Here is a 41,330-nt window from a genome sequence, read left to right as displayed (position 1 = left end):
TCGGCCCCCGCGGCCGAGCCCCCGGGACGTCCAGGGACGGCGCCGGGCGCCGGGCGGGGCAGTCGCGCGTGCAGGAAACCCAGGCAGCGGCGCAGGACGGCGACGTGCGCCGCGCCGTCGTAGCCGTCGTGGCCGGTGTCGAGCCACATCGCCTCGTGCGGGACGCCGGCGGCGGTCAGCTCGGCCAGGTAGGCGCGGATCTGGCCGGGCGGGCACTTGGTGTCGCGGGTCGCGCCCACGACGAGCAGGGGGTCCGCCACCGAGGAGGCGTAGGTGACCGGCGAGCTGCGCGCGTAGCGCTCGGGCACCTCTTCGGGGGTGCCGCCGAACAGCCGCACGTCGAGGGCGCGCAGCGCCGGTGTGGTGGCGCGGTGCGCTGCCGCCCAGTCGGCGACCGGTTTGACGGCGATGCCGGCCTGCCAGAGCCCGGGACGGCACCCGAGGGCGAGCAGCACGAGATAGCCGCCCCACGACACCCCCCACAGCGCGGTCGCCTCACCGGCGACCAGTCCCCGGGCGACGAGATCGGAGCGGACGGCGGCCAGGTCCGCCACCTGGGTGTGTCCGACCCCCGCCGGGAACGTCCGGCGCCAGCGCGGCCCGTAGCCGGTGGAACCCCGGTAGTTGACGCGGACGACCGCGTAGCCGGAGGCCACCAGCGAGTGAACGGTGCCGTCGTAGGCGTCGCGGTCGTGGTCGGCCGGACCACCGTGCACCAGGAAGACCGCGGGCGGCGGAACGGTGCCGACGGGCTCGGGCAGGCTGAGCAGACTGTGGACGGCCCCCTCGGCCGTGGGTGTCCACAGGTCGGTGTGCCGGCCCGGCACGACGACCGGCGGCCCGGCCGGCGGAAGGGCGACGCCGTCCGTGGCGGCCAGCACCGGCGGGTGGGCCGTGTCGGTCCACAGGTAGTCCACCGCGCCCGAGGGTGCCGGTGCCGCGTCCAGCAGGCTGCCCGCGGGAGTGGCGAGCGGCGTCCGGCGCCGCGCACCGAGGTCGACGCGGTGCAGCAGCGACCGTCCGTGCCGGTCCTGACGCACCAGCACCTCGTCGCGGCCGGGATACCAGCGGGCGTTGATCTCCGTGTCGAAGGCGCACCAGCGGTGGGCGCGCAGGCCCCCTTCCGGCGTCCAGGTGGCCAGGGTGTACTCGTCTTCGTCCTCCCGCACCAGCAGCAGTTCCCGCCGCCCTGCGGAGGTGGAGAAGCCCTGGCACCACAGCGCGGCACCGGCCTTCCCGGGGCCGGGCAGCTCGGCGACGGTCGCGCCCCGGCGGTCCAGCACCGACACGGCCGCCTCGGTGTCGGCCGCCGAGGCCAGGGCTATCAGGGAACCGTCCGCGCTGATGCCGCCGAGACGGCAGGGTCCGGGCCTGCGCAGCACCTGGTCGGGGGCCCGGCCCCGCCCGCCGATGAGCACGCTCGTCCCCCGCCCGTCGTCGACCGCCGCGGCGACCGTCCCGTCCGCCGTGACGGCCAGCCCGCGGGACGGGCCGGCCGGCGCCCCGGGCTGTCCCGGCAGCCGGGGGCCGCCGTCGAAGTGCCGGAACCACCAGCGGCCCCCCGCGGACGGGCCCTCGTCGAACCACCACACGTAGCCGTCGGCGTCGATCCCCCGGTGCACGGTGCCACCCGGGCCGTCGGTGACCTGTCGGACGCGGCGGGTGGCGGCGTCCCAGGTGAAGACCTGGCAGCGGCCGTCGGCGTCCGCGGTGAACACCATGCGCCGGCGGTCGGAGGGGCACACATCGGGCAGGGCGGCGACGAACACCTGGTACGCATTCCTCATGGGCGCGCTCCCCGGGACGGCCGCATCGCGGGCTGGACGCTCTCCGTGTCACGGGGCGGGGCGGGTGGGGCGTCGGGGAGAGCGGGTGGGGCGTCCGGCACGGTGGGCGGGCGGTCGGCCGGGGCGGAAGGCCGACCGGTCGCGGCGGAGGGCTGACCGGCCCCGTCAGCCTCGTGAAGACCGTGAGGTTCAGGGGCCTCGGCCCGGCGGGCACGGTCAGCCCGGTCGGCCTCGTGAAGATCGTGGGCTTCACGGGCCCCCACTGCCCGGCGTGCACGGTCAGCCCCGTCGGCCTCGTCAAGATCGTGGGCTTCACGGGCCCCCACTGCCCGGCGTGCACGGTCAGCCCCGTCGGCCTCGTCAATCACGTGAGCTTCGTGGGCCTCGTCCGGGAGGGCGTCGGGCCGACCACGCCGCCTGCCGGCGTCAGGGGGCAGCTCGCCGGCCCCTGTCAACGGCTCCGTACCGCAGGCGGATCGTTCTCCGGTCCTGCCGGACGGCTCGCGGGTCCGACCGGAGGGCCCGCCGGGCCCGGAGGCCGGCCCGTCGTCGGTCACGGCGATCGGGCGGATCACCACTGGGGCGACGCGCTGCGTGTACGCCGCCAGGACGGCCAGGACGACACCGCAGCACACGGCCGGCGCGTGGTCGCCGTACCAGGTCACCAGCGCGGCCGCGAAGGCCGGCGCGACGGCGGCGGCCACCGCGCCGCCGGTGCCCAGGACCGCCCCGGCCCGGGACTGCACGTCCTGCGGAGTGGCGAGCACGGCCGCCGCGCCCAGGACGACGGTGACGACCGGCAGCACGGCGGACAGCGCGCCGAACCCGAGGGCCCACAGCCACGGGTCACCGGCCAGCGACAGCAGGGCGCACGGCGGCAGGAGCAACCACGTCGCCGTCGTCAGCGACCGCCGCGCGCCCAGTCGCCGCACCACCCGCGCGGCCACGAGGGAACCCGCCAGCCCCGCCGCCCCGCAGGCCGCGAGCACCGCGCCGGTCACGGCACTGCCCGAGCCCTCGCCCAGGACGAAGACGGCGGTGTAGAAGAGCAGCGCGAGTGCCCCGCTCGCCACGGTCGACCACAGCAGCACCAGGCGCAGCACGGGCGAACGCGACACCACGACCAGGCCGGCTCGCAGGCCACCCGTTGCCTCTCCCCCCGTCGCGCCGCCTGCCGGTTGCCGGCCCTCGGCGCCGGTTGACGACGGGGAGGGGACGGGGCCGTCGAGGCGACCGCGAATGGCTCGCGTTCCCAGTGCCGCCAGGCCGTAGGTGACGGCGTCGAAGACGAACGGAAGACTGCGGTTCACGGCGAACAGGACGCCGCCCAGCACCGGGCCGCCGACCAGCGCCGCCTGATCGCCCGCCTGGAAGCCGGCCACGGCCCGCGGCATGTCGGCCGGCTCGGCCAGCCGGGACAGCGCTCCGCGCGCCGCCGCCTCGAACACCGTCGCGGACAGGCGCTCGACCAAGGCCGCGACCAGCAGGACCCACAGGGGCGGACGTGCCAGGCAGGAGACGGCCAGTCCCGCCATCGCCAGCGAGGCCAGCAGCGCCGAACCGGTCATCAGTGCCCGCCGACGGCCGTGATCGGCCGGCACGGCCACCAGCGGACCCAGCAGCAGCCCGGCCACCCCGGCGGCCCCGGCGAATGCCCCGGCGACGCCCGGCCCGTGGCCGAGGTTCAGCAGGAGCAACGGGAAGACCAGCCCGGAAGCCTGGCTGCCGAGTCCGTCGACGGCGTTGACGCACCAGAGAACGGCCGTGTCGCGGCGGCTGTCCCCGCCCCGCCCGGGTGACCGGCGCGCGGGTGACTTCCCCGCGGAGCGCCGGGTCATGCCGGGTACGTCGGTCTCCCCCACTCCCCTGTATCCCCCCGTCGGCCCACCACCGGACGCACCCGGCAGGGGCATGCCAAAAGGTCACCGGCGCCCGTGCGAAGGTCACGCGCAGGGACGACCATGTGTCAGAAATGTGTGCGAAGTGCGAAGGTCGCCCGGAGCCTAGCCCTCCTCGCGCCGCAGGAACAAGGGCCCCGAAGTCCTCCCGAACACCTCCAGCGGACGAAAGATGGCCGACAGTGGACTGTACGGACATCCCGCCCCCGGGCCCCACGGTGACCTCCGGTGAGACGGGAGCATGCTGCCGCGGACCGTGCCGCCCCTTCGCGACAGCGCACCATGAAGGCGCCGGCCGGATGCCGTGGCCCCCTCCCGTCGGCCTCTCGCAGGGCACGGACCGCCCGCGCCGCGTGGTTGAGCGGCTGTTCACCGTGGTGTGCGACGAGGGGGCGCAGGTGTTGCGGGGCGGAAGAACACGCGTCCCGCGTGGGCGGTGCGTCCCGCTGTCCCGGCCCTCTCGCCCCGGGGGCCGTCCCCGCCCCGGACCACCGCCCCGGCCCTCTGAGCGGCGAGTCCGGCACCTGCTCAACAATGGCTGACAACGTGCGCCCGGCGAACCCGGACTCAGGCCGGCGCGGCAGAGCGGGAGGGGCGGGCTCGCGCTCCGGCTCGGGGTTCGGCGCGCGAGCCCGCGCCCGCCTGCGACCGGCACTTCCCCGGCCGTCCCGCCCGCGGATGCACCCCGAGCACACGCACTTGAGCGGCGAGCCGACGGCACCGAGGGCACGGCCTCCGACCTTCGCACGGGGCCCGCGGGAGCAGCGGGCGCGCCCCGGGCGGCCGGGGCCTGACCGCCGGCACGGCCGACGGGGCCCCCGCGCATCGTCGGCGGGGGCCCCGGAGCGGCCCGCCCTCCCGTATCCCTCGCGCGGGCGGGCGCTCGGAGGGCCGGTGCGAGCCCTCACAGGTGATCCGTAGCGATCGGCCCGGCGGATGGGTCGGCGACAGCGGAAGCACGGAACCGGACCGGCGCCCCGGCACCGGTGGCCGACCCGGCGGTCCGCCGGCGGGGCCGGTCGCGGGACTGCCGGTGCCGCGCCCCACGGGAACAGGGGTCGGCCGAGCCTCGTTCGAACTCCTCCGGGCCCGCCTTCTCACCCAGTCACGAGGCTCCGAGAGCTGGGCACATGGCCCGCTGAGGACGGCTCCGCTTCCCGGCCGGCGCAGTCCCGCTCAAGGAGCAGCACTCGGCAGGAGGACGTGGGCCGTCATGGAACCGCGGCCAGAGCCGGATTCTGCGGTCCCCCTCGGCCGACGGTCCCTGCGACCGGCGCCGTCGTGGTCCGGCACGTCGAGCGGCTCACCAGCTCTGCCTGGCCCTCCGACAGGACGCCCCGCCAGGCCCCGCCGACGGGCCCGGGCGGGCGCGCGGCGGGGGCAGACCGTCCGAGGGGTCCGGCGGACGTCAGAAGCGGATCTCCACGGCGCGGCCCGACACGTCGAGTTCGGGCGACTCGGGGAGCCGGCCCGCCGCCCCCAGCGCGATCCGCCGTGCCGACCAGGCCGCCACCGCGGCGTCGAGCACGTCGTCCACGGGAACGCGGTCCGCCTCACCGAGCGCGTCCGGGAGCTCGATGCCGGCCCCGGCCAGCAGGGACCGGCGCACATGCTGACCGCGCCAGGTCTTCTTGGCGAAGGTCAGCGGCGCTCCGCCCGCCAAGGCGTGGAAGGAGACCTCGGGGTGCACCTCGTGGATCCGGTCGTCCGCCGACCAGCACGATTGGGCTTCGAGCAGTTTCGGGGCGAGCGCCCAGGCCTGCTTGGTGAGCCGCTGGCCGGTGAGCTCCTGGCACCGGTCTGCGGCAGCCACGTAGTCCGCCTCCTGCCAGGCCGGCGCCGGCGCGATAAGGAAGACACTGTGGCGCCGCGCCCCCAGCAGGGCCTTCGCCGCGAGGTCCGCGGCGCGCCAGCCGTTCTCGACGAGGCCGAGCGGCATGTCCACCGCGATGACGCGCGCCTCGGCGGCCCGCTCGACCAGGGTCGCGAGCCGGGGAGCGACCAGGCTGCCCGCGTACGTGCCGTCCGTGAGCCCGATGCCGACCCAGCCCTGCGGGCCGCAGGCGTCCACTCCCAGTACGTCCATCCGCTCCCCCTGCCCTCGGGCCCCGCGCGTCACACGCTGCCACCCGGTGGTGGCGGCCCGGCATCCCGCCGCGCAGACCCGGCGGACGCCTGGCCGCGTCTGTGACTTCTCCCACGTGCTCTTGCCGCGGTCGGACGAGCCTACCTACGTTCGGCCGCATGTCCCCCCATGCCTCCTCCTTCCCCCGGCTTCCCGAGCCCCCTGAGCGGCCGGATCGTGCGGACGCGCCGGGCGCCGCCGCGCCCGCCCGTCCCGATCGTGCCGCGCCCGCCCGTCCCGATCGTGCCGCGCCGGTCGACTTCGCGGTCGACCTGACCGGGCACGAGATGCTCCGGCGCACGCACGTCATGGCCGCGCTCGGCCCCGACTGGGACCCCGTGAGCGCGCTGCGCGGCGAGGAGGAGGCCTACGCCCTGCTGTACTCCGGCCTCAGCCCGGAGCAGCAGCGTCTCTACGACGAGCTGGTCGCGGCCGGTGTGCTGCCCGGCGGGGGGACGGGGCACCGTGCTGCCTCTTGATCCGCAGGCCGACATCGGGCGCCGGGCGTGGGTGGCCTGCCCGAACTGCGACGACCGCCGCGGGTGCGCGACGTGCGAGCAGGGGAGCACGTGCACCCGGCACTGGCGGTACCTGCTCTCCAACACCAAGAGCCTGCTGCACCTGCAGTGCCCCTCCTGCACCCACGTCTGGTCGCACGAGACGCACTTCGGCGCGACCCGCGCCCACGACGGGCGCTGAGGGCCGGCGGCCGGCGGAGCGCCTGCCGCCGGACGCGGGCCCGGACCGGCGGTTCGCCGGACCGGGCCCGCGGGCCGCGTCATCTCCGTTCGGTTCGCTTCGAAGGCGCCCCCTCTCGATCGTTACTGCTCGTGTGGTGGGTCGGGCCCCGCTCGGACCCGTGTTCAGGCCGTGCCGGGTGAGCACGCCCCGGGCGCGCGAGGCGCCGGTGTCACAATGCGGCCCCCTTTCTCCTCGACGACGGCGCCCGGCGCATCGCGCGTGCGGTGAGGACGCCGCCTCCCACGGCCGCCGCGGCGACCGCCAGGACGATCAGCGCCGTGGTGCGGCCGAGCCCCAGGATCGTGCCGCTCCCGTCGTCTCCCGCCGGAGCCGACAGGCTCAGGCCCTGGCAGCCGGACGGGACGGCGGCGGGCTCGGCGCCCTCGGCGACCTCGAACTGGAAGGCGCTGCTGCTGGTGTCTCCGTCGGCCGAGGTCACGGTGTAGGTGAGGGTGTGGACGCCCGTGACCAGCGGGGTGACCGCGGCGCAGACGACGGAGCCGCCGGCCGTGACGGGCCGCCCAACGGCCACGGCGGCGCCGTCGGGTCCGGTCAGGCCGATCTTCGGTGTGGTGCCGGACTTCAGCGGGCCGAAGGTCAGCGAGACGGCGTCGGTCCCGGGGGCGGCCTTGGCGCCGGGCCCCGGTGTCGCGTCCTTCAGCGCGCTGTGGGCGTACGCGGACGGGCCGCCGAGCAACAGCAGCGCTCCCAGAAGCGCCACCAGCGCGGCCGGCGCCCTCAGAGGTCGAAGTCCGCGCATGCTATCCGGTTGTCCATCGCCTTCTGGGGGTGGACGACGATCGCGACCGCGCCCTTGCCGGTCTTGCGGCTGTTGTTCACCGTCGTCATGGCCTGGCCCGCCTGGTCGGCGGTGAACATCAGGTGCACCTCGTTGGGCGGCGCGGTCGCGCCGCCCTTCTCGAACTGGAAGTGGGCGCCGCCGTTGTCGGCCGAGCACGGCGAGGAGTGCAGGTGGGACATGTACTTCTCGCCCGGCTTCAGGCCCTTCAGGGACACCGTCACCGTGGTGCCCTGCGGCCCCTGGGCCAGCCAGGCCGTACCCGTGACGTCGTCCATGCCGGGCGGCCGGGTGTCGAGCAGCTGGAACGTTCCCTTCACCACGTCGGCGCCGGGGATCTTGTCGGCCGGGGTGGCCGACGGGTCCCCCATGGCCATGTCGTCCATGCCGTCCATCTCGTGGGAGGGGGACGCGGAGGCCGCCACCTCCGCGGACTTGTTCGACGCCTTCGACGTGTTCTCGGCGGAGTCGCCGCCGCAGCCGGACAGCAGCGCGGCCGTCGCGGTCACGGTGGCGCAGGCGACGGCGAGACGAGCGCGCGGACGACCGGACACACCGGCCGGGCGGCCGGGTTCGGACGGCACCGGCCGCGCCGCTGACGCCGTGTCACGCAGCGGCGGACGACCCGATGTGGGGTGGTACGTGGACATGGAACTCCTGATCGGTGACGGAGGGCCGTGCCGCGCCGACGAGCGGCGTTCGGTCGCGCGGCGGAGCGGGGCACAGCCCGGGACGGGCCAAGGACGGTCCGGGGCGCGTACGGGCGCACCGGCCTTGCGGCGCCTGTCCCCCGGCCACGGCCGCCACCGGAACAGGGCCGGCTTCAGGGCCGCGGGGCGAGCAGCGGGTCGGGAGACGGGCGGCTGACTGCCGAACGGCCCCCCGGCGGCCCTCTGCGCACCACGGCGTGCTCCAGCGCGGCGGGGATCGAGCGCCGGTGCTCCGCACCGTCGGCCGTCGCCAGAGGCGACGGGGCCTCGCGACCGGCCGCCGCCGTACGCGAGAGCATCCGGCAGATGGCGCGCAGCGGGGCGAACACGGCCGCTGCCAGGGCCCGGCCGATCCGGTGGGCCGCGGCCTCGCCGCGCCACAGCCACAGCCCGCAGGCCACGGCGGCCGCCAGGTGCGCCAGCAGCATCCCGGCGGAGCCGCCGTGCGTGACGGCGGACAGCACATGGAGGTCCGAGCGCGTCCCGGTCGCACCGGCGGATGTCCCGGAGTGGTGCACGATCATGCCGGCGTGGGAGAGCGTCACGTGGTGGCGCATGCCGTGAGCGCCTGCCGTCCGCGGCGCTCCGGCCGTCGCGGGGGCCAGGCTGAACAGCAGGTGCAGCAGCCCCTGGACAACGACCGTGGCCCCCACGACCGTCGTCGCACCGCGTTCCCGAGCGGCCAGCCACCAGGCGCCCGAGGCCGTTCCGGCCGCCGCGACGGCCACCGCCCACCAGGGCAGGACGTCACCTGACATCAGGGCGTGGCCCAGAGCCGTGGCCACCACGCACACGGCCGCGAACACCGCTGCCCGCGTGAGGCGCAGGACGTCGTCGGCGCCCGCGGCACCGGCTGCCGCAGGGCGGCCCCGGCGCACTCCAGCGCCACGGCGGCGCATCCAGGGCATTCGACAACTCCTCAGGGCCGACGTGCTTCCCGTTTCCATACGGATGATCGGCCGCGCGTGTTCACGCCGGGATCGTCGGATCCCGCGCCGCGCGCGGGGCCGGAGCCGACGGTGCCTCAGGAGCCGATCTCCACGGTCCTGGACACGGTGACCTGGTCGATGTCGGAGACGCGGACGGTGGCGCGCATCGTCCAGGTCCCGGCGAGCGGGAGGTCGAGGCTGTCGCTGCCCCAGTAGCCCCCCTGGTCGGCGAGTTCGGCGTCCAGGGGGCCGACACGCTCGTCGGTGAGGGTGAAGGTGAGACGCAGTTCGGGGACCACCATGAGGGGGCCGTCGGCGTCGTAGAGCACGGCCTGCACCACGTTCCTGCCCACCAGGCCCGGTTCCAGGGTGACCTGCACCGTGCCGCGGCCTCCGGGGGTGCCCGTGTCGAACGGGATCAGTGTCAGGGACACACTGGGCTGCCCAGGAATGACGGGCTTCGCGGCGGCCTCGTCGGCGGCCCGGCCGGGCTGGCTGCCGGTCAGCACGGTCGTGGCCACGAGCACCACCACCGCGATCACCAGCTCGGCCAGCACGGACCGGCGCAGGGCCCGCCGGTGCGCCTCGGGCGTACCGCCCGGCTCGGCCGGCGCGGCGGGACCCGGTACCGGGTCGCGCGGCGGGTCCTGGGGGCGCTCGCCGCCGCCCACGGTGACCAGTTCCGGGACCTCCTCGCGCACGCGCAGCAACTGCTCGGTCCAGCGGCGGGAGGAAGAGGCGGCCAGCAGCATCAGCAGCACGGCCGCGACCTTGATCAGGAGCGTCCTGCCGTAGCCGGAGGTGAGGGCCTCCCAGGAGCCGAGGCCGCGCCAGGACTGGTAGCTGCCGGTGGCCACGAGCACGGCCACCGAGGCGACGGCGAGCCGGGAGAAACGGGCCACGGCGGCGGTCGGGAGCGGGTCGTCGGCGGGGGCCCGGTGGAGCGCGGTCAGCAGCGCGGCCAGCCCGCCCAGCCACACGCCCATGGCGAGCAGGTGCAGCACGGAGGAGGCCATCGCCACGGGCACCTGAATGCCGACGGAGGCGTGCTCGGCCGCCGCCCAGGTGAGGGCGAGGCCGACGGCGAGGACGGCACCCGCCGCGGCCGTTCGGGGGTCCGCCCACCGTTCGGGCCGGGCCCGCTTCAGCAGCAGGGCCACCAGCAGGAGCAGGGCCAGGCGGACCAGCAGCGCGACGCAGGGGCGGCTGTCCACCGTGCCGCTCAGCAGGCGCGGGTCGAACACGCCGAGCGGCCCGTCCCCGCTCACGTACGGTCCGCGGATCAGCAGCAGCGCGACGGTCGATCCGGTCAGCGCCCACCATCCGGCCAGGAACGGGCGGCGCACCGCCCGTACGGCCGAGTCGCCGGGCCGGCAGGCCGCGACGAAGACGACGGTGCCGATCAGCAGGGCCAGACCGGCGTAGGCGACGTAGCGGCCGATGCCGTAGAGGATGTCGACGACGGGGTCCACGGCCGGTGCGGCCGCGACCTGGGCGCGGGTCCGGGACGGTTCGCCGACGGAAAAGGTGAAGGCGCCGGAGACGGCGTGGCTGTCCGCCGACAGCACCCGCCAGGAGACGGTGTACGTCCCCTCCTTGAGGCCGCCGGTCAGCGGAACGCGGGCGGTGTCCGCCTTGCCGTCGGCGTGTTCGGGGTCGCCCGCGGTCACCGGCCGGTTGTCGGGGTCGAGCACGCGGACGGAATCCTCGGCGAGTGCGACCGACTCGTTGAAGGAGACGGTCACCTGGTCCGGCGCGGTCTCCAGTACGGTGCCCGCGCGCGGGTCGCTGCCGGTCAGTACCGCGTGCGCCGAGGCGGGCGCCGCGCCGCCGAGCAGGGCGACGGCAAGGACGGCGACCACCACCAGCAGTGCCCCGCCCTGCCGCCGGCTCTCGGTTATCCGTCGTCGTGCCACGTCATGTCTCCCGGTCCCAGCTCCTGGATCGCGGATGCGTACGCCAGGTCGCGTACGCGCTGTCCGACAGCGCCCACCGCCGGCCCGCCCCGGACGTCCGGGTGTGCCGCCTGTGGTGCCCCGCCCGCGCTGCGGGGCGAGGGTGTGGTCAGTCGGTGCCCGACGTGGTCCGGCGCCTCATCAGCCACCACGCGCCGCCGCCGAGGGCCAGCAGCGCCACGGCCGCGCCGCCGACGATCAGTCCGTTCGGACCGCTGTCGTCCTCGTCGGACGCCGCCTGGTCGGCCGCCCGGGGTACCGCGGCGGGCGAGGAGGACTTGGTGGCCGTCGTGGCCGGGGCGGCGGTCCCGCCCGTGGCGGGGGCGCGGTCCGCCGCGGTGGCACCCGGGGCGGCGGCCTTCAACTTCAGCACGGGGGCGGGTTCTTCGGGCTCCGCGCCGCCGGTGGGCAGTTCGATCCATCGGGAGATCTTGCCGTCGCTGTAGGTCTCGACGGTCTTGAACACGAGTTGCCCGGCGTCCGGAAGCTGCCGGACCTTGATCTTGTGCTCGGCGTCGACGCCGGTGGCGATCTTCGGACCGGAGATCGTGTAACCGTCGGCGGTGGCCTCGAACTTCCAGCCCGCGGGCGCCTCGGCGAGCGTGACGTCGCCGGGCGCGATGCCCTCGGGCAGGACCACGCGGACCCGGGTGAAGCCGCCGGCGGCGGACTCGGCCTCGGAGACGAAGGTGAGGGTGACGTTCTCGGCCAGGGCCTGCGGGGTGTCGGCCTCGACCTCGACGTGTGCGGCGGCCGGTCCGGCGAGGGCCAGTCCGGCCGCCAGGACGAGGGCGCCGACGGTGCCGGCCCCGCCCGCGGTACGGCCGAGGGGGCGCGTGAACGAAGACATGGAGGAACTCCTTGCTGGTGGGGCGGCCGGGCGGGCCGGGCGGGGCCCGGCCCGGCGGTGAGGGAGGTGACCGGGGGGTGTCCCGGTCCCGGGGGCCCTCTGCGCACCAGCGCGTGGGCGAGCGTCCGGGTCCGTGGAGCGGCCGGGGGCTCGAAGCGGCCGGCGAGCGGCACGCCCCGCGGCCTGAGCGGGCAGGCACCGGTCAGGCGCGGCACCACACGGGCCAGGACGGAGGCGATCGCCCGCACGGTCCGGGCGGCGGCGAGAGCGAGGACGACCGCCTCGTCGGCGCGGTGGAGCAGCCAGGCGACCGCGAGGGCGGCGGCCATATGGGCCGTCGCCATGGCCGTGCCCACATGGTTCCAGGCGGGCCCGCCGCCCGTCGCCGTCGAGGCGTGCCCGGCATGACCCATGGGGCCGGCCCCGGGGTGCGGGGTGCCGGCCGCCCAGGTCAGGGCGAGGTGCAGCGTGGCCTGGGCCGCGCAGGTGCACCCGATGACCATCGGCAGGGACGGGCGGCGGCGCGCGAAGGGCCGGGCGGCGACGAACTGAACGGCGGCGAAGACCGCGACCAGCCGCCACGGCACCGCCTCGTCGGCGACCGTGTGGTGGCCCAGAGCCGCAAGCACGCTGCCGAAGAGGGACAACACACCCGCGCGCACGCACGCACCGGCACGCACCGTCCGCGCACCCGCGCCCCGGCCGCCGTACGCCCTCACGTGATCACCTGACACCGCTGCCCATCGTCCTCCCTGAACGTCCCCCGCGTCAGCCGAGCTGGCGGATCGCCTCGACCGGCCGCACCGGGGCCCGCGTGGAGACACCGGCGCCCCCGGCGGGGCCGAGCCCCGCGGTCCGGACCGCGAAGGGGGTACGGCCACGCGGCACCACCGCAAGCCGCGGACCCACCCCCTGCGTCCGCCTGGCTCGTGCCTCGCTCAGGGGGTCTCGCGGTCGCCCCGGCACGGCCGGCGGAACGCGGGCGTCACCGGCGACGGCCGACGACCGGGAGGGGGTGAGGGGGACGGCGATGACCCGCCGGGCCGCGGGGGCGGTCGGGCGTTCGTCGTGGGCGGAGGCCTCGCGGGTCGTCACGGCGGTCACCCTGTCACATACGCGGGAGGGGACCGAAGTGTTCACGGCTCGGGGAAGACACCGGCCGCAGGGCCCCGGCGCACCCGCCCGCACCCCGCCCTGCCGGCAGTCCCCGGCGTCCCGGTCTGTCGGCCGAGTACGGCTAGGACGCCGGACCGGGCCCGGTCTTCGCCCCCTCGGCGTCGACGTGCGGCACCACCCGGTCCAGCCACCGCGGCATCCACCAGGCGCGCCGTCCGAGCAGCGTCATCACGGCCGGCACCATGAGCAGTCGTACGACGGTCGCGTCGACGAGGACGCTGACCGCCAGCCCCAGCCCCAGCATCTTGACGACGATGTTGTCGCTGACGATGAACGCCGCGAACACGCTCACCATGATCAGGGCGGCGCAGGTGATCACCCGTGCCGTGATCTCCAGGGCGTGCGCGACCGATCCCTCGGCGTCCCCGGTGCGCAGCCACGCCTCGTGGACGCGGGACAGCAGGAAGATCTCGTAGTCCATGCTGAGGCCGAAGATGATGGCGAACATCATCATCGGCACATAGCTCTCGATGGGCACCGTGCCGTTGACGCCGAGCGCCGGACCGCCCCAGCCCCACTGGAACACCGCGACGACCACCCCGTACGAGGCGGCGATCGACAGCACGTTCAGGACGGCCGCCTTGACGGCGACGAGCAGTCCCCGGAACACGGCCAGGATGATCAGGAACGCCAGACCCACGACCACGAAGATGATCACGACCAGGCGGGAGGCGACGATGTCGCGGAAGTCGACCTGGGCCGCCGTCGTACCGGTGACGTAACCCTTGGCGTCCGTACCCGCGACCGCCGCCGGCAGCGTGTGGTCGACCAGGCGGTTGACCAGGTCCGTGGTCGTGGCGCTCTGCGGCGACCGGGTCGAGTAGACGGTGCCGATCAGGACATCGCCGTCCTGCGTGGGCGTCAGGGGGGTGACGACGGCGGCCCCCTGGACCGAGCCGAGCGTCTGCTGGGCCTTGGAGGCGAGACCGGAGCGTTGCGATGCGGGCACGTCAGTCTGGTCGATGACGACGGTGAGCGGCCCGTTGGACCCCGGCCCGAACGCGTCGGTCATCAGGTCGTAGGCCCGCCGGTCGGTGAACGACGTCGGATCGGCGCCGTCGCCGATGTGCCCGAGCTGGATGGAGAACAGGGGGATCGCGAGCACCACGACCACGGTGACGCCCGCCGACAGGAACCACAGCGGTCTGCGCTCCACCCGCTGCGCGTAACGGTGCCAGGTGCCCTGCGGCGTGGTGCCCGCCTCGGCGTCGGTCTCGGCGACGGGGCGCCGGACCCGGTAGCGGTCGATGCGCCGGCCGATGAGTCCGAGCAGGGCCGGGACCAGGGTGAGCGCGCCGGCGACGGCCGAGACGACGGTGACCGCGGCAGCGAGCCCGAGCAGGCCGATGAAGCGGACCCCGGAGGCCGACAGGCCCGCGAGCGCGACGATCACCGTGCAGCCGGAGACCAGGACCGCGTGACCGCTGGTGGCCGTGGCCTGTCCCGCGGCCCGAACCGGGTCCGCGCCGTCCATGAGGCTCTGCCGATGGCGTGTGATCATGAACAGGGCATAGTCGATCCCGACGCCGAGTCCGATCATCGTGGCCAGCGTCGGGGAGACCGTCGCGAAGGTGAACGCGGTGGCCAGCAGTCCGAGCATCGCCAGTCCGCACACGACGCTGATCAGCGCGGTGACCAGTGGAACGGCGGCGGCGATGACGCTCCCGAATCCGATCAGCAGCACGACGACGGCCACGCCGAAACCGATCAGTTCGCTCACCCAGTCGTCGGGGCCCGGCCGGGCGAGTTCGCCGAGCGGCCCGCCGTACTCGACCTGGGCCCCGGCCGACCGCAGCGGCCGTACGGCGTCGTCGACCCCGTTCAGATAGTCGTCGCCGAGGGTCGCGGGCTGCACGTCGAAACGGACGGTGATGTACGCCGTCTTCTTGTCGTCGGACAGGGGGCCGACGTTCTGCTGCTGTTGCTGCCCGGAGGACGCTGCCGGCGCCGACAGCGGGTTCTGCGCCGACAGCACGTGCGGCAGCTTCTCCAGGTCGGCGACCGTGCCGGAGATCTGGGAACCCAGCGCGGTCAGGGGCTGCTGGTCGTCGTGGAGCACGATCTGGCTGTTGTAGCCGCCGGCCTGGGGATCGTGTGCCTTCAGAACGACCCGGCCCTGCTGCGACTGCGCCTGGGACAGGGAGAAGTTGTCGGAGTACTCACCGCCGAACGCCCGGTTGACGAGCTGCAGCGCCACCAGCGCGGCCAGCCAGGCGACGATGACGATCAGGAAGTGCCGTGCGCACCACTCTCCCAGCCGCCGCAGGATGCCCGCGCGCGCGGCTTCCTCGTCGCTGTCACCGGTGCGGCTGTCGGGCATGGACGTCGTCTCCTGTGTCGGCCGGGAGGTCGATGCCGTCCATTAGATGCGCGCGGGATCGATCCGGCATGTCGGGGACGCGGACCGCCCGGTGCGTCCCGGACCCGTCCCCGGAAGGCCCGCGCCCCGAACGGCTGTCGCCGGCCTCGCGCCCTTCGCCGGCGGACTGGCCGCCGCACTCGCCCACCGCTCCGCCGCCCGCCTCCGACACCTGCGTCGCCGCCCTCCCGCTCGCCCTCGCCTTGGCGGAACCGGACTCCGGTGCCGTACCCGGCCGTATGGCGCTGCCGCAGGGGCCGGGGACGAGCCCCGCTGACCATCGCACCGGCCGTCTCGACCCCGGCACCACGCGCGTCGCGCGGTCTCGGGGCGGTACGGGCTCGTGGTGGCCGGCAGGCTCCTGGTCCGGTCGCGCGCCCGCCCTCTGTATCGGCGGGTCGGTGAACCGCGGGTCACGGTTCGTCCTGCGGGGACGACCGCCCTGTCGTCCCCGCAGGCCACCTCGGCTCACCCGGTGGGCGACGGCCGGGGAATCCGTACGCACAGACCGCCGTACGGGAGGTGGCCGGGCGGGCAGGTGGGGTGGAAGAGCGGGGCGTGTGAAGGGTACCGGTCCGGCAGCGAGGGCAGCGGTGGTCGCGAGCGCCGCTCGTTCTCCAGGTCCCAGCGCAGCGCGAACAGCAGCAGGGCGACCAGGGCCATGAGGAAGACGGCACCCCGGAAGGCGGGCCGCGCCGGCGTTCCGCCCGACTCCTGCTCCGTGGTTTCTGGTGGAAGACGCAGCGCGGAGTCCGATCCCGCCGCGCTCAGCTGCCGCTCCAGCGAGACCCCGCACCGCAGCAGCAGGGCGCGCAGCCGGGCGGCGTCCGCCGGGTCCGTCAGCGCCGCTGGGACCGCTTCCAGCGCTTCGGCCGCCGCCGGGTCCTCCGGCACGGCCCGGCCGGGGCCGGGCGCGTGGAACGCCCAGCGGGCCCGTCCCACGGCCACGAGCGCGTGCCCGGCGAGCAGTTCGAGCGCGAGGAGGGCCCGCCGGGCATCGGTGTCCCGCCGCTCCCCGACGTCGTCCGGGCCCGGCCGGCCGCGGTCACCGCTCGGTGTCTGTCCCCGCTCATGCCACCGGTCGGCCATGTGCTGTGTCCACCACGACCCGGCGGTCCGGTCGCCGTCGTCCGCCCCGGCCCCTTGCGGGACGCCCGGCCGGGGCGCGGCTTGCCAGCGCTCTCCCCAGCCCGTGTCCCGCAGCGCGTCGGAGAGTTCGCCACCGCGCGCCCCGGTCAACAGGTCCAGGACGCCGCCGGTCGTCGGGCGGGCCAGAGCGATGAGCCCCATCGCCGCGTCCAGTTCCTCGATCGCGCGCGCCGCCCGGGCTTCCGCGGCCTCCGCCAGCCAGTCGGGCCAGGGCAGCGTCAGGCGCTCACGGCCGGGGGACCGCGGCGGCATCAGCGCGGCGAGCACCCGGCCCGGCAGGGGCCCTTCGTCTTCGACGATCACGTGGGCGGGCCGCACGTCCGGCTCGGCCTGCCCCTTCGGCAGCGCACGCAGCGCGGCCAGCCGCTGCCGCAGGGGCGGATGCGAGTCGAACGGATGCCGCACCGCCACCGGCTGCCGCGCTTCCCGCGCCGCCTGGCCTACCGGGGCCCGTCCCCCGTACCGCGGGTCGGTGAGCACGGCGTGGAAGGCACGCACCGGATCGTCCGGCAGACGTCCCAGCACCGCCATGGGCCTCAGCACCTGTGTGTGGAAGTCCTGCCACGCGGCGGCGACCGTGGCCACTCCCACCAGGGCGCGGACGGCGGCCTCCCTGCCCGCCACCGCGGCCGCCGTCGCGTCCGCCTCCAGTTCCTGCCGACGACGCACCGCGAAGGAGAGGGCGTTGTAGATCCAGGCGTACAGACTCAGCGTCAGGTACTGGAAGCCCGCGTAGACGGTGACGATGGGATTGCCGACCTCCGGTGCGGCGAAACCCTCGCGTGCCCGCTCCAGACCGGTCGCTCCCCGGTACACCGTCGCCGCGAAGCGGGTGTGCCCCTGTGCGCAGTGGGCGAGTTCGTGCGCGAGTACGGCCCGCAGCTCATCGGCCCTCAGTCCGGCCAGCAGCGGCAGGCCCACGTACAGGCGCCGTTGCCCCGTGCCACCCCGGACGCCCGTCTCCTCGCTGACTGCGGCGTTGGCCTCCATGGTCAGGCGGATCTCCGTCGGAGCGGGCACCCCGATCCGGTCCGCCAGGTCCATCACGGTCTCCCACAGGCCGTAGGCGTCGTCGAGGTCCACGGCCACCGTGCCGGGGCGCGGTCCGGCCGCTCTGCCCATGCCCAGGAGCTGAGGGAGCATCGCCAGAGCGGCGACGGTGAAGGAGATCTGCGCCAGTACGAGGGGCAGGCCGACCGTGCCGTCCGGGTCGAAGACCACCTGGGACATGACCACGCCGAACACCGCGTAGCCGCCCAGGAGGGCGACGGCGAGCACGTAGAACCCCACCACCAGGGCGAGCGCGCCGGCGGAGCGCAGCGCACGGCGTAACCGGCTCACTCCGCCTCCTTCTCCGCCGCTGCTCCCTCGGCCGCTGCCTTCTCGGCCTCCGCCGCTTCGGACCTGGCCCCATCGGCCTCCGCCGGTTCTGCCTCGGCCGGCCCTGCCTCCGCTGCGTCGGGATCGGCTGCCTCGGGCCCCGCTGCCCCGGGCCCGGCTGAGGCGCGTCGTACGGCGGCCAGTTGCCGGGCCGGCCGGTCCGACCGGGCGACCGCGGCGCGCAGCCACAGCTCGGTCCGCCGCAGGGCCGCTGCGACGGGATCGGCGAAATCAGCGGCCTGCTCCCCGAGCCGTGCCGTCCTCGCCTGCGGGGGCGAGGGGACCAGCCCGAGACCGTCGTGCCTCCCGCGCCCCGCCCGACGGCCGTTTCCCGCGTCCACCCCGTCCGACATCCCCACCGCCTTCGTCAACTTGGCGCGTGCCCTGAAGACACTGGACGCGACCGCGCCCCTGGTCAGACCCAGCTCGTCGGCGATCGCCTCCTGGGTCATGCCCTCCAGGCAGTGGAGCACCAGCACGGTCCGCTGCCGGGCGGGCAGTCGGGCCAGCGCCGTGAGAACCGCGCGGGCTTCCACCGTCTGTTCGACTCCGGCCGCGGGAGGCGGCTGGAGGGAGTCCGGCGCCGCCGGGCGGGTCCGCGACCGGTCGCGGGCGACGGCCCACAGGCGCTGCCGGACGATGCGGTAGACCCACGCGTCCGGAGCGTCGTAGTGACACAGCCGTTCCCAGCGGGAGAAGGCCGCCGCGTACGCCTCCTGCACCGCGTCCTCCGCGTCCTGTGGATGTCCGCACAGCAGCAGGGCCCTGGCCGTCATGCCGGGGAACGAGCGGGCGAAGAAGGTGTCGAACGGCTCGGCCGTCCGCACCGCTTGCGAAGTCTGCGCCTGCTCGGTCACCGGCTCTCCCCCTCGTCCCCCCGGCCGGCGAGCAGGGTCACTCCGGCTCGGCCCGGCCCATGGTGGTCCAGAAGCAGGGTCGTGTTCCCCGACTCCGAGACGGCGGCAACGATACGCTGCCGCTCCCTCGACATCAGCCAGAACAGCAGGACCCTCGGCAGAGACGCCGCCACACCCACGACGGCCGTCAACATCATCGTTCCCTGCATCGGGAGCACTCCCTTGTTCGCCGGACGGGCCTTCGTCCAGTAACAGGCGCGAAGCGCCACATTGTTTACCGGGCCGACGCGGCTGTTCACCGGGCCGACGCGGCGCACCCGGGGTCACGGACCGGGAGGGTGCCGAACCCGGCGATCGCGAGAGCGGACGGAGGGGGCCGGGGCGGGCGGGGGACGGGTCACCGTCGCCGGGATCGGCGACCACGTCCGCGGGCGCGGGCGGGTGCGACGGGAGGCGGGTCGGCCGGGCCGGCCGCGGGGGCGATCGGCGTGAGCCGGTGCAGCCTGCGGCGGCGTGGGTCGCAGTGGACCTCGACCAGGTCGCCGACCGTGAACTCGTCGGTGTGCGGCCCGCGCACCGGCGGCTGGACGACGACCGACTCGTCGGTCTTGAACGTCCAGGCGTGGCGGGTGGCGGGGTCCTCGACGGAGCAGCAGCGGACGATGTGGACCGTGGGGTACTCGTCGAGCTCCTGCCGGAGGGTGAACCGGCTGATCACCACCCCGCGGAAGGTGAGGTCGCTCGGGAAGCGGCGCCGGCGCCGGCGATCGCGCAGCCAGCCGGCCGACATCGGCAGCAGTACCAGGAACGGCAGTGCGGCGAGCGACGTCCGCAGCGGCCCGTGGGCGTACACGGCCCCGAGCACGCCGCCCGCGCAGGCGACGACGGCGAGCACGTGCACCTGGTGCGGAAGGCTCGCCGGGGTCCCGTCGAGCGGCTCGGTCTCGGTGGTGTGCCATTCGCCTCCGGCCCGGGACCAGATCCGGCGGGACGCGCGGTGGGGCAGTGCCGCCACGGCCTCGTGCCCGGCGGTGTGCCGACGACGGTGCCGGTGTCCACCGGCTCGTCGGCGGCGCCACCAGCGGGCCGCCCGTCGGCCGCCCGGCGTCAGCCGCGGCCGGGAACGCGGGAGGCGCAGGAACGGGAGGACCAAGGGGGGCACGAGGAGTGCGAACGCTCCCTGGGGCAACGCCGGGAACGACGCGTACGCCGCGGCCGCCGCGAGCAGCACGGAGCACGTCCAGGCGATCCGGCGGGCACCACCGGCCCGGTCGAGCCGTACCAGGCCCTGGGCGACGGCCTCGTCGCGGACGGCCTGCTGGAAGTCGCGCAGCCAGGTGGTGTAGGCGTCGCCGTCGCCGGGACCGAGCGCGGCGAGCGGCAGTTCACCGGTACGGTCGTCGGCCCGCTGCCGCACCCGGCGGCGAACCAGCCTCTCGTGGGGCCGCGGGATCCGGCGCCCGTGCGACCGGGGGTCCCAGCGCAGGACCACCGTGCCGTCGGGCCGCTCCTCCTTGCCCAGCCAGCCCTCGTCGGCGAGGGACAGCGCCGTCGTCCGCACGGCATCGGCGCAGAGCGCTCTGCCCCGGTGCATCAGCAGATCGGCCACCACCGGATGGATGTCCTCCACCGGTGGCGGCGTCGGCAAGGGCACGGCCTCCCGCCACCACACCGCGAACCACGCGGTGCCGCAGAGGACAACGGCCACCGCCAGAACGTACGGCGACGACATCATGCGCGTACCCCCGTGTGCGTTTGCGGTGGCGGCCCGGGACCGCGCCGGCCACCGACTGAACCACCTGCCGTACCGTCAGGACCGCTGCGCGCGCCGCGACACCATCAGGCCGATGACGCCGATGATCGCCAGTGGGGCCGCGACCAAGGTGACGACCGGTACCTTTCCGATGAGTCCGACGGCGTTGCCCACCGCCCCGGCGAACACCAGCACCCCCCAGCCGACGGCCTTGTTGCCTGCCTGCGTCTGTGCCATTCCCCGTACCTCCTCGACGAATCGTTGGTGCGGGACCGTACCTCGTTCCCCGGAGGTCCGGGGCGCGACCGACTCCTCGGGCGGGCGTCGGCGCAGGCCGGGCGGCCATCGGTGCCGACGAGGAGGTCCCCGGACCGGCCCGGACCGGGGACGCCGGCGGAAACGCCGGGCGACCTCGCAACGCCGCCTGATCCGCTTACAGTTGTGGGGTGCGCCCGCCTGAGTCCGACTTGCCGCCGAGAGCGGCGTTCGCCGCCGCGCTGAGGCGTGTGCGGCGGCAACTGCCCGACGTTTCGGACGAAATGCTCGCCCGGCGGGCGAGTCGTACGCCCCTGCCGTCCGGACGTCTGGTCAGTGTCAACGCCCGTCGCCTCGGTGAGTGGCTGAACGGCCGGTCCGTCCCCCGCGACTTCCACGCCGTCCTGGCCGTCGTGCGCGCCGTGCAGTCGGCCGCCGGATCCGACGGCAGCGGCTTCTCCGTCGCCGACTGGGAACGCACGTGGCGGGCGGCCTACGAGGACCGGGCGGTCGCGGTGCCCGACCACGGTACGGCGGGCGGGGACCCGCCGCGGGACGTGGTCGTCGGCCGGCCGCCCAGTGACGCCGCATCGCTGCGCGAGAGGCCGGCCCTGGCCCACCTGATCGACGCGGCGCTGCGGGACGACGGGGTTCGGGAGGGCTCGCCGACCAGCTGACCGAGGAGTTCGGCGACCACCACGCCCTGGTGGTCGACGCGCGAAGCTGTCTGTCCCTGTGCCGCAGCCTGTCGGGGGACGCCGTCGGCGCCCGTGACGGTACGGCCGCGTTCCTCGAGGTTCTGGAGCGGCGGCTGGACGCCGGGCACCCTCGGACCCTGAGGATCCTGGCCGAGCTGGGCCGGTGGTCCGGTGAGGCGGGCGACACGTCCGCCGCGGTCGACCTGCACCTGCGGGCCGTGGCGGGGCTGGAGGCCGCCCTCGGCCGGCTCCACAGCGACACCCTGATAGCCCGGCACAATCTGGCCTACTGGCGGGGACTCGCCGGTGATCACGGGCGCGCGGTACAGGAGTTCGCCGTGGCGGCGCAGGACGCGGAGCGAGCGCTCGGCGCCGACCACCCGACCGCGCTGACGTACCGGGTCAACCTCGCCTACTGGCGGGGACTCGCGGGTGACCGGGCCGCGGCCCTGGCCGACCTGTCGGAGCTCCAGACGGCGGTCGCCGAGGTCCTAGGCACGGATCACCCGCGCGCGCTGCGGACCCGGCAGCAGAGGGCGGAACTGCTGGAACTCTCCGGTGGCCAGGAGGCGGCGATCACCCTGCTCACCGCCCTGCTGGCCGACATGGTCCGGGTCCAGGGCCGCGACCACCCCCGGACCTGCGAGGTGGCACGGTCGCTGGCCCGCTGCCGCGACCGGGTGTCCTCGGGCGGATCGCCCGGGGAGGAACAGTGCTGACCGTGATCTACAGCCCGATTCTGCCCGTCGGGCCGTCTCGCCCGCCGACCTCGAACAGTGCCGTCACGCCATGGACCCCTCGCTGGCCGAGGACGTGAGCGCACTCGTCGCCGCCGACCGCACGGCGGTCCCCGACTGCCGGGGCAACTGCACACTGCGCCGGGAACTGCGGCTGCTCGACGCGGCGGTCCGGGCCGCCACGTCGGCCCGGCGTCTGGGGGACATCGCCGTGCTGGACCTTCTGGCCCAGTGGACGCCGGGGACGCAGGGGCGACCGACCGAGTGGCCGTGTGCCTGTGGAGGCGCACGCGTCGAGAGCGAGGCGGGCCTCGCGGAGCGGGCCGACCTGCGCAACCGCATCGCCGTCGCCCGCGACGCTTTCGGCGCTTGCGCCGAGGCCAGTGGGGCGGCGGTTCGCTTGCTCCCTCATGCGACTGGAGGGCCCTAGATCGGGTGTTATTGGGCGTTATGACGGGGGACTCGCCGAGCCGAGAGGTCACCGTCCACTGGTGCCGGCTCCGCCATGACGTCACCGTGACCCGCAGACTTGAGTAGATGTCCGTTGTCCACGAGCAACCCTCGCAGGCGCGGGGACGACGGCGCGCGGATCACGGGCGACACACAGCGAGCGAAGGCTCGCACCGGTGGATGTTCCTGGGGCACCGGCGCGACGACTGTCGAGATGTGCTTGCAGACGGTTTCCAGCATTTGCGTTATACGTTTCTGTTTGTAACCTGATCTTGTGTTGATGCCGAATTACTCGGTCTGTCTCCCCGTGCCGGTGACCGCCTCGGCTCCAGCCGGGCTCCGGCCCCTCCTTGCTCGCGCCGATGCGTGACACGCTCCGGGTCCAGTTGTGGCCGCTTCCGACGCTGGGTGTCGCACTCGCCGTCGTCGCGGGTGTGGGACTGCCCCGGCTGGACGGGCGGATCCGGCACGACACGCCGCCCTGGCTGAGGGACTATCTGTTCGGCGGCAGCGCCGACGCCGCGCGCTCGGTACTGGCGGCGATCGCCGGCTCCATGGTCACGGTAACGGCGCTGACCTTCTCGCTCACCGTGGTGACGCTGCAACTGGCGAGCAGCCAGTTCTCCCCGCGGCTGCTGCGGACCTTCACCGCGGACCGGTACGTCCAGACGACCCTGGCGGTCTTCCTCGCGACGTTCACCTACGCCCTGACCGTGCTGCGCACCGTACGCACCGGCGAGGACGGGCGGACCGCGTTCGTCCCACAGGTGTCGGTCACCGTGGCCTTTCTGCTCACCCTGGCGAGCCTGTTCGCCCTGGTGCTGTTCCTGTCCCATCTGGCGCGTGAGATCCGGATCGAGACGATGATGAGCAGTGTCCACACCGCCGCCGAGCGCACCGTACGCCGGCTCCTCACGCAGAGGCAGGACCCCGCCGACGGGGAGCCCGCGGCCGGAGATCCTCCCGCCGCACCACCGGAGCCGCCCGCGAACGTACTGCCCCTGACCCCCGGCGCCTCCGGCTTCCTCACCTCCGTGGACGAGGCGGCCCTGATGAAGGCAACCGTGGAAGCCGACGCACTCGTGATCATCGATCGCCTCCCCGGAAGCTCGTTGATCGCCGGCACGCCCATGGGAGCCGCCTGGCCGCGCACCGGAGAGCCGTTCTCCCCCGCCGCACGGAGCCTCCTGACCGAAGCGGCCTCCGAGGCGGTGCGGACCGGACCCGAGCGCACCGACCTCCAGGACGTCGCCTTCGGGCTTCGGCAGCTCACCGACATCGCCGCCAAAGCCCTCTCACCAGGAATCAACGACCCGACCACCGCCGTACACGCCCTGTCCCACTCCGCCGCCCTGCTGTGCGAGCTGGCGCGCCGCGACCTCGGCCCCCGGCTGCTGCGGGATGACGACGGGCAGGTGAGAGTCATTCTGAGGCGGCCGGATCTGCAGGACCTGCTGGATCTGGCGGTGTCCCAGCCCCTGCGCTACGGCGCCGCCGAGCCCGCCGTCCTGGCACGCATCGCGATGCTGCTGCGCGAACTCGCCTGGTGCAGCACGCCCGACCAGTATCCGACCATCAACGCCGCACTCGCCCGACTGCGTTCCACCGTCGACGCCCAGAACTTCCACGCCACCGAGCACGGGCGACTCACCGAGCTGACCGCACGCGTCGACGAAGCCATGGCCGGGCGATGGACTCCTGGTCGCACGCGCTGATCCGCGGCGGGCCGCAGCCTGTCACGAGCGCGCCCAAGGCTCCCGGGACGCCCCGTGTTTCCGGGCCGCGTCCCGAGAGAGCATCGACCGCCAACGTTGACTCGTTTCAGCAGGTCAGCGCACTCTCCCCCTTGGCTTCAGCGGCACCGGCGGCAGTGCCGGTGCGGGCAGTGGCGCCCCCTCGTACCCCTTCACCTCGCCGAAGCGGGAGCCTTCCGTCCAGTCCCGCCGTGCTTGTTCGATCTCCTCCTGGGTCCGGCCGATCCAGTTCCAGAACATGATCAGCTCTTCCTCGAAGGGTTCACCGCCGAGGAGCATCAGGCCGGCGTCCGACTCGGCGCGCAGCGGGAGTTCGGTGCGGCCGCAGCCGAGGTAGAGCATGGAGCCGGGGAGGACGGGGACGCCGTCGACGTGGGCCTCGCCGGACATGGACAGGACCGCGTACTCGAAGTCCGGCTCCAGCGGCAGGCGTACGTCCGCGCCCCGGGTGAGGGCGACGTCGGCGCCGACGATCGGGGTGAACGCCGTGCCGGGCGAGGTCGCTCCGTCCAGTGAGCCGAGGATCAGGGTGGCCGCCAGGCCGGGCGCGGTGACCACCGGCAGGTCGACGTGGTGTTCGAAGCGCGGGTCGGTGTGGCGGTGGCCGTCGGGCAGGGCGACCCAGAGCTGGGCGCCGTGCAGGAAGCGGGCGTGGGGGCGGGGACTCTCCTCGGAGTGGCTGATGCCGCGGCCGGAGGTCATCAGGCCCAGCTCGCGCGGGCGGATCGTCTGCAGACTGCCGGTCGAGTCGCGGTGCAACACCTCGCCCTCGTGCAGCCAGCTCACCGTCTGCAGACCCATGTGCGGGTGGGGCGGGACCTGCATGCCGGGCTCGTCGGCGATGTCGTCGGGGCCGTAGTGGTCGACGAAGGCCCACGCGCCGACCATCCGCCGGCCGAGGTTGGGCAGCAGCCGCCGTACCTCGGTGGACTCGCCGAGCGGTACGCGGCGCGGGCTCAGGAGTTCTCGTACCGGTTCACTGACGACGAACCCGCGGCCGCCGCACACGCTGGGCACCGCCTGACGGTCAAGGTTGCTCATGCGGGTCAACCTAGCCGTGCCGCGGGCCGGACGGCATCCGGTGGCCGGTATCCGGCGAGAGTTCCGCCGTCCCTGCAGCCGTCCAGCCAGTCGGCCAGTCGGCCAGCTGCGGAATAGTAGCCATGTACATAGTTGCCATGTACTCTTTCTCTTCATGAGCAAGGGATCCTCCGGCCCCACACCCGGCTACCTGGTGTGGCGGCTGGCCAACAAGTGGCGGGTCGCCGTCGACCGGGCGCTGGCTCCGCTGGGGCTCACGCACGCGCAGTACGCGCTGCTCGCCTCCCTGTACGGCATGCGGCGCACCGGCGAGCGTCCCAGCCAGCGGCGGCTCGCCGACGTCACCGGCATGGAGGCGCTCTACGTGTCGAAGCTGGCACGCGCGCTGGAGTCCGCAGGCCTGATCGACCGCGCCCGGGACCCCCGCGACCCGCGGGCCGTTCAGCTCGCACTGACGGAGCGGGGCCAGGACATCACGCGGCGGGCCATCGCCGTGGTCCAGGTGCTGCTGGAACAGCTGCTGGAGCCGCTCGGCGGCCTCGACGCCGAGCGCACCTCCGCGTTCACCGAGACGCTGGCGACCCTTCTCGACGTACCTCTCGACCCATCCCTGTCCGACGACGAGAGCACTCAGGGGACGACATGACCACCACCACCGCCGCACCCGCCGACGCCCGCATTCTGGCACTGGCCCACTACGCCGCCCGCGGCGTCCTGGAGCGGGTGCTGGCCCGCCACGGGCTCACGTTCCAGCAGCAGGTCACACTGCGCGCCGCCATAGCGGCGGACGCACCCCGGACCCCGGACGAGCTCGTCCTTGAGGTACGCGGCTCGCTCAAGGCTGACGCGGCGGAGGTTCCCGCCGTCGTCGACGAGCTGGTGGGCAAGGAGCTGCTGGCCATGGACGGCGTGCGGCTGCGCCCCACGGACGCCGGGCGGCAGCTGCTCGCCCGCGTCACCGCCGAGACCGCTCCGGTCAGCGCGCGCATCTGGAGCGGCATCCGCGCCGAGGACCTGGCCGCCGCGGGGCGCGTCCTGGCGCTCGTCAAGGAGCGCGCCGACGCGGAGCTGGCGGCGCCGGCGTCCACCTGACTCCTGCCGACACCATTGGTGGAATATTCAACCGACTGACCCGGTTGTCGGCCCCGAAGGAGGTCACGAGTGGACACCACGTACTACTCCCACGGAGAGCCCGCCGAGCGCTGGGAGCGCGCGCAGCTGTTCTTCGACGCCAAGGACTACACCGCCGCGGCCCGCGTCCTCGACGGGCTGGTGGCACAGGTGCCGGAGCAGACCGGGCCCCGGCTGCTGCTGGCGCGGGCCTACTACCACTCGGCCCAGCTGAAGCGCGCCGAGGCGGAGTTGCGGGTCATCGTCGAACGGGAGCCGGTGGAGCACTACGCCCGGCTGCTGCTCGGCCGCACACTCGAACGGCAGGGTCGGGCGGAGGAGGCGGAGACGCACCTGCGGATCGCCTCGGCGCTGGCGGGCGACTTCCAGCAGGGGTGACCTGCAGGGGGCTCGGCAAAAGTGACCCGCGGAGGGCCCGGCAGGGGCCACCCGCAGGGGCTCGCCAGGGTCGAGGGCGGGGCCCGGTTCCGCACGGAGCCGGGCCCCGCAGGTGTCCCCCACGTGTCCGGCGGATCCGGGCCACTTACCTCTCGTCGCCATGGCATGCTGACGCGATGGCAGCTCCCCGCAGTGGTACGTCCCTTGTCGAGCAGGTCGAGGAACTCCTGGCTCCGGGAGGACCGTTGCCGATCGTCGCGGCGGGCGATCCGGTGCTGCGCGCCGGGACCGCCTCCTACGAGGGGCAGTTGGGTCCTGCGCTGCTCGACCGGTTCGTGGCGGCGCTGCGGGTCACGATGCGGACGGCTCCGGGGGTGGGGCTGGCCGCGCCGCAGGTCGGTGTGGCCCTGCGGATCGCGGTGATCGAGGATCCGGCGACCGTCCCGGCGGAGGTACGGGACGCCCGGGGCCGGGTGCCGCAGCCCTTCCGGGTTCTGGTCAACCCCTCGTACGAGGCGGCGGGGGACGAGCGCGCCGCGTTCTTCGAGGGCTGTCTGAGCGTGCCGGGGTGGCAGGCCGTGGTGACCCGGCACCGACGGGTGCGGGTGACCGGGGCCGACGAGCACGGGCGGCCGGTGGACGAGGAGTTCACCGGGTGGCCCGCCCGGATCGTGCAGCACGAGACGGACCATCTGGACGGTGTGCTGTATCTGGACCGGGCCGAGATCCGGTCGCTGTCCTCAGCCCGGGCCATGACGGAACGCTGGACGCAGCCCACCCCGGAGCGGGCCGCGCGGGCACTGGGGTTCGAGCTGCCCTGAGCCGGCATGCGCCGCGACCGGGCCGTGCCTGCGCCCGGATGTTCCTGGGGCGGGACGCGCCTGCGCCACAGTACGCCCGCGCCGGAACGCGCCTGTGCCCGGAAGGTTCCTGGGGACGGGACGCCTGCGGCGACCGCCCGCGCCGGATGCTCCCGGGGCCGGATGGTCCTGGAAAGCGATACCCCCGCGGCCGGCGTCAGTTGTCCCGGTAGGCCTCCAGCAGCCGCAGCCAGACCTCGCTGATGGTGGGGTAGGACGGGACCGCGTGCCAGAGACGGCTGAGGGGCACCTGGCCGGCCACCGCGATCGTGGCGGAGTGGATGAGTTCGCCGACGCCGGGTCCCACGAGGGTCATCCCGCGCAGGATCTCCTGCTCCAGGTCGACGACCATGCGGGCGCGGCCCCGGTAGCCGTCGGCGTACAGGCCGGCCCCCGCGACGGACGACAGGTCGACGTCGACGGCCCGCACCCGGTGTCCCGCCTGCTGCGCCTCGGCGAGGGAGAGGCCGACCGCCGCCGCCTCGGGGTCGGTGAAGACGACCTGCGGGACGGCGTGGTGGTCGGCGGTGGCGGCGTGGGCGCCCCAGGGGTCGGACTCCAGGATCGGGACGCCCGCGGCGCGGGCGGAGATGGCGGCACCGGCGATCCGCGCCTGGTACTTGCCCTGGTGGGTGAGGAGGGCGCGGTGGTTGACGTCTCCGACCGCGTAGAGCCAGTTGGTGCCGGTGACCTGGAGGCTGTCGTCGACGTCCAGCCAGGAGCCGGGCTCCAGGCCGACGGTGTGCAGGCCGATGTCGTCGGTGCGCGGGGCGCGGCCGGTGGCGAAGAGGATCTCGTCGGCCTCGATCCGGTCGCCGCCGTCGGTGACCGCCACGACCGTGCCGTCGGCGCCGCGCGTGACGGACCGGACCGAGGTGCCGGTGCGCAGGTCGGCGCCGGCCTCCGTCAGTGCCTCGGCGATCAGTTCCCCGGCGAACGGCTCCATGCGCGGCAGCAGGCCCTTGCCGCGTACCAGGAGGGTGACCCGGGCACCGAGGGCCTGCCAGACCGTGGCCATCTCGGTGGCCACGACTCCCCCGCCGACCACGATCAGCCGGCCGGGCACGGACCGCGCGGAGGTCGCCTCGCGACTGGTCCAGGGCTTGACGTCGGAGAGGCCCGGCAGGTCGGGCAGGGCGGCCCGGCTGCCGGTGCACACGGCGACGGCGTGACGGGCGGCCAGGCGGCGCTCGGTGCCGTCGGCGCCGGTGACGGCGACCGTCCGGGGGCCGGCGAGGCGGCCGTGGCCGCGGTACAGCTCGGCGCCGATGCCCGCCAGCCAGGAGACCTGGCCGTCGTCCTTCCAGTGGGAGGTGTAGTCGTCGCGGTGATCGAGAACCGCGGCCGTGTCGAGGGGACCCTGGACCGACCGGCGAAGGCCGGGGACACGGCGGGCGTCGGCGCGGGCGATGACCGGGCGCAGCAGGGCCTTGCTGGGCATGCACGCCCAGTACGAGCACTCGCCGCCGACGAGCTCGCTCTCCACGACCGCGGTGGCGAGGCCGGCGGCGCGGGTGCGGTCCGCGACGTTCTCCCCCACGGGTCCCGCGCCCAGCACCACGACGTCGTACTCGATGGTTTCCGTATCCGTCATGGGGTCAGTCTGATGGGTGAGTGTGTGCCCGGGCCACACGGGTAGGGGCGCGGAATACGCCGTCCGCCGGCCGTGTTGTGCCGGCGGCTACACCCCCTGCCGGGACCACCGGCAGGAAGCACCGGAAGAGGGTTTTACGTCATGACCAGCACCGTGGAGCTGACCAAGGAGAACTTCGACCAGACGGTCACGGAGAACGAGTTCGTCCTGATCGACTTCTGGGCGTCCTGGTGCGGGCCGTGCCGGACGTTCGCCCCGGTCTACGAGAAGGCCGCCGAGCAGAACCCCGACCTGGTGTTCGGGAAGGTGGACACCGAGGCGCAGCCGGAACTGGCGGCGGCCTTCGGGATCCAGTCGATTCCCACGCTGATGATCGTGCGTGACCAGGTCGCCGTCTTCGCCCAGCCGGGCGCGCTGCCCGAGACCGCGCTCACCGATGTGATCGGGCAGGCCCGGCGGCTCGACATGGACGAGGTCCGCAAGCAGATCGCCGAGCAGCAGAGCGCCTCTCAGCAGTCCGGCAACGAGGCCTGAGAGCGGCACGCCCATCCGTCGGCGGTCGGCGGTCGGCGGTCGGCGGTCGGCGGTCGGCGGTCGGCGGTCGGCGGTCGGCGGTCGGCGGTCGGCGGTCGGCGGTCGGCGGTCGGCGGTCGGCGGTCGGCGGTCGGCGGTCGGCGGTACATGATCGCTCAGGAGGGTCCGGGGGCACGGAAACGGACCGCCGGGTCCGTGCCGGTGGCGTCTCGGGAGCCGTCAACTGGAGTCGCGGTGCACGACCGTGGCGCCGAGCGGTTCGCGGGGGTCGAGCGGGGTCCCCGGGGCGCGCACCGCGCGGTCGACCAGTTCCGCCAGTTCGCGGCCGGACGGCAGTTCTATGTGCACGGTACTCAGTCTGGGCCGGACCAGCCTGCCGAGCAGGAGGTCGTCGGCGCCGATGACCGCGGTGTCCTCGGGGACGCGCAGCCCCGCGTCCAGCAGGGCGCTCATCAGCAGCATGGCGTACTCGTCGTTGAACGCGAACACGGCGTCGAGGTCCAGGGCGCGCCAGCGGGCGGCTAGTCCGGCGGCGGACTCCTCGGTCAGGGCGAGGTCGAGCCGGGTGAGGGTGGCGTCGGTGTCCCGCAGGGCGGCGCGGGCGCCGTCGAGGCGAGGCTTGGAGAACATGTTCATGCCGCGTTCGCGGGGTACGACGACGCCGATGCGGCGGCGGCCGCGCGCGTGCAGGTGGCGGGCGGCGGCTCGGCCGATGCCGTCGTGGTCGAGCACGATGCCGTGGGCTCCGGGGACGCGGTCGGGCCCCATGGTGACGACGGCCCGGGCGCCGGAGCGCTTGAGCACGGCCACTCCCTGGGGGCCGATGCCGGGACCGGGCACGAGGACGGCGACAGGCCTGAGTTCGGCCCAGGCGCGGGCGGCCTCGTCACCGCGTAACCCGGACGCGCCGTACTGGACGACGGTGTAATCGAGGCCGCTGAGGGCCTGCTGCAAGTCGTGCACGAACTGGCTGTAGAGCGGTCCGGCGGGCACCGGCGGGGCGGGCATCAGCACCAGACGGCTGTGTCCGGCGCGCAGGCTGCGGGCGGCGGCGTGGGGGACGTAGCCCAGTTCGCGGGCGGCGGCGCGGACCCGGCGGCGGGTGGGTTCGCTGATCCGTACGGCGCCGGAGTCGTTCAGGACGTAGGAGACGGTCGCGCGCGACACTCCGGCGAGGCGTGCCACGTCGGCGCTCGTGGGTACGGAGCGCGGCGCCGGCGGCGACGGCGGCGCGGGCGTGTTGGGTATCTGCACCATGACGTACGGCATCTTGGCAGAACCGGGAGCCCGGTTTCCGGTCCGGGATCACGGGAGCCGGCGGGACGGCGACCGGTGGGCACGACCTCGTAGGCGGTCGCCGGCGAATCCGTAGGCGTTCGCGGACGAACAGCATGCGGCCGGGGCCCGGCGGCCGAGGCGGAAGACCCCCGGAACGGTCCGGCGTCCGCTCAGGTCCAGCGCCCACTCAGATCCGGCGTCCCCGGCCCCCTCAGGTGTCCGTGTCCCGCGGGGTCGCCGTCAAGCGCTCCACCAGGTCGGTCCAGGCGGCTTCCAGGCGTTCCAGCGGCATGCCGCACTGGCGGGTGAGGTGGTACACCAGGGCGGGGTCGAGGTGGCCGAGCAGGGTCAGGGCGAGGAGGTCGCTGTCGGCGCCGGGCACGGCCTGTCGGACCAGCAGCGTGACATGGGCGCCGAGGGCGCGCAGCGCCGGGTGGGAGAAGCGGCGGGCCGCCTCGGGCTGGGCCGCCAGGTGCAGGTCGAGCTGTTCGTGGACGTGCCGCAACTGGGCCAGGCCGAACGCCTTCAGGCGCTCCGCCGGCGGCGCCCCGGGGCCCAGTGGGGGCGGGCCGCTGATGAAGGCGGCCTGCATCTGGCGGGCGGAGTGGTCGAGCAGCGCCGCCAGCAGTCCGGTGCGGTCGCCGAAGCGCCGGAAGACGGTGCCCTTGCCCACCTGGGCGGCGGTGGCGACGGCCTCCATGGTGAGGTTCGCCGCCCCGTGCTCCCTGACCAGCCGGGCCGCGGCGTCCAGCAACCGGGCCCGGTTGCGGGCGGCGTCGGCGCGCAGGCACGGCTCCTCCTCGCGGGTGCCGAGCTGGAGGATCTCGGTCCCGCCGAGTGGTTCGTGGGGTTGCGCGAAGGACGGCGGCACGGCGGACATGAACCCAGCGTAAAGCATCGGGAATGAAACTGGACCACGGTCCGTTTAGGGTGCTAGAAATTAAGCGGACCTCGGTCCGGATTGTTTCGGTACTGTTTCCTCCCTGGGAGTTGCGTCATGTCTGTCCGTATCCTCGCGCTCGTCGGCAGCCTCCGCGCCGGGTCGCACAACCGCCAGCTCGCCGAGGCGGCCGTCAAGCTCGCCCCCGAGGGCGCCGAGGTCGTGCTGTACGAGGGCCTCGCGGAGATCCCCTTCTACAACGAGGACGTCGACGTGGAGGGCGGTGTCCCCGCCGCCGCGGCCAAGCTGCGTGAGGCCGCTCAGGCCGCCGACGCCTTCCTGTTCTTCTCGCCCGAGTACAACGGCACCATCCCGGCCGTACTGAAGAACGCCATCGACTGGCTGTCCCGGCCGTACGGCGCCGGCGCCTTCGGCGGCAAGCCGGTCGCCGTGGTGGGCACCGCGTTCGGCCAGTACGGCGGCGTGTGGGCGCAGGACGAGACCCGCAAGTCGGTGGGCATCGCCGGGGGCCGGGTGATCGAGGACATCAAGCTGTCCATCCCGGGCTCCGTCACCCGTTTCGCCGCGACCCACCCGGCTGACGACGCGGAGGTCGCCGCGCAGCTGACCGAGGTCGTGACCCGACTGCAGGACCACGCCGCCGAGCCCACCGCCGCCTGACCGCCTCGACGGCCACGCACAGGAGCCGCCTCAGGAGTCGCGGCCACCTGGGCGGTACTTCCGCGGCGCCTCGACGAGGGGGCCGGAGCAGCACGCTCCGGCCCCCTTCCGGCGGTCACCGGCCGGGAATCGCCCGCCGGAGCCCACCGAAGTGCTGGAAAGCCTGAACGCAGGCCCCGTCCGGTACTAGCCTCGTGATCCCCTTTCCGGGCGAACTGGCGTACGGCGACAATGACTTCGGGAGTTCCGTGTCCGACCAGCGGCCAACACCACCGGGTCCCGCGGCGCACGAGGCCGCCGCGCTCCGGCAGACCGGCGCGTCTCCCCTGCGGCCCGGCGATCCGGCCCGGGTCGGCCCCCACGTACCTCTGGCCCTGCTCGGCAGCGGCGGCATGGGGCGGGTCTATCTGGCGCGGGCCGCTGACGACCGGCCGGGGCTGTCCGCGGTGAAGGTGATCCGGCCGGAGTACGCCGAGGACGTCCGGTTCCGGCGGCGCTTCGCCCAGGAGGCGGCGGTGCACTCCCGGGTCGGCCCGCCGCACGCTCCCCGGCTGTGCGGCACCGGCTTCGACGACGACCTGCTGTGGACGGCGACCGAGTACCTGCCCGGCCTCGACCTGGCGACCGCGGTCCGCGGCGACGGCCCGCTGCCGGCCCCCGCCGTGTGGGAGCTGGTGGCGCGGCTGGGGCGGGCGCTCGCCGCGCTGGCCGGCGCGGGCATCGTGCACCGGGACCTGAAGCCGTCCAACGTGCTGCTGTCCCTGCCGGGCGCCCAGGTGATCGACTTCGGGATCGCCAAGGCCGCCGACGCGAGCGCGATCACCGGCACGGGCAACCGGGTGGGCACCCCCGCCTACATGTCACCCGAGTACCTGCGCACCGGTCACTGCGACGCCGCCTCCGACGTGTTCTCGCTGGCGGGCACCCTGGTGTTCGCGGCGGCCGGCCGGGCCCCGTTCGGCGACGGCACCGGCGTCGACGTGATGCACCGGGTGGCCTTCGAACCGCCCGACCCGCGGACGATCGCCGTGATCGCGGCCGCCGACCCTGAGCTGGGCCGGCTGCTGTCCGCCTGCCTCGCCAAGGACCCCACCGCCCGACCGGCCCCGCTCGACCTGGTCGCCACCGCCGAACTCCGCACCCCGGTGGCCGGCTGGCCCGAACCGCTGCACAGCCGGCTGCTGGCGCGGCAGCGGGCGTACGAGACGCTGCGCCGCCTTCCGGTGGCGCGGGCGGCGGCGCTGCGGCCGCCGGAACGGCGGGCCGGAGCTGCGGCCCCGCCCCGCCTCCCCGCGCAGCAGGCGGCACCCGTGCGCTCGGCGGGCCGGGGCCGGACGCGGCTGCTCGGGGTCGCCGCCGGTGTCGCTCTGGCCGCCGCCACCGCCGGGCTGGTCGCCCACAGCGAGCGGCACGGTCCCGCGACCGCCGAGGCGCCCGAGAAGGTCGCGCCGCCGTCCGGTGTGACCGACGCGGTACCGGAGAAGGCCGAAGCGCCGCCGGAGCCCGGCACCCCCGCGCGGGCCTCCGCCGCGGGCCGGGCGAGCGGCCGGGCGGAGACCGGTGCGGAGGCCGCCGAGAGCCCGGGTCCCGCCACGCTCCGCGCCGCGCCGCCCGCGACCGCGCCGACGCCGCCCGCGAGAACCACGCCCGCGCCCGCCGCGAGCACCCCGGGGGCCGAGTCCGCCGAATCCTCCGCCGACTCTCCCTGCACGCACTACCCCGGGAGCGGGCGCACCCGCCGCGGCGACAGCGGCAGAAAAGTCTCGCAGGTGCAGTGCCTGCTCGGCGAACGCGGCTACGGTCACGGAGGGCCCGACCCGGACGGCACGTTCGGCGCCGGTACGGAGACCGCCGTGCGGGCCTTCCAGGGCGACCGGGGCCTCCCGGCAGACGGGGTCGTGGACCACGCCACCTGGGTCGCCCTCCGCGGCGCCGAGTGAGCGCGGGGCCACCCGGGGGTGCCTCCATGTCTTTCGTCAAGCGAGCCACTGAGCCATGCGGAGCGCTTTCTTGGTGGGTGTTTGTGGTTGGGTGGGGCGTGCGCGGGCGTCGGGAAACAGGTGGGGGTATTGCGCCGGTGGTGGATGTCCGCTGCCCGTGCGCTGCCCCATTCGGGTGGTATCGGTGTTCTGTTAAGGACAGTTGACGGCGTGTTGCCTACCGTGAGTGGTGCGGGTGAAGCATCACGGGTCGAGTGGGTGTCCCGCGTGGCGGACGTCGGCGCCAGGTGCGAGCCCTTCCGGGAGGGTCTCGCCTGCTTCCCACTGACTGCATCACCGAAGCCCGAGGGCGCCTCCGCTGTGTGCGTGTCGACCGGCCTGGGCTGGCACTGACCCCGCGAGTCGTCGGTCCGGCTGTTGTGCGCCGGTACCGCCTTTGCTCAACGGACCTGGTCTCCCCCCACCGACCCCATCACGCACAAGGGGTGGCGAAAGATGCTCGTACTTCCCTCATGCGGCCGCAGGCCCCGGCTCCGCAACCGGCGCCTGATCAGGACCACATTGGCGCTGGTCGTCTCACTGCTGTTGATCCCGCCCTTTCTTGCTGCTCCGGCGAGCCGTTCGCTGCCGGCCGTAACCAAGGGCGGGGCGGATGAGGCGGTGACGGTTCCCGAGCATCCGGCGGTCGCCTCTTTCGGCGCCGATGAGATGCAGAAAATCGCGGCCGCCGATCCGGGCGTCGGCATCGGCCTCATCGCCCCTCCCGAGGCCGACAACCAGGGGGAGAACAGGCTTTCGTACCCAATCGAGGTGCCGCCGGGCCGGCAGGGTCTGCAGCCTGCGCTGAGCGTCGGCTACAACTCTGGCGGCGGTGACGGCTGGATGGGCGTGGGGTGGGACCTGGCCGCCCCGGCGATCACGGTGGAGACCCGGTGGGGTGTCCCGCGCTACGACGCAAGCCGGGAGACGGAGACGTACCTGCTCGACGGGGAGCAGTTGACGCCTCTGGCGCACCGCGGTCCGCCGCAACCGCGGACGTCGGAGAGAGACAAGGTCTTCCATGCCCGCACCGAGGGGTCCTTCGCCCGGATCGTCCGCCACGGGAACAGCGGCCCCGCGAGCTATTGGTGGGAGGTCACGGACAAGTCCGGGACGCACTGGTTGTACGGTGCGCCGACAGGCAGCCAGGGCCCGCACGCGGATGCCACCCTCACCGACGGCTCCGGCAACGTCTTCGAGTGGGCGCTGAAGGAGGTCCGCGACGCGCACGGGAACGTGATGCGCTACAACTACGCCCGCGTCGAGGACCCCGGCGTCGAGGGGGGCAGCGAGCCGGGCAGCAACCTGTACCTGCAGAAGATCACCTATACCGACAGTGGCGGCAGCGACGGCCGCTACTCGGTCACCTTCACCCGGGACCGGCAGCTGGGGGAGCCGTTGCGGGCCGACAGGGCCATCGACGCGCGGGGCGGTTTCAAACGCGTCACCGCCGACCGGCTGCGCCGTGTCGACGTGCGGCTCGACGACGAGCTGATCCGCCGGTACGAGTTCACGTACACCACCGGCGCGTTCGACAAGACGCTGCTGCGCTCGATCGACCAGTACGACGCCGAACTCGCCCTGGTCGGCCGGCACCGCCTGGACTACTACGACGACATCCGTGACGCGCAGGGCGACTACCGGGCGTTCAGGCAGGTGCCGTGGACATCGCCGTCGGACAACCTGCGCCAGGGCGGCCTCGATCGGCCTCCGGACCACGTCGGCCGGGTCAGCGCCCTCGGTGCCAGTACCAGCGACGGCGGTGGCGGCCACCTGTACGTCGGTATCGGCGCCGAGCCCACCAAGTCCGGTTCCGTCGGCGAGAAGCTGGGCTTCGGCTACGCCCAGGACAACGGTCTGCTGGCGCTGGTGGACGTCGACGCCGACGGGCTGCCGGACAAGGTGTTCCGGGACGGGAACACGGTCAAGTACCGCAAGAACCTGTCCGGTCCCGGCGGCCGGGCGGCCTTCGCCGACGAGGCCAGGAAGCTGGACCTGCCGGGCTTCATGCGGCAGCACACGGCGTCGTTCACCGTCGGTGTCGAAGGCTACCCGGGCGCGGTCGCCGCGCAGCTCGATGACGTCAACACGTTCACCGTGACCGACCGGTACTTCAGTGACGTCAACGGCGACCAGATTCCCGATCTGGTCGACGGATCGAGCGTGCTGTTCGGCCGGATCGGCACGGACGGGACACCCGTGTACGGCGTGCGCAGCGAGGACACCCCCGTCCCGGTCGGCGACGGGGCCGTGGACACGAGCGGATTCCCCGACTTCGCCGAGCAGCGGGAGCGGCTGACGCACTCCAACGCGCTGCTGGACACCGTCCGCCGCTGGGTGGCCCCGTTCTCCGGCACGATCAGCATCGACGGTGCGGTCCGGCTCGCCCCCGAGACCGCCGACGCCCGCGCCCGCTCACAGGACGCCGACGGAGTACGTGTCGCGATCCAGCACGAGGACACCGAACTGTGGGCCGACCGCATCGAAGCCCGGGACGACGGCGAGCACACCCCCACGGGAGTCGGCCGGATCACCGTCACCCGCGGGGACCGCCTGTACTTCCGGGTCCAGTCCGTCTCCGACGGCGCGCTGGACGAGGTCACCTGGGACCCGGTCGTCAGCTATCTCGACGTGCCCGACCGCAATGACGTCAACGGACTGCCGGTCCACCGCTACCAGGCATCCCACGACTTCGTCCTGGGCGGGCGCGCCTCGAAGGTGAAGGCCCCCTTCACCGGGGTCCTGCGTCTGAGCGGCGACGTCACCAAGAGCGGCGCCACCAGCGACGACGTCACCGTCGTGATCACGCGTGACGGCAGCCCGGTGCTGGAGCGCACCCTGACCGGGACGGCCGCGGGCACGGCGCCCGTCGATCTCGACATCAACGTCGAGAAGGGACAGACCCTCCAGTGGCGGATCGCCACCGACTCCCCCGTCGACCTCGGCCGGATCTCCTGGAAGCCGCGCGCCGTCTACACCAGCGCCCAGGGCGTCGACCGGCTCACCGACGAAGACGGCGACCCGCTGGTCACCATCGATCCGCCGTATGCCGCGGACATGTATCCCGAGGACGGGCTCACCGCGCCTCAGGGTTTCCATCACGTCGCCGCCGACGGGCCGGTGACCGTGTCCCCCGATCTCACCTTGCTCCCCGGCGCGCCGGACGCGCGGATCGCGTTCACGGTCAAACGCCGCGGGGAGCTGATCGCCAAGCGGTTCTTCACGGTGCGCGGCGGGGAACTCCAGGAGCCGGTGCCGGAGCCGTTCAGCGTGCAGGCACGGGCGGGAGACGACCTCTTCTTCGACTTCAGCACACCCAGCACACAGTTGTCCTACAAGCTGGCCCGCCCGTCGGTGACGGTCACCACCGGCAGCGGGGAGGACGCCGTCACGGTTCCCGTTGTCAGCGCCTTGCACAGCGCGCTGGAGGAGGGCGCGTTCCCCCAGCGGTACCGGGGTTGGGCGGCGGTCGGCTACAACGGCAACGAGAACCGTGCGGGCAGGCCGATCGAACAGGGCGACCTGGTCATCGACGACTCCTATCGTGACCAGCTCCCCCGGTCCGTCGACCCGCAGGCGGAGAAGGACGCCTTCCAGGCGGACCCGCGCGTCGATCCGCCGAAGGTCATCCCCTTCGCCCCCGACCCGCGGCACCGGCGGTGGGGCAGCGGCGAGGACTCGTGGGTCTCGCCCGGTGGCGCGAGCAGTTCCCGCCTGGGCGCGGGCTCGGTCAGCGTGCCCGACCCCAGCCGGTGGACCGCGGGGACGGCGGTGCCCCGGCTCGCCTACAGCAACCAGCTGTCGCTGACCGGTTCCGTCGGCGGGGGCGGTTCCCTCGGCGGGAGCGTCGCCACCGGCGGCAGTGCCGGTCTGATCGACTTCCAGGACATGAACGGCGATCAGTTCCCCGACGTCGTCTCGCCCTTCGGCATCCAGTTCTCCGACCCCGGCGGAGGCCTGGGCAGCACGCGAGGGTCCCTGCCCGAGCCCGCGGCACGCACCAACTGGAACGTCACCGGCAACGTCAGCGCCGGCAGCGCCGCGCGTACCCTGAGCACGGGCCGCGGCGATGCCGCGCCGACCGGCCGCCGGACTGCCAACACCGCCGAGTCCGGCAACGAGCTGCCCCCGCTGGGTGTGGGCGGCGACCTCGGCGGCAGCACCTCCGACGCCAGCTACGATCTGCTCGACGTCAACGGCGACGGCCTGCCCGACCAGGTTTACCGCGACGGCAACGTCGCCCTCAACCTCGGCTACCGGTTCGGCGCCAGGGAACTGTGGCGCAACCCGGCCGCTCTCAACGCCGGCGAGGGCACCAGCTGGGGCGCCAACATCGGCTTTCAGACGGACTTCTACGGCTTCGCCGGCGGCGCCTCCTACGCGCAGAACAGCGCCTCGGCCGCCGCCACCCTCCAGGACGTCACCGGCGACGGCCTGCCCGACCGCCTCTTCGCAGGCGATGACGACGCGCCCCTGAAGGTCGCGGTCAACACCGGCAACGGATTCCAGGCTCCGGTACCGTTCCACGGCAGTCTGCCGCGGATCAACCGCGACCAGAACGCCCAGCTCGGCGGCGGCGCCTACGCCACCATCCCCATCTGCCCCCTGCCGGGGCTGTGCGTCATCATCAACCCGGGCGCGAACGCCTCCACCGGCGTCGGCCGCACCCGGCAGATGCTCGCCGACATCGACGGCGACGGCAACGTCGACCAGCTGGAGTCCACCAGCGACGACCAGCTCACCGCCCGTCTGAACACCACCGGCCGCACCAACCTGCTGCACAGCGTCCACCGCCCGCTGGGCGGACGCCTCGACTTCGGCTACACCCGGGACGGCAACACCTACCGCCAGCCGCACTCGCGCTGGAACCTGTCCCGCGTGGCCGTCGACGACGGACACCCCGGCGACGGCCAGGACGTGCAACTGACCACCTACATCTACCACGACGGCGTCTTCGACCGCCTGGAGCGCGAGTTCGACGGATACGGGCGCATCGTCGAGCAGCACCCCAACCCCGGCGACCACGACGCGGTCTACCGCAGCGTCATCCGCGAATACCGCACCGACGGCCACTACACCCGAGGCCTGCCGGTACGCGAACGCACCGTCGACGCCGACGACCGCCCCTACCTGGAAACCCAATACACCTACGAACTACGCGACATCGACGCACCCGGCACCGACGCCGACCCCGCCGACACCACCGCGACGATCTTCCCGCAGCCGGTACGCACCGACAACCGCTTCCACGAAGGCCGCCTCACCCCGGCCAAGGCCACCTACACCACCACGAAGTATGACGAACTGGGCAACCCCATCCGGATGTTCGACGCCGGCGACATCGGCTCCGCCGACGACGTCGACACCCGCATGCGCTACTCGGCGGACGACCCCGCCTGCCGGGCGACGCATATCACCGGCATCCCGACAGCGATCGACGTCCGCGGCGACGACACGCTGATGCGCCGGCGGTCGGCGACGGTGGACTGTGCCAACGGCGACATCACCCAGATCCGGGCCGAACTCACCGAAGGGGCCGACGCGGTCACCGACCTCGCCTACTTCCCCGACGGCAACCTGCGCACCGTCACCGCCCCGCCCAACCACCACGGCCAGCGCTACCGGCTCGACTACACCTACGACCCGGACGTCCACACCCACATCGCCACCGTCACCGACAGCTTCGGCCTGCGCTCCGAGGCCACCACCGACCTGAAGTTCGGCCTGCCCGACACCGTCACCGACGCCAACGGCCAGACCACCCGCACCACCTACGACGCCGCCGGCCGCCCCGCCACCGTCACCGGCCCCTACGAAACCGGCACCGGCCACGTCACCATCGCCTTCGACTACCACCCCGACGCGCCCGTTCCCTACGCCGCAACCCACAACATCGACCGCCAGGCCGACGACACCGTCCGCGACGACACCATCGACACCATCACCTTCACCGACGGCCTGGGCCGCCCCGTCCAGACCAAGAAGGACATCGCCCTGCACACCGGCCCGGACACGCCCCCGGCCGACGCGATGACCGTCTCGGGCCACGTCGACTACGACTTCCTCGGCCGCCCCACCCACCAGTACCACCCGGTCACCGAACCCAAGTCCCCGGCCAACACCACCTTCAACGACACCCGCGACACCGTCACCCCCACCACCTTCACCTACGACGTCCTCGACCGGGTCACCCGCACCGACCTGCCGGACACCACCCACACCGAAACCGCCTACGCCTTCGGCCCCGACCGCGCCGGCCACACCCAATTCCAGACCACCGCCACCGACGCCAACGGCCACCCACGCCGGGCCTACACCGACGTCCGCCAACGCACTACCGCAGTCGAGGACTTCAACCCCACCGGCGGCCAGCCGGTCATCTGGACCAGCTACACCCACGACCCCCTCGGCCAGCTCACCACCGTCACCGACGACCACGGCAACACCACCACCGCCGCCTACGACCGCCTCGGCCGCCGCACCACCCTGGACAACCCCGACACCGGCCCCACCACCACCGCATACGACCTCGCCGGCAACCCCGTCCGCACGGTCACCGCCAACCTCGCCGCCGCCGGACAGGCGATCGACTACGACTACGACCACAACCGC

General features: G+C 74.0%; 33 protein-coding genes (1 of these 33 running past the window's edge). 14 read left to right on the top strand and 19 right to left on the bottom strand.

Going from position 1 to position 41,330, the window contains the following annotated elements:
- The 3 genes from AC3ET3_RS25145 to AC3ET3_RS25135 form a co-directional block, all read right to left on the bottom strand.
- Nucleotides 1-1,787 (bottom strand): S9 family peptidase (locus AC3ET3_RS25145; protein ID WP_435612946.1); only part of this gene is annotated, 1,787 nt, incomplete at its 3' end.
- Nucleotides 1,784-3,649 carry an MFS transporter gene (locus tag AC3ET3_RS25140; protein ID WP_432155303.1) on the bottom strand — a complete coding sequence of 622 codons (1,866 nt, stop codon included), beginning with the start codon at nucleotides 3,647-3,649 and terminating at the stop codon, nucleotides 1,784-1,786. The genes AC3ET3_RS25145 and AC3ET3_RS25140, both read right to left, overlap by 4 nt.
- 1,444 nt (nucleotides 3,650-5,093) lie before the next feature.
- Nucleotides 5,094-5,771, bottom strand: coding sequence for a DUF429 domain-containing protein (locus tag AC3ET3_RS25135; RefSeq protein ID WP_435612945.1), 678 nt, complete (start codon nucleotides 5,769-5,771; stop codon nucleotides 5,094-5,096).
- Nucleotides 5,772-5,929: 158 nt separating this feature from the next.
- Here AC3ET3_RS25135 and AC3ET3_RS25130 point away from each other — a divergent pair, with 158 nt between their 5' ends.
- Together AC3ET3_RS25130 and AC3ET3_RS25125 are read left to right on the top strand one after the other, a co-directional pair.
- Nucleotides 5,930-6,289 (top strand): DUF6400 family protein, encoded by a 360-nt coding sequence (locus AC3ET3_RS25130; RefSeq protein WP_435612944.1) that lies wholly within the window; start codon nucleotides 5,930-5,932, stop codon nucleotides 6,287-6,289.
- On the top strand, nucleotides 6,276-6,509 hold the full coding sequence (locus AC3ET3_RS25125) for a hypothetical protein (RefSeq protein WP_432136680.1): 234 nt from the start codon (nucleotides 6,276-6,278) through the stop codon (nucleotides 6,507-6,509). Before AC3ET3_RS25130 ends, AC3ET3_RS25125 begins: the two co-directional genes overlap by 14 nt.
- 211 nt (nucleotides 6,510-6,720) lie before the next feature.
- Here the strand turns inward: AC3ET3_RS25125 and AC3ET3_RS25120 are convergent, their stop codons facing one another.
- The 12 genes from AC3ET3_RS25120 to AC3ET3_RS25065 all read right to left on the bottom strand — a co-directional run bounded on the left by AC3ET3_RS25120 (nucleotide 6,721) and on the right by AC3ET3_RS25065 (nucleotide 20,705).
- Nucleotides 6,721-7,311 (bottom strand): copper resistance CopC family protein, encoded by a 591-nt coding sequence (locus tag AC3ET3_RS25120; RefSeq protein ID WP_432136681.1) that lies wholly within the window; start codon nucleotides 7,309-7,311, stop codon nucleotides 6,721-6,723.
- Nucleotides 7,290-8,000, bottom strand: coding sequence for a superoxide dismutase family protein (locus AC3ET3_RS25115; RefSeq protein WP_432136682.1), 711 nt, complete (start codon nucleotides 7,998-8,000; stop codon nucleotides 7,290-7,292). Before AC3ET3_RS25115 ends, AC3ET3_RS25120 begins: the two co-directional genes overlap by 22 nt.
- Nucleotides 8,001-8,173: 173 nt before the next feature.
- Nucleotides 8,174-8,968: a hypothetical protein gene (locus tag AC3ET3_RS25110; RefSeq protein WP_432155307.1), complete on the bottom strand. Its 795-nt coding sequence runs from the start codon at nucleotides 8,966-8,968 to the stop codon at nucleotides 8,174-8,176.
- Nucleotides 8,969-9,084: 116 nt separating this feature from the next.
- A complete protein-coding gene (locus tag AC3ET3_RS25105) occupies nucleotides 9,085-10,905 on the bottom strand; it encodes a copper resistance CopC/CopD family protein (protein ID WP_432136684.1) in 1,821 nt (606 codons plus the stop codon).
- A 148-nt stretch (nucleotides 10,906-11,053) separates the two neighbouring features.
- Nucleotides 11,054-11,794, bottom strand: a complete 741-nt coding sequence (locus tag AC3ET3_RS25100; protein ID WP_435612943.1) for a DUF1775 domain-containing protein — start codon at nucleotides 11,792-11,794, stop codon at nucleotides 11,054-11,056.
- A 768-nt stretch (nucleotides 11,795-12,562) separates the two neighbouring features.
- Nucleotides 12,563-12,889 (bottom strand): hypothetical protein, encoded by a 327-nt coding sequence (locus AC3ET3_RS25095; RefSeq protein ID WP_435612941.1) that lies wholly within the window; start codon nucleotides 12,887-12,889, stop codon nucleotides 12,563-12,565.
- A gap of 142 nt (nucleotides 12,890-13,031) precedes the next feature.
- Nucleotides 13,032-15,290 (bottom strand): MMPL family transporter, encoded by a 2,259-nt coding sequence (locus AC3ET3_RS25090; protein WP_432155311.1) that lies wholly within the window; start codon nucleotides 15,288-15,290, stop codon nucleotides 13,032-13,034.
- 507 nt (nucleotides 15,291-15,797) lie between these two features.
- Complete coding sequence (locus AC3ET3_RS25085) at nucleotides 15,798-17,819, bottom strand: M48 family metalloprotease (protein ID WP_432155312.1); 2,022 nt, start codon at nucleotides 17,817-17,819, stop codon at nucleotides 15,798-15,800.
- The gene (locus AC3ET3_RS25080; RefSeq protein ID WP_435612940.1) at nucleotides 17,816-18,715 is read right to left on the bottom strand and encodes an RNA polymerase sigma factor; all 900 of its coding nucleotides are present in this window, start codon (nucleotides 18,713-18,715) and stop codon (nucleotides 17,816-17,818) included. Before AC3ET3_RS25080 ends, AC3ET3_RS25085 begins: the two co-directional genes overlap by 4 nt.
- Complete coding sequence (locus AC3ET3_RS25075; RefSeq protein ID WP_432136690.1) at nucleotides 18,712-18,924, bottom strand: hypothetical protein; 213 nt, start codon at nucleotides 18,922-18,924, stop codon at nucleotides 18,712-18,714. Before AC3ET3_RS25075 ends, AC3ET3_RS25080 begins: the two co-directional genes overlap by 4 nt.
- Nucleotides 18,925-19,112: 188 nt before the next feature.
- Nucleotides 19,113-20,423, bottom strand: coding sequence for a hypothetical protein (locus AC3ET3_RS25070; RefSeq protein ID WP_435612939.1), 1,311 nt, complete (start codon nucleotides 20,421-20,423; stop codon nucleotides 19,113-19,115).
- A 102-nt stretch (nucleotides 20,424-20,525) separates the two neighbouring features.
- Nucleotides 20,526-20,705 carry a hypothetical protein gene (locus AC3ET3_RS25065; RefSeq protein WP_435612938.1) on the bottom strand — a complete coding sequence of 60 codons (180 nt, stop codon included), beginning with the start codon at nucleotides 20,703-20,705 and terminating at the stop codon, nucleotides 20,526-20,528.
- Between the two features lie 209 nt (nucleotides 20,706-20,914).
- On the opposite strand from AC3ET3_RS25065, the gene AC3ET3_RS25060 reads away from it, so the two are divergent.
- The 4 genes from AC3ET3_RS25060 to AC3ET3_RS25045 all read left to right on the top strand — a co-directional run bounded on the left by AC3ET3_RS25060 (nucleotide 20,915) and on the right by AC3ET3_RS25045 (nucleotide 24,323).
- Complete coding sequence (locus AC3ET3_RS25060) at nucleotides 20,915-21,400, top strand: hypothetical protein (protein WP_435612937.1); 486 nt, start codon at nucleotides 20,915-20,917, stop codon at nucleotides 21,398-21,400.
- A 29-nt stretch (nucleotides 21,401-21,429) separates the two neighbouring features.
- The gene (locus AC3ET3_RS25055) at nucleotides 21,430-22,140 is read left to right on the top strand and encodes a tetratricopeptide repeat protein (protein WP_435612936.1); all 711 of its coding nucleotides are present in this window, start codon (nucleotides 21,430-21,432) and stop codon (nucleotides 22,138-22,140) included.
- 70 nt (nucleotides 22,141-22,210) lie between these two features.
- Nucleotides 22,211-22,588 carry a hypothetical protein gene (locus AC3ET3_RS25050; protein ID WP_435612935.1) on the top strand — a complete coding sequence of 126 codons (378 nt, stop codon included), beginning with the start codon at nucleotides 22,211-22,213 and terminating at the stop codon, nucleotides 22,586-22,588.
- Nucleotides 22,589-22,970: 382 nt separating this feature from the next.
- The gene (locus AC3ET3_RS25045) at nucleotides 22,971-24,323 is read left to right on the top strand and encodes a DUF2254 domain-containing protein (RefSeq protein ID WP_435612934.1); all 1,353 of its coding nucleotides are present in this window, start codon (nucleotides 22,971-22,973) and stop codon (nucleotides 24,321-24,323) included.
- Between the two features lie 114 nt (nucleotides 24,324-24,437).
- On the opposite strand, the gene AC3ET3_RS25040 is transcribed toward AC3ET3_RS25045, so the two are convergent.
- Complete coding sequence (locus AC3ET3_RS25040; RefSeq protein WP_435612933.1) at nucleotides 24,438-25,403, bottom strand: pirin family protein; 966 nt, start codon at nucleotides 25,401-25,403, stop codon at nucleotides 24,438-24,440.
- 154 nt (nucleotides 25,404-25,557) lie between these two features.
- Between AC3ET3_RS25040 and AC3ET3_RS25035 the strand changes: the two genes are divergently transcribed.
- The 4 genes from AC3ET3_RS25035 to AC3ET3_RS25020 all read left to right on the top strand — a co-directional run bounded on the left by AC3ET3_RS25035 (nucleotide 25,558) and on the right by AC3ET3_RS25020 (nucleotide 27,733).
- Nucleotides 25,558-26,049 carry a MarR family winged helix-turn-helix transcriptional regulator gene (locus AC3ET3_RS25035; protein ID WP_435612932.1) on the top strand — a complete coding sequence of 164 codons (492 nt, stop codon included), beginning with the start codon at nucleotides 25,558-25,560 and terminating at the stop codon, nucleotides 26,047-26,049.
- On the top strand, nucleotides 26,046-26,495 hold the full coding sequence (locus tag AC3ET3_RS25030) for a MarR family transcriptional regulator (protein WP_435612931.1): 450 nt from the start codon (nucleotides 26,046-26,048) through the stop codon (nucleotides 26,493-26,495). Before AC3ET3_RS25035 ends, AC3ET3_RS25030 begins: the two co-directional genes overlap by 4 nt.
- A 69-nt stretch (nucleotides 26,496-26,564) precedes the next feature.
- Nucleotides 26,565-26,912 carry a tetratricopeptide repeat protein gene (locus tag AC3ET3_RS25025; protein WP_432136699.1) on the top strand — a complete coding sequence of 116 codons (348 nt, stop codon included), beginning with the start codon at nucleotides 26,565-26,567 and terminating at the stop codon, nucleotides 26,910-26,912.
- Between the two features lie 176 nt (nucleotides 26,913-27,088).
- Complete coding sequence (locus AC3ET3_RS25020; protein ID WP_432155318.1) at nucleotides 27,089-27,733, top strand: peptide deformylase; 645 nt, start codon at nucleotides 27,089-27,091, stop codon at nucleotides 27,731-27,733.
- A 196-nt stretch (nucleotides 27,734-27,929) separates the two neighbouring features.
- Here AC3ET3_RS25020 and AC3ET3_RS25015 read toward each other — a convergent pair whose 3' ends face one another.
- Nucleotides 27,930-29,366 (bottom strand): dihydrolipoyl dehydrogenase family protein, encoded by a 1,437-nt coding sequence (locus AC3ET3_RS25015; RefSeq protein WP_435612930.1) that lies wholly within the window; start codon nucleotides 29,364-29,366, stop codon nucleotides 27,930-27,932.
- 141 nt (nucleotides 29,367-29,507) lie between these two features.
- Here AC3ET3_RS25015 and trxA point away from each other — a divergent pair, with 141 nt between their 5' ends.
- The gene (gene trxA, locus AC3ET3_RS25010; RefSeq protein WP_435612929.1) at nucleotides 29,508-29,900 is read left to right on the top strand and encodes a thioredoxin; all 393 of its coding nucleotides are present in this window, start codon (nucleotides 29,508-29,510) and stop codon (nucleotides 29,898-29,900) included.
- 219 nt (nucleotides 29,901-30,119) lie between these two features.
- Here the strand turns inward: trxA and AC3ET3_RS25005 are convergent, their stop codons facing one another.
- Together AC3ET3_RS25005 and AC3ET3_RS25000 are read right to left on the bottom strand one after the other, a co-directional pair.
- On the bottom strand, nucleotides 30,120-31,169 hold the full coding sequence (locus AC3ET3_RS25005) for a LacI family DNA-binding transcriptional regulator (protein WP_432136703.1): 1,050 nt from the start codon (nucleotides 31,167-31,169) through the stop codon (nucleotides 30,120-30,122).
- A 220-nt stretch (nucleotides 31,170-31,389) separates the two neighbouring features.
- Nucleotides 31,390-32,076, bottom strand: coding sequence for a TetR/AcrR family transcriptional regulator (locus AC3ET3_RS25000; protein ID WP_435612928.1), 687 nt, complete (start codon nucleotides 32,074-32,076; stop codon nucleotides 31,390-31,392).
- 99 nt (nucleotides 32,077-32,175) lie between these two features.
- On the opposite strand from AC3ET3_RS25000, the gene AC3ET3_RS24995 reads away from it, so the two are divergent.
- From AC3ET3_RS24995 to AC3ET3_RS24985, 3 genes are all read left to right on the top strand, one after another.
- Nucleotides 32,176-32,739 (top strand): NAD(P)H-dependent oxidoreductase, encoded by a 564-nt coding sequence (locus tag AC3ET3_RS24995; RefSeq protein ID WP_432155321.1) that lies wholly within the window; start codon nucleotides 32,176-32,178, stop codon nucleotides 32,737-32,739.
- Between the two features lie 248 nt (nucleotides 32,740-32,987).
- On the top strand, nucleotides 32,988-34,679 hold the full coding sequence (locus tag AC3ET3_RS24990) for a protein kinase domain-containing protein (RefSeq protein WP_435612948.1): 1,692 nt from the start codon (nucleotides 32,988-32,990) through the stop codon (nucleotides 34,677-34,679).
- Nucleotides 34,680-35,339: 660 nt separating this feature from the next.
- A protein-coding gene (locus AC3ET3_RS24985; RefSeq protein WP_435612927.1) for a SpvB/TcaC N-terminal domain-containing protein crosses the window boundary here: on the top strand, nucleotides 35,340-41,330 show its 5' portion. The gene runs 2,157 nt beyond the window's last position; 5,991 of the gene's 8,148 nt are visible here — the first part of the coding sequence; it begins with the start codon at nucleotides 35,340-35,342; the stop codon falls past the right edge of the window.

The sequence above is a fragment of the Streptomyces sp. bgisy159 genome (assembly GCF_057707805.1).
The sequence above is the reverse complement of the archived record's forward strand: the minus strand, read 5'-3'. Positions and strand labels throughout refer to the sequence as shown.

Bases quoted from the DNA above. Each gene is read 5' to 3' on its own strand.
- AC3ET3_RS25040 (WP_435612933.1), bottom strand. From the start codon at position 25,403: ATGAGCAACCTTGACCGTCAGGCGGTGCCCAGCGTGTGCGGCGGCCGC.
- AC3ET3_RS25090 (WP_432155311.1), bottom strand. From the start codon at position 15,290: ATGCCCGACAGCCGCACCGGTGACAGCGACGAGGAAGCCGCGCGCGCG.
- AC3ET3_RS25135 (WP_435612945.1), bottom strand. From the start codon at position 5,771: ATGGACGTACTGGGAGTGGACGCCTGCGGCCCGCAGGGCTGGGTCGGC.
- AC3ET3_RS25020 (WP_432155318.1), top strand. From the start codon at position 27,089: ATGGCAGCTCCCCGCAGTGGTACGTCCCTTGTCGAGCAGGTCGAGGAA.
- trxA (WP_435612929.1), top strand. From the start codon at position 29,508: ATGACCAGCACCGTGGAGCTGACCAAGGAGAACTTCGACCAGACGGTC.
- AC3ET3_RS25000 (WP_435612928.1), bottom strand. From the start codon at position 32,076: ATGCTTTACGCTGGGTTCATGTCCGCCGTGCCGCCGTCCTTCGCGCAA.
- AC3ET3_RS25115 (WP_432136682.1), bottom strand. From the start codon at position 8,000: ATGTCCACGTACCACCCCACATCGGGTCGTCCGCCGCTGCGTGACACG.
- AC3ET3_RS25015 (WP_435612930.1), bottom strand. From the start codon at position 29,366: ATGACGGATACGGAAACCATCGAGTACGACGTCGTGGTGCTGGGCGCG.
- AC3ET3_RS24995 (WP_432155321.1), top strand. From the start codon at position 32,176: ATGTCTGTCCGTATCCTCGCGCTCGTCGGCAGCCTCCGCGCCGGGTCG.
- AC3ET3_RS25100 (WP_435612943.1), bottom strand. From the start codon at position 11,794: ATGTCTTCGTTCACGCGCCCCCTCGGCCGTACCGCGGGCGGGGCCGGC.
- AC3ET3_RS25120 (WP_432136681.1), bottom strand. From the start codon at position 7,311: ATGCGCGGACTTCGACCTCTGAGGGCGCCGGCCGCGCTGGTGGCGCTT.
- AC3ET3_RS25035 (WP_435612932.1), top strand. From the start codon at position 25,558: ATGAGCAAGGGATCCTCCGGCCCCACACCCGGCTACCTGGTGTGGCGG.
- AC3ET3_RS25005 (WP_432136703.1), bottom strand. From the start codon at position 31,169: ATGCCGTACGTCATGGTGCAGATACCCAACACGCCCGCGCCGCCGTCG.
- AC3ET3_RS25030 (WP_435612931.1), top strand. From the start codon at position 26,046: ATGACCACCACCACCGCCGCACCCGCCGACGCCCGCATTCTGGCACTG.
- AC3ET3_RS25075 (WP_432136690.1), bottom strand. From the start codon at position 18,924: ATGCAGGGAACGATGATGTTGACGGCCGTCGTGGGTGTGGCGGCGTCT.
- AC3ET3_RS25045 (WP_435612934.1), top strand. From the start codon at position 22,971: ATGCGTGACACGCTCCGGGTCCAGTTGTGGCCGCTTCCGACGCTGGGT.
- AC3ET3_RS25050 (WP_435612935.1), top strand. From the start codon at position 22,211: ATGGACCCCTCGCTGGCCGAGGACGTGAGCGCACTCGTCGCCGCCGAC.
- AC3ET3_RS25065 (WP_435612938.1), bottom strand. From the start codon at position 20,705: ATGGCACAGACGCAGGCAGGCAACAAGGCCGTCGGCTGGGGGGTGCTG.
- AC3ET3_RS25130 (WP_435612944.1), top strand. From the start codon at position 5,930: ATGTCCCCCCATGCCTCCTCCTTCCCCCGGCTTCCCGAGCCCCCTGAG.
- AC3ET3_RS25110 (WP_432155307.1), bottom strand. From the start codon at position 8,968: ATGCCCTGGATGCGCCGCCGTGGCGCTGGAGTGCGCCGGGGCCGCCCT.